57 protein-coding genes and 2 pseudogenes (2 of these 59 running past the window's edge) are annotated in these 55,632 nt (G+C 59.1%); 28 read left to right on the top strand and 31 right to left on the bottom strand.

Annotation, left to right across the window (positions count from 1 at the left end; translation table 11 throughout):
• Positions 1–461 carry the 3' portion of a glycosyltransferase gene (locus G9X64_RS34665; protein ID WP_168309368.1) on the top strand. 16 nt of this gene lie to the left of the window's left edge, so only the last 461 of its 477 coding nucleotides appear in the window; the start codon falls outside the window, past its left edge; the stop codon is at positions 459–461.
• Between the two features lie 43 nt (positions 462–504).
• Here the strand turns inward: G9X64_RS34665 and G9X64_RS34660 are convergent, their stop codons facing one another.
• The 4 genes from G9X64_RS34660 to G9X64_RS34645 all read right to left on the bottom strand — a co-directional run bounded on the left by G9X64_RS34660 (position 505) and on the right by G9X64_RS34645 (position 6,484).
• Positions 505–1,200, bottom strand: a complete 696-nt coding sequence (locus G9X64_RS34660; protein WP_168309480.1) for an SGNH/GDSL hydrolase family protein — start codon at positions 1,198–1,200, stop codon at positions 505–507.
• A gap of 149 nt (positions 1,201–1,349) precedes the next feature.
• On the bottom strand, positions 1,350–2,657 hold the full coding sequence (locus tag G9X64_RS34655) for an HlyD family type I secretion periplasmic adaptor subunit (protein ID WP_168309367.1): 1,308 nt from the start codon (positions 2,655–2,657) through the stop codon (positions 1,350–1,352).
• A 15-nt stretch (positions 2,658–2,672) separates the two neighbouring features.
• Complete coding sequence (locus G9X64_RS34650) at positions 2,673–4,439, bottom strand: type I secretion system permease/ATPase (protein WP_065280971.1); 1,767 nt, start codon at positions 4,437–4,439, stop codon at positions 2,673–2,675.
• Positions 4,440–4,870: 431 nt separating this feature from the next.
• Positions 4,871–6,484: a right-handed parallel beta-helix repeat-containing protein gene (locus G9X64_RS34645; protein ID WP_168309366.1), complete on the bottom strand. Its 1,614-nt coding sequence runs from the start codon at positions 6,482–6,484 to the stop codon at positions 4,871–4,873.
• A 691-nt stretch (positions 6,485–7,175) separates the two neighbouring features.
• Between G9X64_RS34645 and rapA2 the strand changes: the two genes are divergently transcribed.
• Entirely contained in the window at positions 7,176–7,871 is a 696-nt protein-coding gene (gene rapA2 / locus G9X64_RS34640) for a calcium-binding lectin RapA2 (RefSeq protein ID WP_025395616.1), read from the top strand.
• A 140-nt stretch (positions 7,872–8,011) separates the two neighbouring features.
• On the opposite strand, the gene G9X64_RS34635 is transcribed toward rapA2, so the two are convergent.
• The 5 genes from G9X64_RS34635 to G9X64_RS34615 form a co-directional block, all read right to left on the bottom strand.
• Positions 8,012–8,716, bottom strand: coding sequence for a hypothetical protein (locus G9X64_RS34635; RefSeq protein ID WP_168309365.1), 705 nt, complete (start codon positions 8,714–8,716; stop codon positions 8,012–8,014).
• Positions 8,716–10,992: a polysaccharide biosynthesis tyrosine autokinase gene (locus tag G9X64_RS34630; protein WP_168309364.1), complete on the bottom strand. Its 2,277-nt coding sequence runs from the start codon at positions 10,990–10,992 to the stop codon at positions 8,716–8,718. Before G9X64_RS34630 ends, G9X64_RS34635 begins: the two co-directional genes overlap by 1 nt.
• 51 nt (positions 10,993–11,043) lie before the next feature.
• On the bottom strand, positions 11,044–11,754 hold the full coding sequence (locus G9X64_RS34625) for a sugar transporter (RefSeq protein WP_168309363.1): 711 nt from the start codon (positions 11,752–11,754) through the stop codon (positions 11,044–11,046).
• A 74-nt stretch (positions 11,755–11,828) separates the two neighbouring features.
• A complete protein-coding gene (locus G9X64_RS34620) occupies positions 11,829–13,040 on the bottom strand; it encodes a polysaccharide biosynthesis/export family protein (protein WP_168309362.1) in 1,212 nt (403 codons plus the stop codon).
• A gap of 288 nt (positions 13,041–13,328) precedes the next feature.
• Positions 13,329–14,753 carry an O-antigen ligase family protein gene (locus tag G9X64_RS34615; RefSeq protein WP_168309361.1) on the bottom strand — a complete coding sequence of 475 codons (1,425 nt, stop codon included), beginning with the start codon at positions 14,751–14,753 and terminating at the stop codon, positions 13,329–13,331.
• 307 nt (positions 14,754–15,060) lie between these two features.
• On the opposite strand from G9X64_RS34615, the gene G9X64_RS34610 reads away from it, so the two are divergent.
• On the top strand, positions 15,061–15,660 hold the full coding sequence (locus tag G9X64_RS34610) for a transglutaminase-like cysteine peptidase (RefSeq protein ID WP_168309360.1): 600 nt from the start codon (positions 15,061–15,063) through the stop codon (positions 15,658–15,660).
• Positions 15,661–15,930: 270 nt separating this feature from the next.
• The gene (locus tag G9X64_RS34605) at positions 15,931–17,259 is read left to right on the top strand and encodes a UDP-glucose dehydrogenase family protein (protein ID WP_168309359.1); all 1,329 of its coding nucleotides are present in this window, start codon (positions 15,931–15,933) and stop codon (positions 17,257–17,259) included.
• A 114-nt stretch (positions 17,260–17,373) separates the two neighbouring features.
• Here the strand turns inward: G9X64_RS34605 and G9X64_RS34600 are convergent, their stop codons facing one another.
• Together G9X64_RS34600 and G9X64_RS37370 are read right to left on the bottom strand one after the other, a co-directional pair.
• Positions 17,374–18,165, bottom strand: a complete 792-nt coding sequence (locus G9X64_RS34600; RefSeq protein WP_168309358.1) for a metallophosphoesterase — start codon at positions 18,163–18,165, stop codon at positions 17,374–17,376.
• A gap of 160 nt (positions 18,166–18,325) precedes the next feature.
• Positions 18,326–18,433 (bottom strand): annotated as a pseudogene (locus tag G9X64_RS37370) (TolC family protein); the annotation flags it as partial.
• 285 nt (positions 18,434–18,718) lie between these two features.
• Between G9X64_RS37370 and G9X64_RS34595 the strand changes: the two are divergent.
• Positions 18,719–18,970, top strand: a complete 252-nt coding sequence (locus G9X64_RS34595) for a KTSC domain-containing protein (RefSeq protein ID WP_168309357.1) — start codon at positions 18,719–18,721, stop codon at positions 18,968–18,970.
• 104 nt (positions 18,971–19,074) lie between these two features.
• Here G9X64_RS34595 and G9X64_RS34590 read toward each other — a convergent pair whose 3' ends face one another.
• The 3 genes from G9X64_RS34590 to ung all read right to left on the bottom strand — a co-directional run bounded on the left by G9X64_RS34590 (position 19,075) and on the right by ung (position 21,461).
• Entirely contained in the window at positions 19,075–19,680 is a 606-nt protein-coding gene (locus tag G9X64_RS34590; RefSeq protein ID WP_168309356.1) for an alpha/beta hydrolase, read from the bottom strand.
• An 11-nt stretch (positions 19,681–19,691) separates the two neighbouring features.
• Positions 19,692–20,624 (bottom strand): VOC family protein, encoded by a 933-nt coding sequence (locus G9X64_RS34585; RefSeq protein ID WP_168309355.1) that lies wholly within the window; start codon positions 20,622–20,624, stop codon positions 19,692–19,694.
• A 135-nt stretch (positions 20,625–20,759) separates the two neighbouring features.
• Positions 20,760–21,461: a uracil-DNA glycosylase gene (gene ung / locus G9X64_RS34580; protein ID WP_168309354.1), complete on the bottom strand. Its 702-nt coding sequence runs from the start codon at positions 21,459–21,461 to the stop codon at positions 20,760–20,762.
• A gap of 240 nt (positions 21,462–21,701) precedes the next feature.
• Between ung and G9X64_RS34575 the strand changes: the two are divergent.
• The 3 genes and pseudogenes from G9X64_RS34575 to G9X64_RS34565 all read left to right on the top strand — a co-directional run.
• Positions 21,702–23,123, top strand: a pseudogene (locus G9X64_RS34575) (phosphomannomutase); the annotation flags it as partial.
• A gap of 42 nt (positions 23,124–23,165) precedes the next feature.
• Positions 23,166–24,593 (top strand): mannose-1-phosphate guanylyltransferase/mannose-6-phosphate isomerase, encoded by a 1,428-nt coding sequence (locus G9X64_RS34570; RefSeq protein ID WP_171378372.1) that lies wholly within the window; start codon positions 23,166–23,168, stop codon positions 24,591–24,593.
• 117 nt (positions 24,594–24,710) lie between these two features.
• Positions 24,711–25,016 carry a hypothetical protein gene (locus tag G9X64_RS34565; RefSeq protein WP_171378371.1) on the top strand — a complete coding sequence of 102 codons (306 nt, stop codon included), beginning with the start codon at positions 24,711–24,713 and terminating at the stop codon, positions 25,014–25,016.
• Between the two features lie 37 nt (positions 25,017–25,053).
• On the opposite strand, the gene G9X64_RS34560 is transcribed toward G9X64_RS34565, so the two are convergent.
• Complete coding sequence (locus G9X64_RS34560; protein WP_168309352.1) at positions 25,054–26,010, bottom strand: endonuclease/exonuclease/phosphatase family protein; 957 nt, start codon at positions 26,008–26,010, stop codon at positions 25,054–25,056.
• Between the two features lie 280 nt (positions 26,011–26,290).
• Here G9X64_RS34560 and G9X64_RS34555 point away from each other — a divergent pair, with 280 nt between their 5' ends.
• Positions 26,291–27,307 (top strand): NAD-dependent epimerase/dehydratase family protein, encoded by a 1,017-nt coding sequence (locus G9X64_RS34555; RefSeq protein WP_168309351.1) that lies wholly within the window; start codon positions 26,291–26,293, stop codon positions 27,305–27,307.
• Between the two features lie 20 nt (positions 27,308–27,327).
• On the opposite strand, the gene G9X64_RS34550 is transcribed toward G9X64_RS34555, so the two are convergent.
• The gene (locus tag G9X64_RS34550; RefSeq protein WP_168309350.1) at positions 27,328–27,642 is read right to left on the bottom strand and encodes a hypothetical protein; all 315 of its coding nucleotides are present in this window, start codon (positions 27,640–27,642) and stop codon (positions 27,328–27,330) included.
• A 264-nt stretch (positions 27,643–27,906) separates the two neighbouring features.
• Positions 27,907–28,059, bottom strand: a complete 153-nt coding sequence (locus G9X64_RS34545) for a hypothetical protein (RefSeq protein WP_009988813.1) — start codon at positions 28,057–28,059, stop codon at positions 27,907–27,909.
• A gap of 380 nt (positions 28,060–28,439) precedes the next feature.
• Here G9X64_RS34545 and G9X64_RS34540 point away from each other — a divergent pair, with 380 nt between their 5' ends.
• From G9X64_RS34540 to G9X64_RS34515, 6 genes are all read left to right on the top strand, one after another.
• Positions 28,440–29,141: a CerR family C-terminal domain-containing protein gene (locus tag G9X64_RS34540; RefSeq protein WP_168309349.1), complete on the top strand. Its 702-nt coding sequence runs from the start codon at positions 28,440–28,442 to the stop codon at positions 29,139–29,141.
• Positions 29,138–30,151, top strand: coding sequence for a secretion protein HlyD (hlyD, locus tag G9X64_RS34535; RefSeq protein ID WP_168309348.1), 1,014 nt, complete (start codon positions 29,138–29,140; stop codon positions 30,149–30,151). The genes G9X64_RS34540 and hlyD overlap by 4 nt, the downstream gene beginning before the upstream one ends.
• Positions 30,148–31,905, top strand: a complete 1,758-nt coding sequence (locus tag G9X64_RS34530) for an ATP-binding cassette domain-containing protein (RefSeq protein ID WP_168309347.1) — start codon at positions 30,148–30,150, stop codon at positions 31,903–31,905. The genes hlyD and G9X64_RS34530 overlap by 4 nt, the downstream gene beginning before the upstream one ends.
• A complete protein-coding gene (locus G9X64_RS34525) occupies positions 31,902–33,029 on the top strand; it encodes an ABC transporter permease (RefSeq protein ID WP_168309346.1) in 1,128 nt (375 codons plus the stop codon). Before G9X64_RS34530 ends, G9X64_RS34525 begins: the two co-directional genes overlap by 4 nt.
• A gap of 1 nt (position 33,030) precedes the next feature.
• Entirely contained in the window at positions 33,031–34,140 is a 1,110-nt protein-coding gene (locus G9X64_RS34520; protein WP_168309345.1) for an ABC transporter permease, read from the top strand.
• 120 nt (positions 34,141–34,260) lie between these two features.
• Complete coding sequence (locus G9X64_RS34515) at positions 34,261–34,656, top strand: DUF1236 domain-containing protein (protein WP_025395639.1); 396 nt, start codon at positions 34,261–34,263, stop codon at positions 34,654–34,656.
• On the opposite strand, the gene G9X64_RS34510 is transcribed toward G9X64_RS34515, so the two are convergent.
• From G9X64_RS34510 to G9X64_RS34485, 6 genes are all read right to left on the bottom strand, one after another.
• Positions 34,657–34,866, bottom strand: a complete 210-nt coding sequence (locus tag G9X64_RS34510) for a hypothetical protein (RefSeq protein ID WP_168309344.1) — start codon at positions 34,864–34,866, stop codon at positions 34,657–34,659. It lies immediately after the preceding gene.
• A gap of 97 nt (positions 34,867–34,963) precedes the next feature.
• Positions 34,964–36,499, bottom strand: a complete 1,536-nt coding sequence (locus G9X64_RS34505; protein ID WP_171378339.1) for a winged helix-turn-helix domain-containing protein — start codon at positions 36,497–36,499, stop codon at positions 34,964–34,966.
• A 101-nt stretch (positions 36,500–36,600) separates the two neighbouring features.
• Positions 36,601–37,644, bottom strand: a complete 1,044-nt coding sequence (locus G9X64_RS34500) for a Gfo/Idh/MocA family protein (RefSeq protein WP_168309342.1) — start codon at positions 37,642–37,644, stop codon at positions 36,601–36,603.
• A gap of 9 nt (positions 37,645–37,653) precedes the next feature.
• Positions 37,654–38,439 carry a ThuA domain-containing protein gene (locus G9X64_RS34495; RefSeq protein WP_171378338.1) on the bottom strand — a complete coding sequence of 262 codons (786 nt, stop codon included), beginning with the start codon at positions 38,437–38,439 and terminating at the stop codon, positions 37,654–37,656.
• 194 nt (positions 38,440–38,633) lie between these two features.
• Positions 38,634–38,975, bottom strand: coding sequence for an SMR family transporter (locus tag G9X64_RS34490; protein ID WP_168309340.1), 342 nt, complete (start codon positions 38,973–38,975; stop codon positions 38,634–38,636).
• Between the two features lie 18 nt (positions 38,976–38,993).
• On the bottom strand, positions 38,994–39,557 hold the full coding sequence (locus G9X64_RS34485) for a TetR/AcrR family transcriptional regulator (RefSeq protein WP_062943536.1): 564 nt from the start codon (positions 39,555–39,557) through the stop codon (positions 38,994–38,996).
• Between the two features lie 178 nt (positions 39,558–39,735).
• Here G9X64_RS34485 and G9X64_RS34480 point away from each other — a divergent pair, with 178 nt between their 5' ends.
• Together G9X64_RS34480 and G9X64_RS34475 are read left to right on the top strand one after the other, a co-directional pair.
• On the top strand, positions 39,736–40,143 hold the full coding sequence (locus G9X64_RS34480; protein ID WP_168309478.1) for a group II truncated hemoglobin: 408 nt from the start codon (positions 39,736–39,738) through the stop codon (positions 40,141–40,143).
• Between the two features lie 15 nt (positions 40,144–40,158).
• Positions 40,159–40,530 (top strand): DUF423 domain-containing protein, encoded by a 372-nt coding sequence (locus tag G9X64_RS34475; RefSeq protein ID WP_168309339.1) that lies wholly within the window; start codon positions 40,159–40,161, stop codon positions 40,528–40,530.
• 311 nt (positions 40,531–40,841) lie between these two features.
• Here the strand turns inward: G9X64_RS34475 and hmuQ are convergent, their stop codons facing one another.
• The 5 genes from hmuQ to G9X64_RS34450 all read right to left on the bottom strand — a co-directional run bounded on the left by hmuQ (position 40,842) and on the right by G9X64_RS34450 (position 43,758).
• A complete protein-coding gene (gene hmuQ / locus G9X64_RS34470) occupies positions 40,842–41,156 on the bottom strand; it encodes a heme-degrading protein HmuQ (protein WP_027663899.1) in 315 nt (104 codons plus the stop codon).
• Positions 41,157–41,165: 9 nt separating this feature from the next.
• Positions 41,166–41,438: a hypothetical protein gene (locus tag G9X64_RS34465; RefSeq protein ID WP_003542206.1), complete on the bottom strand. Its 273-nt coding sequence runs from the start codon at positions 41,436–41,438 to the stop codon at positions 41,166–41,168.
• Positions 41,435–41,842 (bottom strand): DUF2325 domain-containing protein, encoded by a 408-nt coding sequence (locus tag G9X64_RS34460; RefSeq protein WP_168309338.1) that lies wholly within the window; start codon positions 41,840–41,842, stop codon positions 41,435–41,437. Before G9X64_RS34460 ends, G9X64_RS34465 begins: the two co-directional genes overlap by 4 nt.
• A gap of 108 nt (positions 41,843–41,950) precedes the next feature.
• Complete coding sequence (locus G9X64_RS34455; protein ID WP_168309337.1) at positions 41,951–43,279, bottom strand: TonB C-terminal domain-containing protein; 1,329 nt, start codon at positions 43,277–43,279, stop codon at positions 41,951–41,953.
• Positions 43,280–43,335: 56 nt separating this feature from the next.
• A complete protein-coding gene (locus tag G9X64_RS34450; protein WP_168309477.1) occupies positions 43,336–43,758 on the bottom strand; it encodes a hypothetical protein in 423 nt (140 codons plus the stop codon).
• 176 nt (positions 43,759–43,934) lie between these two features.
• Between G9X64_RS34450 and hemP the strand changes: the two genes are divergently transcribed.
• From hemP to G9X64_RS34415, 7 genes are all read left to right on the top strand, one after another.
• Positions 43,935–44,117 carry a hemin uptake protein HemP gene (gene hemP / locus G9X64_RS34445; RefSeq protein ID WP_012758649.1) on the top strand — a complete coding sequence of 61 codons (183 nt, stop codon included), beginning with the start codon at positions 43,935–43,937 and terminating at the stop codon, positions 44,115–44,117.
• An 8-nt stretch (positions 44,118–44,125) separates the two neighbouring features.
• A complete protein-coding gene (locus tag G9X64_RS34440) occupies positions 44,126–45,175 on the top strand; it encodes a hemin-degrading factor (protein ID WP_168309336.1) in 1,050 nt (349 codons plus the stop codon).
• An 11-nt stretch (positions 45,176–45,186) separates the two neighbouring features.
• The gene (locus tag G9X64_RS34435; protein WP_168309335.1) at positions 45,187–46,116 is read left to right on the top strand and encodes a heme/hemin ABC transporter substrate-binding protein; all 930 of its coding nucleotides are present in this window, start codon (positions 45,187–45,189) and stop codon (positions 46,114–46,116) included.
• Between the two features lie 2 nt (positions 46,117–46,118).
• Positions 46,119–47,231, top strand: a complete 1,113-nt coding sequence (locus tag G9X64_RS34430) for a FecCD family ABC transporter permease (RefSeq protein ID WP_168309334.1) — start codon at positions 46,119–46,121, stop codon at positions 47,229–47,231.
• Between the two features lie 24 nt (positions 47,232–47,255).
• On the top strand, positions 47,256–48,050 hold the full coding sequence (locus G9X64_RS34425) for a heme ABC transporter ATP-binding protein (RefSeq protein ID WP_168309476.1): 795 nt from the start codon (positions 47,256–47,258) through the stop codon (positions 48,048–48,050).
• A 149-nt stretch (positions 48,051–48,199) separates the two neighbouring features.
• On the top strand, positions 48,200–48,544 hold the full coding sequence (locus G9X64_RS34420) for an ElaB/YgaM/YqjD family protein (RefSeq protein WP_168309333.1): 345 nt from the start codon (positions 48,200–48,202) through the stop codon (positions 48,542–48,544).
• Positions 48,545–48,553: 9 nt separating this feature from the next.
• Positions 48,554–48,955, top strand: a complete 402-nt coding sequence (locus tag G9X64_RS34415; RefSeq protein WP_168309332.1) for a hypothetical protein — start codon at positions 48,554–48,556, stop codon at positions 48,953–48,955.
• A 345-nt stretch (positions 48,956–49,300) separates the two neighbouring features.
• Here the strand turns inward: G9X64_RS34415 and G9X64_RS34410 are convergent, their stop codons facing one another.
• Together G9X64_RS34410 and G9X64_RS34405 are read right to left on the bottom strand one after the other, a co-directional pair.
• Positions 49,301–49,858, bottom strand: a complete 558-nt coding sequence (locus G9X64_RS34410) for an RNA polymerase sigma factor (protein WP_003542247.1) — start codon at positions 49,856–49,858, stop codon at positions 49,301–49,303.
• 9 nt (positions 49,859–49,867) lie between these two features.
• Entirely contained in the window at positions 49,868–50,074 is a 207-nt protein-coding gene (locus G9X64_RS34405) for a NepR family anti-sigma factor (RefSeq protein WP_003542250.1), read from the bottom strand.
• 364 nt (positions 50,075–50,438) lie between these two features.
• Between G9X64_RS34405 and G9X64_RS34400 the strand changes: the two genes are divergently transcribed.
• The 4 genes from G9X64_RS34400 (at position 50,439) to preA (ending at position 55,520) form a co-directional block, all read left to right on the top strand.
• A complete protein-coding gene (locus G9X64_RS34400) occupies positions 50,439–51,233 on the top strand; it encodes a response regulator (RefSeq protein ID WP_168309331.1) in 795 nt (264 codons plus the stop codon).
• A 192-nt stretch (positions 51,234–51,425) separates the two neighbouring features.
• The gene (locus G9X64_RS34395) at positions 51,426–52,421 is read left to right on the top strand and encodes a sensor histidine kinase (RefSeq protein WP_171378370.1); all 996 of its coding nucleotides are present in this window, start codon (positions 51,426–51,428) and stop codon (positions 52,419–52,421) included.
• Positions 52,422–52,830: 409 nt separating this feature from the next.
• Complete coding sequence (locus tag G9X64_RS34390; protein WP_171378337.1) at positions 52,831–54,192, top strand: NAD(P)-dependent oxidoreductase; 1,362 nt, start codon at positions 52,831–52,833, stop codon at positions 54,190–54,192.
• A 14-nt stretch (positions 54,193–54,206) separates the two neighbouring features.
• Complete coding sequence (gene preA, locus G9X64_RS34385) at positions 54,207–55,520, top strand: NAD-dependent dihydropyrimidine dehydrogenase subunit PreA (protein WP_168309329.1); 1,314 nt, start codon at positions 54,207–54,209, stop codon at positions 55,518–55,520.
• A gap of 106 nt (positions 55,521–55,626) precedes the next feature.
• Here preA and prfH read toward each other — a convergent pair whose 3' ends face one another.
• Positions 55,627–55,632 carry the 3' end of a peptide chain release factor H gene (gene prfH / locus G9X64_RS34380; RefSeq protein WP_168309328.1) on the bottom strand. 609 nt of this gene lie beyond the right edge of the window, so only the last 6 of its 615 coding nucleotides appear in the window; its start codon lies beyond the right edge, outside the window — the gene reads right to left on this strand; the stop codon is at positions 55,627–55,629.

Here is a 55,632-nt window from a genome sequence, read left to right as displayed (position 1 = left end):
TCGGAACGCAGCTGCCGTTTGATCGCCTCGTCAAGGCTGTCGACACCTTCGCAAACGAACTGTCGAAACCGGTTCTGGCGCAGATCGGCAAGGGCACCTACACGCCACAGAATATGAAATGGATCAAGAATATCGAGCCCAAAGACTTTGATAACGTCTTTCGCGATGCAAGTGTCATCGTCTCTCATGCGGGAATTGGCACTGTGCTTACGGCCAAGCGTTTTGGGAAGCCGATCATTCTCGTTCCCCGGCAGGCGGCTCTCGGCGAGCACCGAAACGATCATCAGCTCGCCACGGTAAGCCAGCTCGTGGGCCGGCCGGGCATCTATGTCGCGCACACAGATGACGATCTCCGGAACTATCTGCTCGAAGAGCTGGATAGCCCATCTCACGAAGATTCGTCGGAAGCCGGTCGGGCTTCACTGGTCACCTACCTGAAAAACTATATTGCGACAGTCTGAGCCCTGAGAGCGGTCATAGACTCTGACGCTTACGAGCGAATTTTCATTCTCCGCAATTGTTGCCGGCGATACGTTTAACGAGCTCAGGCGCGATGATTTTGGAGGCTATGTCGGGCAGAGGATGCACGCCATCAGGAATTGCCTTGGCCAGATCATCCGGCGTCAGACGCTCCCAGTTGGGCCGGTGGTCGACAAACTCCAGACCACGTTTTTGCGCCTCCGCCTGATGTGCCGAGATGTAGCTGTCGACAAAGGGGCGGATGAGCCCACGTAGTCCCGAAAACGGATTCATGCCCATGACGATGATCCGCGCTTGCGGCAGGCGCTGCCGGAGCTGGTCGAGGATGTCGCCGATATTCTTTCGGCTTTGCGCAAGCGAAACGAACCGATGCAATGTCGCATCATTGGCGTAGAGCTCAATCAGGATGATATCCGGCTGCTCGGCAACGACGCGATCAATCTGGGTCAGAGCCCATAGTGACGTTTCACCGCTTTTTGCAACGCTCTCGACCTTCACCGACTTCTGCACGCAAGCTGCAAGCTCTGTCTCAAGGGCAGGCTGCCATCCTCCGCGGGCCGTCAAGGATGTTCCGAAGGCCACTATTTTCAGCGGCTGAGGACTATCGGCATAGCCGTTTTTGACCGCTGAAAGCATCACCAGACACGCCAAAAACAGAACCAGTCCATAAGCCGGTCGCCTCTCAGTCGGCAACGCTTGCCAAAGCTGCAAACATATCATGAGAAGACCTTGCAGCAGACTTGAGACAATTTCGTGAAATGGACGCTCATGCCTGTTCGAGCAAGCCGAAGTCATCCAATCTCATCCTGGCGGGTGACAACGGCTGCTTCGAAACGTCGGTGCTCCTAATGACGCGAAACAGCCGCCAATCACTCCTGGCGAAATACGTGCTGCATCTGATCGGTCAGCGGCTTCGTCAGATAGGATATCACGGTCCGATCGCCGATCTTGATGAAGACCTCCGCCGGCATGCCGGGATAGAGTTTTATTGTCTTCAATTTGGCGATGCTCTCAGCTTTCGGCTTGACGCGCAATGGATAGTAGCTGATGCCCGTGCGCTCGTCCTTGACGATATCGGGCGCGATCGAGGTAATCTCCCCGCTCACATCAGGCGTCGTGCGTTGATCGAAAGCGCTGAAACGCACGTCGACGGACTGGCCAACGTGAACCTGGTCAATATCGCGGGTGGCGACTTTCGCCTCGACCGTAAGCTCGTTATTTTCGGGAACGACGAGCATCAACGTCTGACCAGGATCAATGACACCGTTGACGGTGTGAACCGAAAGTTCGTGAACTCGCCCAGTCAACGGTGCGGTAATGTCAAGACGGTGCAGCTGATCGAGTGCGGTTCCGCGGCGCTCTTCATATTCGGCGATCTGCGCCTCGACGTCGGTCAGGTCCTTTGCAATCTCCGAACGACGATCCTCATCCAGCTGGATCGACTGGCGATCGATCTCGATTGCCTTGCCCTCGGCTTCTGCCTTAGCTGCGATCTCCTGGCCGCTGTTGCCCTGGAGATCGGCGCGGGCGCGCTTGAGCGTGTTCAAACGCTGAAGCGTGACGAGCCCCTTCTTGTAGAGCGTATCAATGCCCTCAAGCTCCTGTTCGATCAAGGCCAAGGCATCGTTGGTGGCATTGATCTGAACGACCAATCCCTTTACCTGCTCGCCCAGTTGATCCTTGCGCGATGCCAACTGGCTCTTCATTCCGATAAGTGCCGTCCTGCGGCTGTCGAACAACTTTTGCTCGCCATCAAGAAGCTTCTCGGCGGAGGTGCTGGATGTCAGATCCCTGATGTTTTCCTCGACCTCGAACGAATCGGCCCCGATTCGTTCCGCCTTCAGACGGGCGCGGCGCGCATAAAGCTGAGCCAGGGTGCTTTCGACAATCGAGAGATTCGCTCTCGTCGTTGTCCCATCGAGCCGTATCAGCACCTGCCCTGCCGTCACATGGTCGTTTTCGGAAACCAGCAACTCCGACACGATACCACCTGTCAGGTGCTGGACCTTCTTGACATCGCCGTCGACGACGATCACGCCCTCACCGATGACAGCGCTCGAAAGCTCTGTCGTCGCCGCCCAACCGCCAATGCCGCAAACGAGGGCTATCGACAACACACCGACAACGGCAACATGCCGATTAAGGGAGCGCTTGGATTCACTGATAACTTTGCTCACAATCTTCCCTCTGGCCTATTCGGCCGCATTCATGCCGTCGACCACGACTTTAAGCTGAGCCACGCGCTCGGCAATCGGCGTGCGCGCCGCTTCCGGCCGGCTGACTCTCGCCAGAACTTCTTCTTTGGGACCGAACGCGATCATGCGGCCGTCCTGCATCATCAGCACGAAGTCGCAGACGGCCAGAACGCCGGATCGATGTGCGATGACGACCACAATGCCGCCCCGCGCCCGCACGCTCATGATCGCGGCACTCAGCGCCCGCTCGCCTTCTTCATCGAGATTGGAGTTTGGCTCGTCGAGCACGACGAGGAATGGCTCGCCGTAAAGCGCTCTTGCCAGCGCGATACGCTGTCTCTGGCCAGCCGAAAGCGCAGCACCGCCTTCGCCGATTTCGGTTTCGTAACCATTCGGCAGACGCAGGATGAGATCGTGAACACGCGCCGCTCTCGCCGCGGCAACCACCTTCTCAGGCGACATTTCCTTCGCAAAACGGCAGATATTCTGCGCAACGGTTCCCGAGAAAAGCTCTACATCCTGCGGGAGATAACCGATATGCCGGCCAAGTGCGTCGCCGTCCCACTGGTCGAGTGCTGCGCCATCCAGACGAATAGATCCTCTGACGGTCGGCCAGATACCCATCATCGCCCGTGCCAACGACGACTTACCCGAGGCACTGTAACCAATGACCCCAAGCGCGCTCCCTGCCCGTAAGCCGAAGCTGACATCGGAAATGACCAGGCGCTGACCTGCCGGCGGCCCGCTCGCCAGTCCTTCGACAGTGACTTGCTTGGTAGGAGCCGCGAGCGCAAGAGGGGCCGGAATCTCAGGAATGGTTTTCAGCAGGCTCGAAAGCCGCGCCCAACTCTGCTGAGCAGAAACGAAACCACGCCAATTCCCTATCGCCGCTTCGACAGGCGCCAGGGCGCGCGAGGTTAATATCGAGCCGGCGATGATAATGCCCGAAGAGGCCTGCCCCTGAATGACCAGGATCGCGCCGGTCGCGAGCGTTCCCGATTGCAAAGCAATACGGAAAATCTTCGACAAGGTCGCATATCCATTGCCGATATCCGATGCCTGCCGGGTGATCGTCCGGTATTCACTGTTCTTGCGATCCCAGATTTCGGCCATCGTGCCTGCCATGCCCATGGCGTGGATGACCTCGGAGTTGCGGATCGAGGTCTGCGCGAAGGCATTTCGCATATTGGCGGAGTCAGATTGCTTTTTTGAGAGCGTACGCGTTCCCTGATTGGTCATGAACGTCAGGATGGCGAGAACCAGCGCTCCACCAATCGCGATATATCCGATCGCCGGATGAAAGAGGAAGCAGATCACGATATAGAACGGCAACCATGGCAGATCGAACATCGCTGTCGGACCCTGGCCGGACAGGAAGGTTCTGATCTGGTCGAAGTCGCGCAACGGCTGAAGCCCGTCGCCGCCGATTTTGACCTTCAACGGAGCCTTGATCAGCGCGCGGAACACGCGCCCGTTCACCATCTCGTCAAGCGCTCCGGCAACACGCACCAGCATCCTGCTTCGCAGAACCTCGAACGCTCCTTGAAACGTGTAAAGCATCAACGCAAGTATTGCCAGGACAGCCAGAGAAGGTATGCTTTTGCTGGGAATGACCCGATCATACACCTCAAGCATAAAAAATGAACTTGTAAGGTATAGGATGTTGATAAGCGCGCTTGCTATTCCAATGAAAACAAGCCCCCCCTTGCATTTCTTTAATGCTTTGGATGGCTCGCTGACATCGGCTGCTGAACTCTGAAACACGAAGTAATCCCTCTCTTACCGCATCGCACGAAAGCAAATATGCCGGCGCACACTCCAGCTCCGGGTCCATCACGCCCGATCAATGACACGACTGCCTTGGACCCCCGACACCGCCGGACCCGCTTGCAAGCCCACGACCTATTACATGAATCCAACCAAAAAGTGACCAAAAATTCCAATTTATAACGAGCGGCTTCAGGGATTCTGACTTGACGCTACGCTAAATATACCAACCTAAGCAAGTGAAAATCGCAAATTTCCCAACAACGGCGCAGAGGGATGAACGTATCGCGCGCATATTAGCGACGTTTACTGGGGCGTTAACTACAAATTCAATCTATAGTTCATTTTTCCTATGAACGGCGACACCCCTTCATCATCAAGCTTTCAAGTGCTGAACAGCGGGCCGTCGCTCTCTAGTTTGGCGTGATTCAAACCAGCAGGTGCGACGCTTGGCTGCTATGGAACGCGTCCACATTGATATACACGCCGAGCGAGTCGGTATCGATGTGAGAAGCGCCGTCAGAAATTTTATATTGGAAGGATTCGCTGACCTTCCCGCTGAGACCGGCGATTTTCACCGCATCGACCGTATAGGTGTAATCACCATCGCTCTGCACATGGATGACCCCGTATTTCCCGGTCAGCGTCAGGCCATGCTTATCCACGGCACTGTCACCGAAGCGACGAAGCAGCACGGTTCCATTGATTGCGCTATCGTTTTCAAGGAGATTGCCATGATAGGCGCTGCCCGTATCCGTGGAGATTTTCAGGCTGTCATGGGCTGCAACAATCCTGGGAACGGCGACGGTGGGTGCGGTCGGAACGTGCACTTCGTCCGCGGGCGCCGGAGTGCTTGTCTGCGTCGGTGTTGACGGTTCGACAGGCGGCTCCACAACCGGCGTGGTAGGCGTCTCACTGTTCGACGGGGTGTCGTCGCCACTCGTGGCGTCGAGTTCGGCCTGCGCTTGCTCCAGGGTCTTATTGTCGTTGATCAAGAAGGTGCTCTGGAGGGCAATTGCGACGGGCATCGTCAACGTCGACACCGCGCTGTCGATGATATTTTCATGGAAAGATCCCGATGCAGGCCTGTCGACCTTCAGCGCCGAGGACGACAGGTCGTCAAAAACATTACCATAAATATCGATATCGGTGCGTGCATAACTGGGATAACCTGCAGCGCTGATCGACACGCCCCAGACGCCGTCGTGAATATAGTTTCCACTGATATCGTAATTTGTCGCATTGCCTTGATCGCCAAGGCCGATACCGTAGGACCAACTATAGCCGCCGTATCCCGAGATGTCGTTGTCGTGAATGGCGATATTCGTGCCCGCATTGGCACCTATCCCGAAACCGCCGCCGATCACGGTGTTGTCCTCGACTGCTGCATTTACAGCCCGAACAAGCACCAGGACGCCTTTTGCGCTGTTGGTCTCCGTCTGCTCTAGGTGGTTACCCTTGATAAGGATATTGCTGCTGTCGTTCAACTGAACGGCGTCTGCCGCAGCGCCCTGGCTGTTGATGACCAGATTATTAACGATGGTAACGCCAACCACTTTATCCATCCAGATGCCGTCTCCATTTACCCCGGAAATCTTGCTGTTCTCGATGGTAATGTTCTGGCTGCTCTGGAAATTGACGGAACCGGGCTTGCCGGCAAGTCCGGTATTTTCGACCTCGACGTTGCGGACGGTCCAGTTGGAGACATTTCCCGCATATATCGCCGCACCGCCGGTATCAGCAATCTTGATGTTCTCCACGATGATGTTTGAAGCCTTCGAGCCGTGGATGCCGTCATTGCTGCTGTGAATAATCGGCGCATCGCCAACGCCGTAACTGCCAATTGTAATCGGAGAGCTGACAGTGCCGGAGTATTTCAGGTCGAATTGCTCGTTAAACACGCTTCCGGCGGCAAGCAGCACGCTGTCTCCCGGCTTTAGCCTCAAGGATTCGACAGCGGAAAGTGTCGCGAAAGCCGATTGCTCGCTCACTCCACTGTTCTGATTGGATCCTGTTGCGGAATTTACATAATAGACGGTCACGCCTGTGATCTCCCAAAGATACTGGAAAATCTTTTACCCGCAGACCTCTCTCTGCCTGCTAAAATGGAACACTAAAATGCGTTCTATCTCACGATAATTCTTACGCTCACCACAAAACATCTTCGTTTATCAAATATTTTGCACTGCAACAAAAATTTCGTCGCACAGTTACGACGATGTTACCCAATATCTCTAGTGCAAATAAGATTATTCTCCACGCATCGCATATTATTTTACGCCAATTGCGCTTCGAGAGAAACATTACTTGATAAACAAATGTTACAAAATCATGACATCAGTTACTTCGTCGAAAAGCAGACGCCGGTGCGGGAACCGAAGCAAGACTGAGATTTCAAGCTGTAGCCCGTAGTGATTGTATCAACATCTCATCTGAGGATAAGCACCTCCGCGTATTCTTATAAATTGCTGCTGAATAAACATTTCTTCTCCTCCGAAGAAACATAAGTCCGAATCTACCATTTGGTATTTTCACTTATTATTAACGCAATAATTACCATGCGTTTCATCGCCTTATGCGTGTCACAGGTGTGTCATTATTGTACAATACACCCGAAAATGTTCACTTGCTGTTAATTGCACCCTTGACTCTCTGTATTAAGATATCCTTAATCGACCAGCTCGCTAAAGGTCAGAATTGACCTAGCAAAGAACAATCCGAGGAGAGACAGTAATGGCTATTCATGCAACAGATGATAGTGCAACATTCCTGGAAACCGACGCTATTTCCGGAAATCTGCTGGCGAACGATACATCCGATGGGAACTTGTTCCTTCGTTTCTTCGATCAGCAGGGCGTTGGCTCCAAGCAAGGCAACAGCCAGGTCACCGAGATCCAGGGCGATTACGGCACCTTCTTCGTTAAGCCGGACGGCAGCTATACCTACGTTCTGAGCGACGCTGCCAAAGTCGGCTTCACCAACGGTGAATTGCTCCAGGAGAAGGTCTCGTACAAGATCTCTGATGGTGCCGGTCACACCGATGTCGGCCTATTCACCCTGAATATTCAGGGCGTAAGCCAGGTAAAGCCGATCGCTGTCGACGACAACTACAGCTTCACCGAAGGCGACGCCATCAGCGGCAACGCCCTGGACAACGACATTGCCGGCGACAATGGCCACCTCTTCCTCCGCCTATTCGGCACCACGACCGTAAACGGCGACCCGAGCGCAACAACCGACGTCGCCGGTACGTATGGTACGTTCCATGTAAAAGCGGATGGATCATTCACCTATGATCTGACAGCAGATATCGCTCCGGGGGACCAGGTCACAGAGACCATCCAGTTCTACAAGATCTCCGACGGAGAAGGCCACACCGACGCCGGCGTTCTGACACTCAACATCACTGGCGCGGACGCAGAAGTCTGATCATCAATCGCCAATCAAAATGCAACGCCCGCCGCGCAGACCGCGGGCGTTGTTTTATGCAAGTTGAATTCGGCCAAGTGAAAGAGCCGTAGCCTGTCAGCCAAAAGCTTGGAACTTTCTCTAAGAACCAGCCTCGATGATTACTTGCTGCAGCGCTGTCGGAACCGCGCCGTCGCGGCCTCTCCGACGTTTGTCCAGCTGCGATCGAAGATCGGGCGGAGCTGTGGGCTGATCTCTCTTATCGTGGCATTGACCCTGCAACGATCGCCCCGTTTCAGCATGGTCATGAGATCGCTGTCGAGCGCGCTTTTCGCCGCGACAAGTGTTGCATCAGTGAAATCGTTCCAGAAATAAAATCGCGTCAGGATCATCACCTGGTCGTACGGCGCAAGCGCAACCGAACGCTTCATCATTCCCGCGATCGAGGCCGGCTCTTCCGCAATTGTCGACTGCACGGCCGCAAGACGAAGCCAAAAATTGCTGTTCGTCGGCATACACGAAAGCGCATGCCGCAGATACTGGCGCGCACTCGATGCTGCCGCGGCCCAGCCGTCGTAATTGACATTGACATTCTGCCGATCGAGTTGCGCCAGAACGAGGGTTACACCAGCAGCCACGATGTCGGATCGACAATAGTGTCCGCCAACGACGTCGACACTGCGCGACGCATATTTGGTCACGACATCATCCGCAACGGTTTCGCCACGCTCGATCCTTTCGGCGACGATCGAGATGCTGGCCGTTCTTATCGAAGCGTAGAGCTCTCGACCAGCCAGCATCACCAAGACAACGGTGACGATAACAAAGGTGACCCTGGTAATCGAAGCGGACTGACTGCGGAACATCAGCTTTCGGTATAGTATCGCGAGTAACGCTTATAGTAATATTCGCTCGAACCGAATGTCCGGTAGAGTTTCATCTGCGACGGGTCGACCTTGGTCAAGATAGTACCGACGCATTTCGCATAGAGTTCCGGCTCGGACAGCAGGGTCGACTGCACGACCTTACGCGATGTCTTTCCCCACTCGATAACGAAAACCACCGCATCGAGCTTCGAATTGATAGCGCGCGCATCCACAACCGGCGCCAAGGGCGGCAGGTCGACGATAATATAGTCGAAGCTTTGACGCGCCGTTTCAAGAAGCTGATCCATGCCGCGTGACGCGAGTAGCTCCGACGAATGCGGAACACGATATCGTGCCACCGTCGGCAAAAATGCGAGCTTTGTTTTTGGATCCAGAAGGATCAGATCCTTGAGCGGACGGCTGTCGACGATCGCCTCGAGCAAGCCGGCCTCGGCATGGCGGCCGATCGCCCGGGTGGCACCGGGATTGCGCATATCGCCATCGATAAGCAGGCAACGCGCACCCTGCATTGCCAGGAGCTTGGCAAAATTGATGGATGTCGTCGACTTCCCCTCGCCGGGCAAGCTCGAAACGACGCCAATGACCTTGCAGCGCTGATCGGCAGCACTGAGGTCGATGGCAATCTTGGCGCTTCGAAGCGTCTCGGCAAATGCCGAGAGCGGATGCTCCTCGACATAGGTCGTCGTCTTCCCGCCCCTGGCGATGCTTCGTGGATTGCTTGGATCAACAAGCGTCGGATCGTCGACGTTGTTTTCAATCAGCGGCATGACACCGAGAGACTCGACATCGAGCACATCCCGGACATCATCGCCGGTGCGGAAGAACCGATCCCTGAATTCGCGGAATGCAGCAATACCACATCCAAATGCACATCCCACGAACATCGCGAAAGCAACGACGAGAGCTCTCTTCGGAGCACTCGGCTTCGTCGGCGTCTCCGCCGTCGTGATGATGCGGGCAGCGGTAATCGGAAAGCTCTGCTGTTGAATTGCTTCCTGGTAGCGTGTCAGGAAGCTCTGATAGAGATTCTTATAGGTATCGCGCGTGCGCTCGAGTTCACGAAGCTGCACCTGCGTTTCGCCAGCCGTTGCGGCAACGCCCGTCGCCTGTGTCACACTGTCGCGCAAAGAGTTTTCCCGCGATTTCGCGACCTGCAGCTCGCTTTGGTAGCTCTCGGCGATGCGGTTCAACTCATCGAACATGAGCCTTTTATATTCTTCCATTTCCGCACGAAGCCGAACCGCCTGGACGTGATCGGGGCCGAGCCGCGCCTCGATTTCTGTCTCGAGCTTGGAAGCCTCCAGATACTTCTTGCGCAGGTCGTTGGAAATGGAGCTATCGAGCACGTCCGTGACGATCGCATCGGTCTGCTTGGCGTCGATGATCGACTTGACGCGCGCATATCTTGCCTCGGCCTTCGCCGTCTCGGCCTGCGCATTGATCAATTGGGTATTGATCTCGGAAAGCTGCTGCTCGCTGATCAGTGTACCTGACCCGGCCTCGACAAGCCCATGCTCGCCGCGGAATTTCTGAACAGCAAGGTCGGTGTCCAACGCCTGCTGCCGGAGCTCTTCGATACGCTCCTGCAGCCACTGGCCGGCCCGACGTGTCGCCTCGTATTTCGAATTGAGCTTGTCGACGAGATAGACGTCGGCGATGGCAGCCGCGATATCACGCGCCAGATCGGGCGACTGCGCGGTATAGCTGACATCAAGGACATAGGAGCGACCGACGCGTTCGACGTCGATGTTGCCCGCGACGGTCTCCGCAGCGCTTCGCCGCTTCCTTTCAGGATCGGGTGCGACGGCTGCATCATCGGCAAACCATGACCGAAAATTCACGAAGGATTTCAACGTTGAAACAGAGAAAAGCGAGCTTTTCGGTGCCGTGAACACCGGATTGTCGACGAGCTTCAGTTTATCGACAACAGCATAGGCGATGGTGTCGGACTTCAAAAGCTCGACCTGACTGAGGACAGTACCTTCGTCGTCGTCCATCTGGCCGAAAGCCGCCAGCTGGTTGATCACCTGACTATCGCTGCGGTCGATCAGCACGCTCGTGTCGGCGGTGTAGACAGGCACCGAAGTCAGGACATACACAATGCCGAGAATGGCGAAGGCAAAACCGCACGCCGCAACCATCCGCCACTGTCGCCGGGCGATTGCGATGAGCTTGTCGAAATCGATGAAATCAGCATCATTTCCGGTATCGCGGGAGGGGTCGATACGCGGCGTAAGTTTATCTGGCGATAGCAATTTCGATCTCCAACAAAGGCGTCAAGTGCTAAGATCTAAGGGCAATTCCAGCTATTGTATGACCGGGACACTCTGACTCGTCGACTCCGTCGGATCGGTAGACGACTGCCCTCCCGCTCCGGTGCTGAATATTGTCGTTGAAGTCGACGATGAATCATCCGAACCAGCATTCGAAACCTTCAGCGTACCCGCTGTTGTCGTAGCGCCGTCGAACGGCGTACCATCGTCCGCTCCAGGCCCGGTTTGCCCAACTTGTCCGTCATTACCGATGCCGGATGCGGCGGCGGCGGCACTTGCACCCGGGCCGAGCGCCGCGGTCCCGCCTTCGGCAAGGACCTTTGCAAAGGCTGCAAGCAGCGGCGCCAGGTTCGGATTGGCGCTCGCCGCCTCGGCAACAGCCTTTTCGATCGCCAGCTTGAATTGCGGATCCGTCACCTGGCAGCTGTTTGCGGCCCGTCCGAGACCGGAGCCGATAGCCGCCATCTGTGCGGCACTGGCCTTCTTGGCCTGCTCGATCACAGGCAACAACGTATCATTGCTGCTTCCAACCAGCGCGCGAACACGCGATGACAAAACCAACGGGTCGGACATGTCGAGCAGAACGGCCGGGCTAGCCGTAAATCCGCTGACATCGACGGAAGTCAGATTTGCCGGACCCAAACAAGCTGCCGCAAAAGCGCTTGAATTCATTCCGGCAGACATCGCGACGACAATTCCGCTATATGCAAGCTTACGATAAACACCTGACCTTGCCACAACCATAGTCCTTCACCAAGTCCGCTATATAGGCTGGCGGCATTGATCATCCGCAATCGATGCCTGCCCGCCTATCGCAATCAATTTCCAAGATCTTGTACCGCGTTACGGGTATCATTCGCATCGTCGGCCACTCCGGAAACAGTGGATGATACCGAGTTCACGATGTCAAGGAACTTGACCAGTTCGACAGAGTCCGAATTGGAAATATAGATAATATCCTTGTCTTCCATTTTGAATTGCTGAACAGCAAACAAGGTCGCCGGGTCGCGCATATTCGCGCGAATGATCACCGGAACCATTTCACCCGCAAATCTTGTCGTATCCACGTGCATCGCTTGAACCGTTTTCTTCGGCACAAGACGATAGAGCAGGACCTGAGCCGGATCGGCGCGGTCGTCGCGCAGTCCGCCCGCCTTGGCGATTGCCTCTCCAAGGGTCAGATCAGACTCCTCGAAATCGAAGCGGCCACTGACGCCTGCGGCGCCGAGCGCAAGATATGTGCGACGCTCATGATCGATCGAGATCGTATCGTCCGGCGCAACATAGATATTTTCGGCAGGGTTCTTCAACAGCGTAGTGTAGGCGACGGTTGCCGTCTTGCCGCGGCGCTGCAGCGTCACATTCGTTTCGATATTGTTGGTCGTCAAACCGCCCGCGGCGGAAATGATATCAAGAACACGCTCACCGGCCGGGCTGATCTGGACGCGCTGAGGATTGTTGACATCACCGAGCACAGCAACCTGACTGGAGCGGCTTGTCGTTGTCGTGATCACCACCTGCGGCTCGATCGCGCGGCTCGCCAGGCGATCCTCGACGTCCTGCTCCACGGTCTCCTTCAGGCGACCGGCAGCCGGAACCCGACCCGCGTAGGGAATTGTGATCGTCCCGTTTCTATCGATGGTCTGCTCTGGCAGCGAGATGTAATTGCCCGGTCGGCTACCTGCATCGGACGGAATGAAGAGGCCGCCCGACTGAGCTTCGAAGATGGCAACTTGGACGACGTCGCCGTAACCGAGGGGAATTTCAGGCGCCCCGCCCCGACCACCACCAAACCCTTTAAACGAGGTCGGCTGGGGAGCGGTAAAATACGACAGCACGTTCTTGCTGAGATCGACAAGGGCGTAATCGATACCGACGCGACGTTCCTTTGTTGTCACTTTCACCGCTGCATCTCGATCAACGTCTTTGTGATCGGGACCGGATCTTGGCAACGACGTGCAGCTTGCCAATATAGTCGTTAGCGCTACAACAATGGCGACGCGTGTACTACCGATACGAGAACAACCCATAGAATACCCTGCGTTTACGCCCCTGAAGCTACTGCCCCGCGATCTGACAAAATACAAGACAATCCCCGATCAATAACACTGAAAGCCGATTAACATTCCCCTAACTGTGGCAGGCTGGCAACGCCCAGCCTTTTAGGAAGCGAAAAACGACTTCGGTCCGACTTTTTTGCGTCGCAACAATCCGAAGGCTGGACCCGCTATAAAATTTCTAGGGTTTCAGAGTCAACCGTTCGCACCTGCACAATCGATCTTTTCCGAAAATCTTATTAAAATCCATCCTTTTAAACTTTACGTGGTTAACGGCCGCTCATATGCCATGTCCGCCTCTCCGTTGCTACGCCCGAGGCATATCGCGACAACCGCACTCAGAAAGGCGGAGTAAAACACCGCAAAACCCGGTATCTGCAACGAAAAATCGACCGCCGCATGAAGGGCGACCAAAACAGTCGCCGCCAGGCCAAGAAGAACATAATGCCTGAGACGCCGTCTTTGGGCGAACCCGCGCCGGAACACTCTGGCAAGCACCGAGAAGGCAAGGACCGTCGCAATCGGGAACAATATTCCGAGGCCCAAAAATCCTTCGAGATAGAAATTATGCGCGCGGTCGAAGACCCCGAAAATACCGCAAGCCGGATCGCGGTAGGCGGAAAACACCGTCCGGAAGGTTCCGAGCCCCGTTCCCGTTAACCAATGATCCGAAATGGCACGCCATATGCCAGGCAGAATGCAAAACCGATCATCATCCTCGAGTCGCCGCTCTTGCGCGCGCAAAATCGCCTGGCCCGCAAACACCGTCAGCAGCAGCACGACGAAAGCAATCGCCGAGAGGAGCTTCAGCATCGAACGCCATCTTGGCGCCGGTCTCAGATGGCGCCTCGAGCCGTTCCAATTGATGACAAGCCATGGAAAATAGATAAGAGCGGCAACAAAGGTCGCAAATATCCCTGCGCGCGAGCGGCTCAGCATCAGCGCGGTGAAGCATGCGCATAAGAGCAGGATATAGATCCACGATCTCAAGAGAAGCGCGTTTCGGCCCGGCTCGCCGGGCGGATAGTTCGAATAGGCTCGGGTAATGTCCCTGACCAGAGTCAGCATCAGCAGCGTTCCAAGCCCGAGGAAGGTCGCGGCGGTATTGCGGTTGACGAAGACCGCGGTCAGGCTGTCGAGGTAGGCGCGTTTCTCCACGACGATCAGGATGTTGGGAAACAGCAAAAACTGCAGCAGGCCGAAAACAGCGACAATGCCCGCCGTAAGCCCGAGGCCTGTCAGCACTTTCCGCGCGCGCTGATCGGTATCGCACAAGAGAAGCCCGGTCAGAAAAGTGACGAAAGGCAGGGCGATCCAGAGGATCGACGCCAGCGTGTCGGCCGGTTCGACTGAGATCGCTGCGTACTGGACACCTGCTAGATCACGCGCAGCATTCCAGGCAGGATTAGCCAACCAGTTGGAAGGCAGTTCGATGGTCTGGATGAACGTCCAGCCAGTCAGCACGACGAGCAGAAACAAAGCGATGCTGAAAACCGATCTGGTCTGCCCCGGTTCCCCGAACAACAGCGCGGAAATAATCGCCAGCATAAACATTCCGATCGCAGCGAAGGCGAAGGGAAATGGCGTGACGCTTCCGAACGGAATAGAAGTCAATATCGCCAGGCCAATGAAGACAACGAGGATCACCTCCCGCAAGATCTGTCTGTTGATGAGTTTGGATAACATTTGAATTCGCTCACCAGCAGCAGCGGGAATGAGGCGTCCACAACCAGTACGCACAATATTCCCGTACTAACATAAGTTGCATATCAAGCGCCTGCGTGTTAAAGTGCAACAGAATTCCACATCATTTAAAATTGTCGCGAAACGTTTAAATCAATCGAGACAAGCCCTGTTTATGCTCCTTCCAAGCAGCAGAAACGGGACAGATATTCTGCGCCCAATACTTGGCAGATCACCAAATCGCCATGCCATTGACCGAGAAAAAAGGCAAGCCTGATCTCAATCGGTTGTCCTGACGGGGATTTAAGAGATGAAGAAAACATTCGTTACACTTCTGGCACTGGCCCTTACAGCAGGCAATGCGAGCTCGGCATTCGCCGCCGGCCCCGCAGGTTTTGCCCGCGGTCTGACCGGTAATTCGGCGGTCAGTTATATCTCTGAAAAAGGCAAGATCATTCCGCCTTTCGCCCAGGTTCTGTTCTGCGCCCAGAACCCGGCCGAATGCCGCGATAACAATGGTCTTGCGGTCGTTGCGCTCACCGACGAGCAGATGCGGCAGCTGAAAAACGTGAACAGCACGGTCAATCGTACGATGATCGGCCGGAACGACTCTCGCAACGAACTGAATGGCGACGTCTGGAAGGTGAATGTGCGCAGCGGCGACTGCGAAGATTTCGCATTGACCAAACGCAGCCGGCTGATAGCGATGGGCTGGTCGTCGCGCGCTTTGCGGATCGCGACGGCATATACGCCCGCCGGTGAAGGACATGCGGTCCTCGTCGTCAGAACCGACATGGGCGATCTTGTCCTCGACAACAGGAAAAGCAGCATCAAGAACTGGCGCGATACCGATCTGCGCTGGGACAAGATTCAATCGGGAACAGACCCCTACGTCTGGTACCGGCTGTAACAGCCGAGGCAGCGACATAGACTGATTGATCCTGTTGCCGGATAGAGGTCGAGCCTGCTCTGACGAGCGGCTCGACTTGTCATATCGCCCACACAAACCTATGTTTTTTGCTATCAACGGGGCTGCGCGCGGCCAACGGCGGTGCCCGGAGTTCGATTTCCGATGTGGATACCATGGCGATCTTCGGTATTGTCTTTTCGTCCAGATTGACTAAGACGAACTCATGCTGCGACGCAGCATGACGTTCTACTCTAATGATTTGAGGGAAATATGCGCATCACGATGATTGGATCAGGCTATGTCGGCCTCGTTTCAGGCGTTTGCTTTGCGGATTTCGGCCACGACGTCATCTGCGTCGACAAGGATCTGAGTAAGATCGAAGCCCTTCGCGAAGGCCGCATTCCGATCTACGAGCCAGGTCTGGAGCAATTGGTCGCGGAAAATACCAGCACTGGCCGGCTGTCGTTTTCGACGGATGTCGGCGAAAGTGTCCGCAGCGCCGATGTCGTGTTCATCGCAGTCGGCACACCGTCCCGGCGCGGCGACGGCCACGCAGACCTTTCCTATGTCTACGCCGCCGCACGCGAGATTGCCACCTATGTGGAAGGCTTCACCGTTATCGTCACCAAGTCGACGGTGCCGGTCGGCACGGGAGACGAGGTCGAGCGCATCATGCGCGAAACCAATCCTGCGGCGGATGTCGCCGTCGTTTCCAATCCGGAATTCCTGCGTGAAGGTGCGGCGATCGAAGACTTCAAGCGTCCCGACCGTATCGTCGTCGGCCTGAACGACGACCGGGCGCGCGAAACCATGACCGAAGTCTACCGCCCGCTTTATCTCAACCAGGCGCCCTTGGTCTTCACCACCCGCCGCACCTCCGAACTGATCAAATACGCGGCCAATGCCTTCCTCGCGATGAAGATTACCTTCATCAACGAGATCGCTGATCTCTGCGAACGGGTCGACGCTAACGTCCAGGACGTTTCGCGCGGAATCGGTCTCGACGGGCGTATCGGCTCCAAGTTCCTGCATGCCGGCCCCGGTTACGGCGGTTCGTGCTTCCCCAAGGATACGCTTGCCCTTGCCAAGACGGCGCAGGATTACGACGCGCCGATGCGTCTCATCGAGACGACGATCTCGATAAACGACAACCGCAAGCGGGCGATGGGACGAAAAGTCATTTCGGCCGTCGGCGGAGACATTCGCGGCAAGAAGATCGCGATCCTCGGCCTGACCTTCAAGCCGAACACCGACGATATGCGCGACAGCCCGGCGATCGCAGTCATCCAGACCTTGCAGGACAACGGCGCGCAAGTGGTCGGCTACGATCCCGAGGGCATGGAAAACGCCCGCAAAGTAATCGACAACATCGAATATGCGAGCGGTCCCTATGAAGCGGCTGCTGGTGCGGATGCGCTTGTCATCGTCACCGAATGGAACCAGTTCCGCGCGCTCGATTTCAATCGCCTGAAGCAGTCGATGCGCGCTCCGATCCTCGTCGATCTGCGCAATATCTACCGCAGTGACGAAGTCCGCAAACACGGCTTTACCTATACCGGCATCGGCACCAACCTTTATCACGAAGCGACTGGCGCCTGAGATAGGCTCCTGAACATCTGATCGTCCTGACGCCGCGGAGCATAATCCGCGGCGTTTGGTTTGGAGCATGACCCCGAAAATGTAAGCGTTTCGGACGACATCATACTCACCGATTTAAAGAATTCCGACCCGTGTCCCCTTTATTGTCAGCACAGTCAGCCGGCCCGTCGCCGAAACCGCAGTGTCGATACCGATGCGTTGCGGACCGAATGTCGGGATTCGCGCCGGGGTGTGGCCGTGGATCACGAGGACAGGAAGCTGCGGCCCTTCATCCAGGAAGGGCTGACGGATCCACATAAGGTCGCTGTCTTTCTGCCTCTTGAGGTCGATGCCCGGCCTGATGCCCGCATGAACGAAGAGGATCCTTCCCATCCGCAGCATGACCGGCAGCGATTCCAGAAATTGGATATGCCGCTCGGGTATCATGTTGCGAATGACGCGGGCGATTGTTTCGCTTCCGGCCGCCGACTGCAGCAGATACTCGATATCGATACCGTATGAGTGCAGCGTCTCCGTTCCGGCAAAGCCGAGCCATTCAAGAATGCGCGCCGGTTTGCGATAGAGCTTCACCAGCTCGGCGTCATGATTGCCGCACAGGACGAAACGTTGAAACCCCGGCGGCGGAGTCTTGCTCAGGAACTCCAGCACCGCGCTCGAATCAGGCCCGCGATCGACATAATCGCCGAGCATGACGATGAGCTTCGGCCCCGGAATGCGCGCAGCATCCTCCTCGATGCGGCGATGTGCCTCGACGAGTTCTTTATAACATCCGTGAACATCGCTCATCGCGTAGACCGCAGCGAATACGCCTTCGGCAAACGTCAGCCGAGCCCGTCTTTTACGGTTGCCGGACAGTATCGGTATCTGTTGTCGCCATGGCGCTAGATAGTTAAACATAGAACCCATTTATGAGACCCAACCAAACGGCGGGTTGTCCGAAACAATCCATCTCTTATCCATCGCTGCAACGGCATGAGGCTCAGTGTTCATAAGAATTTGGCCTGATCGCGGCCCCACCGAAGTTGTACCCGAATCTGCCACATTCAGAGTGACATAGTCCTTCGCCGAATGACGGCGAGATCACACCACTGAGAGCGATGCTCGGATAAAGCTGCGACTCGGCAACGCCGATATTGGCCGTTGCAGCGGCGGGGTCACGCTCCGCCTTGCGGATGTAATCATTCATACATGGGAGGGTGCTGCGGTTAATAATACGCTATAGTTTGCTATATGACGGTTAATCCGGCGTTAAACCGGCGATTATCGCGTTTCTCGCGACGTTATCGGCTAATATTCCCCAAATGGAGGAGCCATAGGTATCGGATTTCCACAGGCCACACCTTCGAGAAAGCTGTAAAAATCAACCATAACGATAGCCAGTAGGAAAAAATGAACGTTAAAGAAGATGATGCTTGACGCCCCCGCGGCGCAGCATAATGATGGCGCGTTGCGAGTGTGAATGACATTTCTTGATCGGAATCTCAGATCCAAAACTGCGGGGTGCAAAGTGGAAACTGCGGTTGATTCGAAACTTATCGAGGCGATCACCTACGACGAAGACAGCCGGCATCTACGGGTCTATCTGACCAACGGTCAGAGACGAGAATATGAAGGCGTTCCCAAGGGCGTCGTCGTCGGGTTGACGATGGCGGAATCACCGGGAAATTTCTACATGAAGGCAATCAGGGGCAAATATCCTCCTCGCCCCTAATGTCCTATCGATCACGACGATAGGATCCTTGTTCCAGCAAAGATGCGGGACCGGCATTCGCCGGTCCCGCAAACCTGTCTCCCGCCGACCGATGGTGCACGCCATCAATAACCGCCGAGAAAATCGCGGACCGCATTGATCTCGAGCGGCGCAATCTCGTGACCGCCGGGATGCCAGACCACCCTGATCTCCGCCCCTCGGTTTTTCAGATGTTCGGACAGCGCCTCTGTCATGGAGACGGGCGCGATAGGATCCCGTTGCCCGGCCGTCATCAGCACCTTTCTTCCCGCCAGCGTCGACTGGGCTGCGGGTTGAAACGGAATGAGCGGGTGCATCAGAACCGCGGCATCGAAGATACCCTTCTCGATCAGTACATTGGCAAGAATATTTGCGCCGTTCGAAAAACCCAGGCCGAGAATATCGGAAGCCTGGTACTCGTCAGCGAATGCCTTGACGTAGGCGGCCATCTTCTCCGTCGCGCGTGAGAGATCGGGCATGTCGTAGACCCCCTCTCCGGTGCGGCGAAAGAACCGCGCCGCGCCGTGTTCGGAAACATCGCCGCGCGGCGAGAGAATCGTCGCTTCGGGCAGCAGGCGCCGGCCGAAGTCGAAAAACTGGTTCTCGTCGCCACCGGTGCCGTGCAGCACCAGCAGGATGGGTTTATGAGGTGCACCGGCATGCAGCCGGTGCAAATATCCGGTTTCGGTCATATTGCTTCTCCTCACATTTCGAGCGGCTGCAGATGCTGCTCGAGCAGCGCGCGAAGGTGGGCGTGCTGTTGCGGCAGTTTCAGGGCTTCACCAAGATGGGCCGTATCCTCGTCGCGGTCGAAGCCGGGCTCATTGGTCGCGACCTCGAACAGCACGCCGCCCGGCGTGCGGAAATAGATCGCCCAGAAATAATCGCGGTCGATCACCGGCGTGACCTGATAGCCGGTGTCCATCAGCGCCTTGCGCACTTCGAGTTGCTTCTCGCGGTTTTCGACGGCGAAGGCGACATGGTGGACGGAGCCGGCGCCCGGAAGGGCACGGGCAATGTTCGGCATGGTCTCGAGATCGATGAGATGCGCGCCATTGCCGGAGGGCTTGATCAGCCGCTTGACGCCGTCCCTTTCCTCGGCGACCTCGTAACCCATGAATTTCAGGAGTTCGGCCGTAGCGCCTTCGTCCCTCAGCCGCATGGCGACGGAGTGGAAGCCGCGAATGGCATGATCCTCGTTGATACCGCCATGTGTCCAGGACTGGCGGGCGTCATCCTTGACCTCGACGAGCGCGAAGCCATCGCCATCGGGGCCGGAGAAGTTCAGCCGTTTTTCGCCGAAACTTTCCTCAGCCTTGAGACCGTCGACACCAAGCGCGGCAAAGCGATCGCTCCAGAAGCCAAGCGAGCCTTGCGGGACGGAAAACACCGTCGTGCCCACTTCGCCGGTGCCGGGACGGCCCTGCGCCATCTTCGGGAACGGAAAATAGGTCATGACCGTGCCGGGCGCACCGGTCTCGTCACCATAATAGAGGTGATAGACATCCGGCGCGTCGAAATTCACCGTCTTCTTGACGCGTCGCAGGCCGAGCGCATTGGTGAAAAACTGGTTGTTGGTGCGGGCATCCTGCGCCATCGACGTGACGTGGTGGAGACCCTTGATCTGATCTAGCATGTCAAACCCCTTTCATGCCCGCCGTTGCGGGCTTTCGATGAGGTTAAGATGCGCGCTGAAACTCCCGTAGAACAGACCCGTAGACCAAAACGCATTGTCTTCTTTTAGTGAACGAACGCCAAAGTCCGTTCACACCTACGCCCCATGGGGGTCGGCCGGCAATTGCCAGTCGATCGGCGCACGTCCGCGCGACTGCAGAAAGGCATTCGCCTTCGAAAAATGCCCGCAGCCAAAAAACCCGTTATGGGCCGAAAGCGGTGAGGGATGCGGCGCCCGGAGCACGAGATGCCGCGTAGTATCGACAAAGGCGGCCTTGCGTTGGGCATAGGAACCCCACAGCATGAAGACCACGGATTCGCATTCATCGTTGACCTTGCGGATGACGGCGTCGGTGAAGCGTTCCCACCCCTTGCCCTGATGAGCAGCCGCCTGCCCCTCCTCGACGGTCAGCACGCTGTTCAGCAGGAGTACGCCCTGCTTTGCCCAATGTTCGAGAAAACCGTGACGTGCCGGCGCTATGCCAAGATCCGTCTCCATCTCCTTGTAGATATTGACCAGCGAGGGCGGTATGCGCACGCCCGGCCGGACACTGAAACACAGCCCGTGGGCTTGCCCGACTCCATGATACGGGTCTTGGCCGAGGATGACGGCCTTGACGTTGGAGATCGGCGTCAGATCGAGGGCGCGGAAATATTCGCTGCCCTTGGGGAAAATCTGCTTGCCGATCTGCTTCTGCGCGACGAGGAAGGATTTGAGCTGTTGCATGTAGGGGCTTGAAAACTCCCCCTCCAGCGCGGCCTTCCAGCTCTCCTCGAGACTGACGGATGTATCGCTCATCTAGGAAAATCCTTCGCATATAACGAAACAACGGACACACGGTTCTAACAAAATCGACCTACGCTGCAATGCCTGCCGGCGCGGCAATGGGTCTACACTTTCAGAATTCGGTGAGAGAAGATTGCGAGAGGCTGTCCGAAGCATCATCGTCCCGTATTTAACTATATGATAGCTTCGGTATTTACGCCGGCAGGCGGCCTGAGTAGAACCTTGATTGTGAAATCGGAGCCATGTCTTCCTATGAAATTCGGCACGAGCGGCCTTCGCGGACTTTCAGTGGATCTAAAGGGACATGCCTCCGCCCTTTATGCCACGGCGTTCGGCAAATATCTGCTCGGAACTGGTAGGGCCAAAGCTGGCGATGCCATTCTGATCGGCCGCGATTTTCGCGATTCCAGCCCTGAAATCTCGGGAAATTGTGCCGATGCACTCGCTGCGCTCGGCTTCCGGATATTCGACTGCGGCAATGTGCCGACACCCGCACTCGCCCTCTATGGCCTTGAAAGAAACGCCGGCTGCCTGATGATCACGGGCTCGCATATTCCGGCGGACCGCAACGGTATCAAGTTCTATCGGCCAGATGGCGAGATCGACAAATCGGACGAGGCGGCGATTACCACATTGGCCGCCGAGATCGAACGAAACGGCGAAACTGTCGTACAAGCAACGGCCGAGACGGAAGACCACGAGGCCGCTTGCCGGCAGCTCTTTTTTGAACGCAATACAGCTCTGCTTCCGCAAGGTGCGCTTTCCGGCCTGAAGATCGGCGTCTACCAGCACAGCACCGTCGCTCGGGACTTGCTGGTTGACGTTCTTGCCCATTACGGCGCCGAGATCGTCGCTCTCGGACGTTCGGAGAGCTTCATTCCCGTCGACACCGAAGCCGTTTCCGACAAGACGATCACGCTGATGAAACGCTGGGTGTCCGAGCACAAGTTCGATGCGATCGTCTCGACTGATGGCGACGGCGACCGGCCGCTGGTCGCAGACGAAACCGGCACGCCGCTGCGCGGTGACCTTCTCGGCCTTGTGGCAGCCAATTTCCTCGGCGCCGGCACGGTGGTGACACCGCTTACCTCCAATTCGGGCATCGAGGCCGCGGGCTCTTTCACCGTCAGGCGCACCCGCGTCGGCTCGCCCTTCGTCATCGCTGGCATGGAAGAGGCCGTAGCAGCCGGCGAAGATCATGTCATGGGCTTTGAAGCCAATGGCGGGCTGCTGACTGCAACCTCTTTCGATATCAACGGCAGAGCCGTGCGCGCCCTGCCGACGCGCGATTGTTTTATCCCGATGCTCGCGATCCTGTCGCTCGCTGCCATTCGCAGGCAGCCACTTTCTGCCGCTGCCGCCTCCTATCACCTGCCCTTTGCCGCCGCCGATCGCCTGGAGAATTTTCCGCTGGAGACGAGTACCGCGTTGATGGAGCATCTGCGCGCTTCGAAAGAAAATCTCTCGGCTTTCCTGCAGCCGATTGGCGAGGTAGCGACAAAATCCGACATCGACGGACTTCGCGTGACGCTAAGGGATGGCGGGATCATTCATTTCCGTCCGTCCGGCAATGCGCCGGAAATGCGCTGCTACACGGAAGCCGGCAGCGAAGCTGCAGCCCGGAACCTGCTGAATACAGGGCTCAATCGAATAAGAGACTGGGCAGGCGCCCGGCAACATGCGACGAACAAGCCGTTTATTTCAAGGAACCCGCCTATGACGCAGAAAATCGTTCCCGTGATCATGGCCGGCGGCAAAGGCACGCGGCTCTGGCCGCTTTCCCGTGCCACCGCACCGAAACAATTCATCCAGTTCGTCGGCGACAAGACGCTGTTTCAGGAAACTCTCGAGCGCGTTTCCGATCCCGAACTGTATGAAGCCCCGATCGTCGTCACCAATGAGGAATTCCGCTTCCTGGTCGCCGAACAGGCTCGCGAGCGCACCATCCCGCTCGCAGCGGTCCTGCTCGAACCGGTCGCCCGCAATACAGCCGCAGCGGTGGCCGCGGCCGCAACGCTTGCCGCCGACCTCTTCGGCAAGCACACCATCATCCAGATGCTCGCCTCGGATCACGAGATCCTTGCCGACAAGAGCTATTTCGATTGCATCCGCATCGCCCGCGATGCCGCTGCCGACGGCAAGCTCGTAACCTTCGGCATCACCCCGACGGAGCCGGCGACGGGTTACGGCTATATCGAGATCGGCGATGCCCTCGAAAACGGTGCGCACAAGGTCAAGCGCTTTGTCGAAAAGCCGGCACTTGAGAAGGCCGAGCAGATGCTCGCCGACGGCGGCTTCTACTGGAACTCCGGCATCTTCATGTTCCCGGTGGCGGAACTCACTGCCGAACTGCAGGAATATGCGCCCGATGTACTGAAGGCGGCCAGCAAGGCCGTTTCGAAAGCAAGCCGCGACCTCGATTTCACCCGCCTCGACGCCGACCATTTCGCCAAGAGCCCGGACATCTCCATCGATTACGCGATCATGGAAAAGACGTCCAAGGCCGCCATCGTCCCCTCGCCGTTCAAATGGTCGGACATGGGTAGCTGGGATGCCGTCTGGAAATCAGGCGCCCGCGACGACAACGGCAATGTTGCCGCCGCAAACACCACCGTCGTCAATACCCGCAACTCGCTCGTCATGACCCATGGCGTGCATCTTGCCGTCCAGGGCATGGATGATGTCGCCGTCATCGCCAGCGAAGACGCCGTCTATGTCGGACCGCTCAAAGACAGCCAGAATGTCGGACAATTGGTCAAGATGCTGGCCTCTACGTCCGCCACGGCGAAATTCGCCGAAACCCATCCGACATCCTATCGCCCGTGGGGTGGCTATACCTCCATCTTCAACGGCGATCGCTTCCAGGTGAAGCGCATCTTCGTCACGCCGGGCAAGAAGCTTTCGCTGCAAAAACACCACCATCGCTCCGAACACTGGGTCGTCGTCAAGGGAACGGCTGAGGTGACGGTCGGCGAGAACGTGCGTATGCTGCGCGAGAACGAAAGCGTCTACATTCCGCTGGGCGAAGTCCACCGCCTCGCCAACCCCGGAAAGATTCTTCTCGAGCTCATCGAGGTTCAGACGGGCTCCTATCTCGGCGAGGACGACATCATCCGTATCGTCGATGAGTTTGGAAGAACCTAATCTCAGCCGGAGCGATGGTCGGGCCTTTTCCGGCGCGACCATCCCCGCTGTTGAATTTCCTCTTGGGGTTCTCGTAGAATGGATGTACCGACGGACATGACCGGAGATATCCCCCTGATGCGTACCTTGCCCGCCCTCGCCGGATTTTTTGTAATTATGGTGCCGGGAATGGCGTTTGCCGAAACGGCAAGCATGCGAACCGCAAGCGAGTCGGAAATTCGCCAGCACCTGCCCGGTACGTCCGAACTGAAAGAAGGCAAGAACGGCTACGAATATCGCGACGGCAATAAGAATGGCTACAAAATAACCAATGGCCAGGTGTGCGTCCTGTTCCCCAGCAAGAAGACCGATTGCGTCAACGTGAAGACTGACGGCAAGAGGTTTCAGATGATCGACAAAAAAGGCGGCCGAACCAGATTCTGATCTGCAGCCCCGGCAAGATTTCCTTTCCCAGACAAAGTCAATTTGCCGGTGAAGTTTCGCCGTCCTTGTCGAGAACGAAGTCGGCGACCAGGCCCGAATGGTTCGAGCCGAGATTGTCGTCGAGACGTTTCAGCGATGTCAGATGAAGGGGCGCGCGTGCAAATACGTGGTCGATGGCGATCCCCAGCGCGCCAGCGCCGATTGGCCATGTTGCCGGTTCCGGCGTGATCGTTTTCAGCTTCTGCTCACGCAAGAAAGCTTGGATGCTCGGGGCAATCGCCGAGGAGTTGAAATCGCCTGACAGTACCAGAGGGCCATCGATCGAGCTAAGCGCTTTGCCGAGATCTTCCAATTCAGCCATCTGGAAATCGTCGAAGTATGGTTTGGTCAGGTGCGCCGAAACCAGATTGATGGTCTCGCCGCCGAAGTCGACGCTTGCTATAACAAGCCTGTCTTTTCGCAGGCTGCCCATGCTTGCGACCTGCCGGCTGACGAACGGGCGTTTGGACAGCACCAGCGTATCGCATGTATCCTTCCCGGTGTCGCAGCCGATATGGTAGGGATAGGCATTGAACAATCGCTGCAGGTGAAATGTCAGCGGCTTGGCTTCGAGCAGATTGACGACGTCGGCATTCGACGCGATCACCATGTCGGTGATTTCAGTCGAGTTTTTCCAATTGTCGATCGCGATGTTGAACGTCATCAGACGAAAAAGCGGCGGCCTGACGGTGCCTCTGTCGCCCTCCGAGAACTCGCGCAGCATGATGACGCCGTGAGCGGTAAGAAGAAGCGAGACAATCAGAAGGATAAAGCCGTAGATCTGCCTTTTGATAGCCAGAATGACTAGGCTCGCGGCGACGAACACGACGCCGAGGTGAACTTGAAAGCTGTAGACGAAGGACAGAAGCCAGAAATTCGTGACATAGCGTAACGACACGATCGCGATGGCAACGGTCAGAAACGCGCAGAGGATCCAGTAAATTATGTCTCTCATCGATCCGGATCCCGCTTGCAGACGACTGGCCGGCCATAACATGCAAGCCGTCATGTTGCAATGCAGCATAACGGCCGGGAGTTGCGGCGACCGACAGACGATATCGATGGTCCCGCCCTCATCCGGCAAGGCAACGGCGGACCGGCCGCCGACGGTAGAGACGGTGCTGTGGCCCTCTCGTTCAAAGACTATCGACTCGGCCTCTTCTTATCTTGTAAGTGGGGTCACTTGATACGGAATCGGCTCTTTGCCGTCGGCAGGGAGCCGAGAAAAGGTGGGAATGCGCTACTTCATTACAGGAACTGCCGGCTTTATCGGTTTCCATCTGGCCAGGCGCCTGCTGCAAGAGGGGCATGACGTCACGGGCTTCGACGGCCTCACTCCCTATTACAACGTCAAGCTCAAGGAGATGCGCCATGCGGCACTCTCCCAGTTTCCGGCCTTCAGACCGGTCATATCAATGCTCGAGGACCGGCCGGCGCTGGAAGCGGCAGTTCTGGCGGCCAAGCCCGATATCCTGATCCACCTCGCAGCACAGGCCGGCGTGCGCTACAGCCTGGAAAATCCGGAAGCCTATCTTCGTTCGAACGTCGAGGGCTCCTGGAACATCATGGAAATCGCGCGGCGCGTCGAGATCCGCCACCTGATGCTCGCCTCGACATCGTCGATCTATGGCGCCAATGCCACCGTCCCCTTTCATGAGACCGATCGCGCCGACGAGCCGCTGACTATCTATGCGGCGACGAAAAAATCGATGGAGCTGATGGCGCACAGCTATGCCCATCTTCACAAGATTCCGACCACGGCTTTTCGCTTTTTCACCGTTTATGGCCCGTGGGGCCGGCCCGACATGGCGCTGTTCAAATTCACCAAGAACATGCTCGAAGGCCTGCCGATCGAGATCTATGGCGAAGGCAATATGAGCCGTGACTTCACCTATATCGACGATCTCATCGAAGCGATCGTCAGGCTGTCGGCGGTCATCCCGTGTGAGGAAAATCGCCTTGAAAACACGGCCATCGAGACGCTCTCGCGCCAGGCGCCCTTCCGCGTCGTCAATATTGGCGGCGGCCAGCCGGTCAGCCTGATGGATTTCGTCGAAACGGTGGAGAAGGCGCTCGGCCGTCCTGCTATCCGCAAGATGCTAGCGATGCAGAAGGGTGATGTGCCGCGCACCTTCGCAGCCCCCGATCTGCTTGTCGCTCTGACGGGCTACAAGCCGGATACGACCTTGGAAGTCGGGGTCAAGGCCTTCGTCGACTGGTACATCGACGTGCGCAGTCAACTCGACGCCTAGAACAGGAATCTGGCGAGATATCAGCGGAGAAGCGTAACGGCCTGCACGGCCTCGACGGCCGTCGAAAATACGTAACCGACGACAACGGTCAGGCGCTGCGAATAGGTCTTGAGCCGGTAGCCCTCACCTTCGATTGCAGCCGGGCTGCGCAGGACGAACGGAACGCCTGGACGCACGAAGCCGGCGCGTGTCGTCAACGGAACCTCGGGCGAATGGCCGATGGCGGAAGTGTACATCAGGTCGCGGGCAAGGCTGGCTGGGCCAATGGCGAATGCCGGCCCGGCAGCCGCAGTGATGGTCAGGCTCAAGGCAATGGCGGCAAGAGTTCTGTGCATGTCGAAGTCCCCGTTTGTGGATCGGCGGGCTTTCGGTTCGCCCCGGCTCCAAACGATCGATGCGTCTGTCCACGCTTCGGTCGCTTTCATGAGACCACTCTACACATCAGTATTTTCAGGGCTTTTAAGCAGATCGGTCAAATTTTACGGAATTTGACTTTCTGTCCGGAAGGCTCGAGAGCGATAGAAAAATACATTCGCCAGCCCGATGTCGAGAATGCAACATCGGCCAATTGTACCGCTGACCTGCCACTACATCGCAGTCTATAGAATGCGATCCAGCTTCTTGTTGATGTGCAGGTTCGGCATCAATCCCGCGCTTTGCGCGGCATGATAGGATTCTCGCGCCGCATCGAACGAGATCGACCACATGATGGCGCTGAGCAGCAGCGCGATAATATAAATCTGAATACGCATCAACCCGGCGATACGGAAAGAGCAAGGCAGTTTTGTGTCAAAACATAGCCGCAGGGATCACGAAAAAGTGGCGGGCTTTTTGTTTCGCAGCCGGTCGGCACAGACATATTAGTGTCGTGAAAATTAGCGATATTGTATCGCTGCCTGTGGGTCTCTTTGCCTTGTTTCCGAACGTCTTCCAGACGAGCTGAGATCGCCCTGATCCGATTGACGCTGAACCACTGGAACGGCACATCTCTTCCACAATCAGGCCACGCATCCAGCCATGAGCGATGTCACGTTTCTTGTCCTTGCATCAGCGAAGGCATCAGCCCATGACATTCGCTATCGAAATATATCAATCGATTGACTTATTTTTTCATCGGCGTTATAAAAGCGTCATGACCCAAGAACACGACAACCAGTCACCGACCTCCGCCCGCGCCGAGATCGCGCGTCAGAAGATGCTATCCGCTGCCCTCGACGTCTTCGGCCGTTATGGCTTCGACGGCGCTTCGACGCGCCAGCTCACGGAAGCGGCCGGCGTCAACCTGCAGGCAATCCCCTATTATTTCGGCAGCAAGGAAGGTCTCTACATCGCCACCGCCGAATATCTGATGATGCGGATCAATACGCATGTCGGTGACATGAGGGCGCGCGTCGGCGCGCATCTGTTGGCGCTCGACGCTGCCGGCAAACCGCTTGGTGAAGCGGAGGCTCGCCATTTCCTGACCGAAATTTTGCAGACCATGGTGACGCTGTTCGTGGGCAAGGAATCCGAATCCTGGGCGCGCTTCCTCATCCGCGAGCAGATGGAGCCGACAGAAGCATTCACACGGATCTATCAGGGCCTCATGCGGCCGATGATCGAGATGGGCCGGCGGCTGATCGGCGCCATCCTTCATGAGGATCCCGCCTCAGAACATGTGCGCCTGCGCACCTTCACACTTCTCGGCAGCGTCCTCGTCTTTCGCGTCGCCCATGCAGCCGTGCTCGCCCAGATGGAGTGGGACGGCGTCGGCCCGGAACAGGTGGAAACCATGCGCGGCCTGGCTGCAGAACTGGTCGATGCCATCGGCGCATCGAAAGGAAGTGCAGCATGAAACGCATCCTTCCCATCACCATCCTTCTTTTCGTTGCGGCAGGTGCCGCCGCCTGGTGGTACGGCCTGCCCCAAAAGCTCGGCTGGCGGCCCGAGGCCCGCCGCGAGTTCGTCCTTTACGGCAATGTCGATATCCGCCAGGTTTCGCTCGGCTTCCGTGTCAGCGGTCGTCTCGCCGAACTCCATGCCGACGAAGGCGACGTCGTCAAAACTGGAACGGTTCTGGCAAAGCTCGATGCAGCACCCTATGAATTCGCGGTCCGCTCGGGCGAGGCCAATGTCGCAGCCCTCCAGGCGACGCTCGACAAGCTGAAGGCCGGTCCGCGGCCGACAGAGATTGCCCAGGCACGCGCCGCCTATGACGAAAGTGTCGCCGATCTCCGCAATGCCAATCTCGCCTATGACCGCGCCCGCCAATTGCGCCCGCAAGGCACGATTTCCGAGGCAAGCCTTGATCAGGCGACCGCTGCAAGGGCCATGGCCGCCGCACGCTCCGACTCCGCTAACGAGGCGTTGAAACTGCTGCTGGAAGGCTCCCGTGTCGAGGATATCGCCGCCGCCGACGCCCAGCTGAAGGCGGCTCAGGCAACGCTCGCCTCGGCCCGCACTTCGCTGGAGGATACCCAATTGCGCGCGCCAAACGACGGCGTCATGCTCTCCCGTGTGCGGGAGAATGGCGCGATCGTTTCCCCCGCCGACACCGTCTTCGTGTTGTCGCTGACAGAACCCGTCTGGGTGCGCACCTATGTCGCCGAGCCCGATCTCGGCCGTATCCATCCCGGCATGAAGGTTGCGGTCACCTCCGATACGGCGCCCGACAAACCCTATGAAGGCACGATCGGCTTCATCTCGCCGGTTGCCGAATTCACTCCGAAATCGGTGGAAACGCCGGAACTGAGGACCGACCTCGTCTATCGCCTGCGGATCGTCATCGATAAGCCCGGCCCGGATCTGCGTCAGGGCATGCCGGTCACGATACGTTTTCCCACGCCGGCGGCGGGCGGACAATGACCGCCGCCGAATCCGGCCCCCAGACAGGTTGGGACGACACGCCGCTCGTCCGGATCGACGGCGTCACCAAGCGCTTCGGCGACGCCCCGGCAGCGCTTGATGCCGTCTCAGGTACGATCGGTAGCGGCGCAATCACCGGCCTTGTCGGCCCCGACGGCGCCGGCAAGACGACGCTGATCCGTTTGATGACGGGCCTGATGCTGCCCGACACGGGAACGATGGAGGTTCTCGGCTTCGACACGCGCAAGAACCCCGCCGGCATCCAGGCGGCGATCGGCTACATGCCGCAGCGCTTCGGTCTCTATGAAGACCTTTCGGTGCAGGAAAATCTCGATCTCTATGCCGATCTGCGCGGCCTGCCGAAGAGCGAACGCGCAAGCGCCTTCGACGAGCTGCTCACCTTTACCGACCTCAAGCGTTTCACCGGCAGGCTCGCCGGAAAGCTCTCCGGCGGCATGAAGCAAAAGCTCGGCCTTGCCTGCGCGCTTCTGAAGAAGCCGCGCCTGCTGCTGCTCGACGAGCCGGGCGTCGGCGTCGATCCGATCTCGCGCCGCGACCTTTGGAAGATGGTCGAGAACCTGACGAAGGAAGGCATAGGCGTCCTTTGGTCGACCGCCTATCTCGACGAGGCTGAAGCCTGCGACCATGTGCTGCTCTTGAACCAGGGAAAGCTGCTCTTTTCGGGAAAACCTGATGACATGACCGGCCGCGTCAGCGACCGGGTTTTTCGCGTCTCGGGCATGACAGGGCGCCGCCGGCAGGTGCTTGCCGGGCTTCTGCAGGCCGATGGCGTTATCGACGGCGTGATCCAGGGCGAAGCGATCCGCCTCGTCGCCGCCAAGGACAAGAAACCGGATATCGGCTCGGCCGGCGATGGCGCAACGCTCGCCCCTGCCCCGCCGCGCTTCGAAGATGCTTTTATCGACATGCTGGGTGGTGGTCCTGGCGGCCGCTCGAGGCTGGCCGAGGCGCAAAAACCGGTGAAGGGCGATGACGACCGGCCGGTGATCGAGGCCAAGGGGCTGACCAAGCGCTTCGGCGATTTCACCGCTGCCGACAATATCAGCTTCGATATTCGCCGCGGCGAGATCTTCGGCCTGCTCGGCCCGAACGGCGCCGGCAAATCCACCACCTTCAAGATGCTCTGCGGCCTGCTGAAGCCGACCGGTGGCGAAGGCCGCGTTGCCGGTTTCGACCTTCGCCGCGATGCCGCCGAGGCCCGCAACCAGCTTGGCTATATGGCGCAGAAATTCTCGCTCTATGGCGATCTGACCGTCATGCAGAACCTCGAATTCTTCTCCGGCGTCTATGGCCTTCGCGGAACACAACGGCGCGAGCGCATCGATCTCATGGCCGGCATCTTCGATTTCGGCCGCCATGTCAGCCAGCCGGCCAAGGACCTGCCGCTTGGCCTGAAACAGCGGTTGGCGCTCGCCTGCGCCGTCATGCACGAGCCGCGCGCCCTCTTCCTCGACGAACCGACATCCGGCGTCGATCCGATCACCCGGCGCGAATTCTGGACGCATATAAACGCCCTGGTCGAAAAGGGCGTCACAGTGCTCGTCACCACCCATTTCATGGACGAGGCCGAATATTGCGACCGCATCTCGCTGATCTATCGCGGCCGCTCGATCGCACTTGGCTCGCCTGACGAATTGAAGGCTAAGGTCGCAACCAGCGAGCTGCCGGACCCGACGATGGAGGACGCCTTCATCGCCCTGGTACAGCAATCCGAGAAAGAGAATGCAGCATGAGCACCACCTCCGGCCGGATGCGACGTCTCTTGGCCCTCGTGCGCAAGGAGAGCTTTCAGGCGATCCGCGATCCGAGCAGTATCCTCATCGCCTTCGTGCTGCCGCTCATTCTGCTCTTTCTTTTCGGCTACGGCGTCTCGCTCGATACCACCCGCACCCGCATCGGCCTAGTGACCGAGGAGATGACGCCGCTGACGCAGGACCTGTCGGCCAGTTTCCATGCCTCGCGCTATTTCGATGTGGCCATCGGCCGCGACCGGCGTCTGTTCGAGGAAGACCTCGTGCTCGGCAAGCTGCGCGGCATCGTCGTCATCCCCGCCGATTTCACCACGCGCTACACCGCCGGCAACCATCCCTCTATCCAGGTGATCGTCGATGGCTCCGAACCGAACACGGCGAATTTTGTGCAGAATTATGCCCAGGGCACTGTTGCCAACTGGGAGCGGCAGAGGCAGGCGGACGTCGCCTCCCATAGTCCCGCCATTTCGGTCGAGCAGCGCTTCTGGTTCAACCCTGAACTGACCAGCCGCAATTTCCTCGTGCCCGGCTCGATCGCCATCGTCATGACGCTGGTCGGCACGCTTCTGACCTCGCTCGTCGTCGCCCGCGAATGGGAGCGGGGCACAATGGAGGCGATGATGGCGACACCGGTGACGGCGGTCGAACTGCTCGCCGGCAAGATCCTGCCCTATTTCCTGCTTGGCCTCACCTCGATGACGCTCTGCGTTCTGCTTGCGGTCTTCCTCTTCGGCGTGCCGTTCCGCGGCTCCGTCGCCGCCCTCTATGCACTGTCGGCCGCCTTCCTGATCCCGGCGCTCGGCCAGGGCCTGTTGATCTCGACAGCAACGAAGAACCAGTTCCTTGCCTCGCAGCTGGCGCTGATCTCGGCCTTTCTCCCTGCTTTCCTGTTGTCTGGCTTCCTCTTCGAGATCAATTCCATGCCGGCCGTCATCCAGTGGATCACCTTCATCGTGCCGGCGCGCTACCTGATCCCCAGTCTGCAGACGGTGTTCCTGGCCGGCGACATCTGGCCGATGTTTCTGCAGGCGATCGGCGTGATGCTGACGATCGGCGCCATCATGTTCGTGCTTGCCGCCCGCAGCACCAGAAAGAGGATCGGTTGAGATGTGGACAAGGCTCTACGCCCTGATCGTCAAGGAACTGCTCGCCGTCCTGCGTGATCCCAAGGGCCGCGCCATCCTGATCGGCCCACCGATCGTCCAGCTTCTCGTCTTCTCCTATGCGGCGACGCTCGAAGTCCGCAATGTCGACGTGATGATCCTCAACCGCGACAGCGGTCACTGGGGCCAGGAACTGATCGAGCGCATCGATGGCTCGCCGACCTTCCGGAAAATCGAGATTGCGGGAAGCCAGGCGGAGGTCCGGGTGGCAATCGACAACCAGACAGCCATTGCCGCCGTTGAGATCGGCCCGGACTTTTCGCGCAATATCGAGGCCGGTACGCCGGCCGATCTGCAGGTGGTGCTCGACGGCCGCCGCTCCAACGCCTCGCAGATCGTCGCGGGCTATCTCTCGCAGATCGGGGCGGCGCTTGCCGCCGAGACGCCGGCCGGCAAACGCGCCGGTGCCGACATCGTCTCGACAGTGCCGCGCAACTGGTTCAACCCGAACCTCACCTATCAATGGTTCATGGTGCCGAACCTGATCGCCAGCATCGCGCTGCTGATCGGCCTCATCGTCACGGCGCTGTCGATCGCTCGCGAGCGCGAACTCGGCACCTTCGACCAGTTGATGGTCTCGCCGCTGCGCATCCACGAGATCCTGATCGGCAAACTGATCCCGCCGATGATGATCGGCCTCTTCCACATCACCGTCTATATCCTGGCCGCCGTCTTCCTCTTCGACGTGCCGCTGCGCGGCTCGCTCTTCCTGCTGTACGGCAGCGCAATCTTCTATCTCGGTTCGGTCGCCGGCCTCGGCCTGTTCATCTCGGCGCTGTCGATGACACAGCAGCAGGCGATCCTCGGCGCCTTCCTGTTCATGGTCCCAGCCATGCTGCTCTCCGGCTTCGCGACGCCGATCGAGAACATGCCAGGCTGGCTGCAGCCGGTGACATCAGTTAATCCGCTGCGCTATTTCCTGGTGATCGTCAAAGGCGTTTTCCTCAAGGATATCCCGTTGAGCGAGGTGGTGAACCAGACGATCCCGCTGGCGCTGATTGCTGCGGTCACCCTCAGCGCCGCCGCCTGGCTCTTCCGTCGGCGGCTGGAATAGTCAATGCTTCGGCTGCCTCACAGAATGTGAACCGGCCTTCCAAAGCGTGACTCTCTTCTGCCGGAACCTCGGATTGGCGCGGTCGTTACCCAAGCGCAACCCCAGCAAAGGAGAAGCAAAATGTACAAGATCCTACTTGTCTCCAGCGCCCTTGCGCTGTCGTCGCTCGCCACCAATGCCCTGGCTGACGGAGCTGTCACCGGTGCAGCCGGCGGCGCCATCACCGGCGCAATCGTCGGCGGCCCTGTGGGTGCAGCCGTTGGCGGCGTGGCCGGCGGTGTCGCCGGCGCAGTGATCGATCCGCCGCCGCGCGAGGTTGTCACCTATGTCCAGCAGCAGCCGGCCCCGACCGCTTCAGTGGTCGTCCAGGAACCAATTGTCGTCGGCAAGCCGCTTCCGGCAGACGTCGTCGTGACGCCGGTGCCTGACAACCCGAAATATGCCTATACGGTCATCAACAATCAACACGTGATTGTCGAACCCCGCACCCACCGTGTGGTGCAGGTCATAGAATAATCAGGCAACCGAAGCCGCCTGCGGCTCGGCAACTTCCGGCCCCGCTTCGGCGGGGCTTTCTTTCGTGCGCTCGCGCCACCCGCCGATCAGCGAGAACAGTACGACAAGGTGCCTTGGCAACGCAAACCCCTGTGGCAGCGCCTCTATCGGAATTCGGTCGCCGTAAAGCTTGCCTTGCTTGAGCGATAGAATATGCATGCTGGAAAGCATGAGCCGATCCTCCATCCCGGTTGATGGGATCAGCGTGGCCCACGCGTCATGCTGGGTCTTTAAGGTCCGACTAAAAGCTGCAAAAACTTGCAAAGGCCTATAGGCGCGGCCGCATGCCGGCCCGCGCCAGCCCTTCCAGAACCGGCGCAAAACGCTGGGGATCCTTGGCCGGTTGGCCTGCCAGAATGCCTTCCAGCGTTACATCAGGTGCAATCGCTGCGAGCGCGCGCAGGAACTGCTGCGCCTGCTCCATATTGCCGAGATGCGCATGTGCGGCGATCAGCATCCAGTAGGTCGGGTCGAAATGGGCATTGAGCGCCAGCGAACGTGATGCGTATGAAAGTGCTGCCTCGCAATTGCCACGGAAGATTTCGGCCATGGCGATGCCCGTGAGCGAAAAACGCGCATCCGGATCGCGAGGTCCCAATCTCACCGCGCGATGCAGGCGTTCGAGCGCATGTTCGATATCGCCGCAGTGCAAGGCGGCAATGCCGGAACAGGCCGCCACCAGAAGATCGTTGGGATTGGCGGCCGCGGCGGCCTCCAACACGGCCATGCCGCCTTCATAATCCTTGCCCACCTGCAACAGCGCCATGCCGCAATGAGCCATCACGCGGGGATCGCCCGCCGAATGCTGAAGCCCGCGACGGGCAAGGCTGATGCATTCCGCCTTGTCGTCCTCTCCAAGCCGCGGCCAGCCCATAGTAATGCGGTGTTCGAGCGCCCAGGCGGCATGGGAAAGCAGCATCGCATTTTCCGGCTCAATGGCGAGCGCCTCCTGCAGCAAGGCATAGGCGGCGGCGTTGCTTTCGATCGACTCGTCGATGATCGCGGCAAGCGCACGCAGATAGAGATCATAAACCGCCGGACTGTTCGGCCGGTCGCGTCGTGACCTCTGGATTTCGGCGATCTCGATCGCCGGCTCGACGATCGAGGCGACGCGTTCGGTGATATGGTCCTGGAAAGCGAAGATGCGGCTGATGCCGTCTTCAAAATGATCGGCCCAGAGATTGGTCGCCGTCACGCCATCGACCAATTGTACATTGATGCGCACCTGCGCGCCTTCCCGCCGGATGCTGCCTTCGAGCAGGTAGCGTACTCCCAATTCCTTGGCCACCTCTCGCACGTCGATGCTGCGTCCCTTGTAAACGAATGCGGAATAGCGCGAGACGACCGAAAAGGAGTGGAAGCGCGCAAGAGCCGTGATGATCTCCGTCACCACGCCATCGGCAAAATAATCCTGGTCGGCATCACCGCCGAGATTGACGAAGGGAAGAACCGCGACGGAAGGCGGCTGCGGCGCCGCAGGCGCCATCCCGGCATCGTCCTGGCGCGGCAGGCGATACCCGACCCTGGGAACGGTGACGATCCAGTCCGTGCCATCGGGCCTTGCGCCGAGAAGCTTCCTGAGCGTGGCAATCTGAACCGTGAGATTGCCTTCTTCCACGGCAAGCCCCGGCCAGGCCCGCTCCATCAGATCCGCCTTGGTGACGACGCGGCCCTCAGCCTCCAGCAGCATGCCGAGCAGCGCTACGGGCCGTGGTCCGGTCGCAACGGACTTCCCGTCCCGCCACAGGCTTCCTGTCACGGGATCGTAAACGAACGGACCAAAGGAGAGCCTCGCGCTGCCCATGCAGAAGCATAGCGTGAAATTCTCACAAACGAAAAGCGGATCGACACGCCGATGCATTGCAAAAACCGCCGTCGAAACGGCGGCTTGTCAGTGAAGCAGGATCAGACCTTCAACTCGCGCCGCTCGCGCTCGGTCACCATCGCAAGGTCGAGCACCTTCTGCAGGTTGGCGGCGTGGCGGAAATTCGGGTCCGGCTGGATGCCGCTTGCCACGGCCTCGGCAAAACGCTGGTAGTTGGTCGCCACCGGTTCAACTTCGATCTGCGTCCAGGTGGCAGTTTCGACACCCTCGCCGAGGCAGCCATGCAGCTCGGAACCGCTGGGACGATGGATGACCTCGAGGCTGCCCCTCTCGCCATAGATGCGCAGCTTCAGCTCGTTCAGATGCCCTGTCGCCCAGCGGCTGGCATGGATGACGCCGAGCGCGCCATTGGCGAAATCGACGGACATGGTGAAGCTGTCATTGGCATCGAGCAGATATTCGCCGATCTGGCCGCCCGGCGCCTTGTTGAAGGTCTTCAGCCGCGCAAAGACGTGGTCGATGTCGGTCGCCGCGCCATAGGCGGCGAAATCGAGAATATGGATGCCGACATCGCCGAGCACGCCGTTCGAGCCGTGGCCGGTGGAAAGCCGCCATAGCCAGGTCGATTCCGTGCGCCAATCGCCCCAGGCACGCGACACCAGCCAGCTCTGGAGATAGGAAGCTTCCACGTGCCTGATCGTGCCGAGTTCGCCGGCGAGCACCATCTCGCGGGCGCGCTGCAGCGGCGCGACGTTGCGATAGGTGAGGTTGACCATGTTGATGACGCCGGCCTTTTCTGCCGCCTCCGTCATCTCCAGCGCCTTTGCGTAGTTCTCCGCCAGCGGCTTTTCGCAGAACACATGCTTGCCCGCGGCAATCAGCGCCATCGTCGTCGGGTGATGGATTCGGTCGGGCGTGACGTTCGTCGCCGCATCGAATTCACCCCAGGCGATCGCCTCCTCCAGGGAAAGAAACCTCTTTTCGATGTTGAACTTATCGGCGAAGGCCGAAAGCCGCTCGGGATCGGTGTCGACGGCGCCGACCACCGTCACGCCGTCGATGAGGGGGAAGCGGGCGAGCTGGTTTTTCGCCATCACCCCCGTACCAAGAACGAGTAGTCGCATGGATGCTCCTCAGCGGTAACCGGCTTCGCCGGCCTGGTGCAGTCTCGGGCCGCGTTCGACGATCGGCTCCAGTGCTTTTTCTACCGGGACATTTGGAGCGTCGGTGATACCAGTCAACGACCCCTCAGGGTTATATGCCCACTTCACGCCGTTGATCAGCACCTTCTGGACATTGACGTCGTGATAGGTCGGATAGGTCTCGTGGCCCGGGCGGAAATAGAAGATGTTGCCGGCGCCACGGCGCCAGGTCAGGCCCGAGCGGAACACTTCGCCGCCCTGGAACCAGGAGATGAACACCGTTTCGAGCGGTTCCGGCACCGAAAACTGCTCGCCGTACATTTCCTCGTTCTCAAGCTCGAAATGCTCGCCGATGCCGGCGGCGATCGGATGGCGTTGGTTGATCGTCCACAGACGCTCGCGCTCGCCCGCCTCGCGCCATTTCAGCGCGCAGGGCGTGCCCATCAGCCGTTTGAAGATCTTGGAGAAATGGCCGGAATGCAGCACCAGCAGGCCCATGCCTTCCCAGACGCGCTTGGCAACACGCTCGACGACGACGCCGGAGACCGCGCCGTGATCCTTGTGGCCCCACCAGGTCAAGACGTCGGTTTCGGCAAGGCGGGCTTCGCTGAGGCCGTGTTCCGGCTCCTGCAGCGTCGCTGTCGTCGCCGAGATACTTGGATCGGTGTTCAGCGCATTGGCGATCGTCGTGTGCATGCCTTCGGGATAGATCCCCCGGACGATCTCATTGCTATTCTCGTGGATATTCTCTCCCCAGACGACGGTGCGAATGGCCATGCTGTGCTCCTGTAGAACCTGGAAGTCTCGATAGGCGGGAAAGCAGAAGAATTCAAAGCGCTTTGGAAAACGGCGCTGGCTGCGCCTCGTCTCCTCCACGTCCAAGGAACACATAGACCTTTGTCAGTATTTTGACAAAGGGGAAAATTTGCTGGCCGAAGACAGAAAACCCGCCTGGCAATATCACAGCAATATCAATGTGAAACCGATTTCGAGAACAGATTGACGACCAAAACTCCGGATATGATCAGCCCGAGCCCGACGATTGCCGGCAGGTCGAGGCGCTGCCTGAAGAACACCAGGCCGACCGAGGAAATCAGTACGATTCCCAAAGCGCTCCAAATTGCATAAGCGATACCGACGGGGATGCTTTTCAGCGTCAACGACAGGCAATAGAAGGCGGCCGCATAACAGGCGACGACGAGTGCCGTCGGCCCGATGCGGGTGAACTGCTGCGACAGTTGCAGGGCGGTCGTGCCGATGACCTCGAGCACGATGGCCGCAAACAGCAGCCCGTAGACGGCGGCCTGGCTCATGGCGAATTCCTTTTCGAATTACTTGCCGGTCAGTTCGACAAGGCGATCGATGAGATCCCGCCTCAGAACGCCGTTGATGTCATGGCTTTCCAACGTATCTGCGAACCAAAGTCCGTCGGCGGCGAAACGCACGACTTGTGCGTCGAGGGAGGAATCGGTGCCGATATATTCCTCGGCCCGTGCCTGCACCCATTGGCGCCAGCGAAGACGCAGCCGGGGTTCTGCAAGAAGCGCGATCGTTACCTGCGTCCAGCTCCTGGAATCGTCGGGCCGTTCCTTGAGACCGGACACTGCCCTGAGATAGGCGCGGGTGAAGCGGCCCTGCGGCAGCGGATCGCCGCGCATCAGTTCCTCTATATCGGCGTCGAACTTTTCGAGCAGGCTCTCGAACAGGGCATCGAGCAACGCATTCTTCGTTGGAAAGTGATGCAGCAGCCCGCCCTTGCTGACGCTGGACGCGGCGGAAACCGCATCGAGCGTGACGGCCGCCATGCCGTCGCTGGCAGCAAGGCGCGCGGCGACCTCCAGCAACTGCTGGCGCACGAGCACGGGCTGTTTCTTGCGATGATGAGCGTTCGACATGCAGATAAAAGATACCGTCCGGACGGTTTTGTCAAGGAGAATCGGCCGAAACCCCTGCTGTCCTGCATAATGCGCGAAATGCCGCGGCACCTTGATGACAGTTGCGATCATTTTCCGACCGGTGCATGAAGGGGCCGGGGGAATGTCGAGTAATGGTGATGGGATCGGGGATGGTTTCGTGACGGAGAAGGTCACCACCTTATATCAGGCAATCGGCGGCGATCCTGCCGTGCGGGCGCTGACGCACCGTTTCTACGAACTGATGGACAGCTTGCCGGAGGCGGGAAACGTGCGCGCCGTGCACCCGCCGAGCCTTGTGGGCAGCGAAGAGAAATTCTACGAATATATGAGCGGTTATCTCGGCGGCCCGCCGCTCTATACCGACAAGCGCGGCCATCCGCGCCTACGCAGCCGCCATTTCGTCGCCGAGATCGGCCCTGTCGAGCGCGACGAATGGCTGCTCTGCTTCCGCCGCGCCATGGACGAGACGATATCAAGCCAAGTATTGCGCGATCTCATTTGGGCGCCGGTGGAACGGCTCGCCTATCACATGCAGAACAAGGCCCCCGACGACAAGGCCCCCTGACGATAAGGATTGACCATGAGCTTGAACGCGCGTCTGGAGCCGGTGCTCTATCTCTTCGCCGGCCTGTTTGGCGTAGCCGGCGTGGCGCTTGCCGCCCTCGCTGCCCATGGCGGCGGCGAGGCCAATCTTGCGGCATCCGCATCTGCCATGTGCCTTGCCCACGCCCCTGCCCTGCTGGCATTGGCTCTCGGCAACGTCAGGCTCAGAACCGCCTGGCTGGCCGGTTTGCTGATGATTGTCGGAACGCTGCTTTTTGCGGGCGATCTCGTCACCCTGCGCTTTTCCGGCTCCGGCCTCTTCCCCTACGCCGCGCCGACCGGCGGCTGGGCGATGATGCTTGGCTGGCTGGCCATTGCGGCAGGCGCCGTCTTCCGGGTCAGGACTTGAACACACGTAGCAAGCTCACGACCAATTCATCACCGGCTGAAGAGAGGCACGGCGCTGCCACGAATCCGCTTCTCCCCCAGCGGGGGTCCGAAGGACGGGTCGAGACCCGCGGCTCGACCCTGGTCGATGCCGGCAGGCAGATGAGGGGGTGAGCGGCAAAGCCGCTATGCGCTGAGCGGAAGCGAAGTGCAATGTGAAGGGCGTGCCGTGTGCCCCCCTCATCCGACCCTTCGGGCCACCTTCTCCCCGCTGGGGAGAAGAAGGAGCCAAGTCTCATACGAACAGAAGAGTGAGGGCTGATTCAATCGCAATCAAATGCCGTCGACCACGTTGAAACCCTCGAAGACCGGCGGCCCCTTGTAGATCGCCTTGTGATCGCCGGCATTGCGGTGGGCCGCGCGAAAGCTCTCGGACTTCGTCCAGTTCTGAAAATCGGCTTCGCTTTTCCAGACCGTATGCGAGGAATAGAGCGTATAGCCCTCCTCTTCGTTGGCCTTGCCGCGCAGCAGGCGGAATTCGACGAAACCGGGCACCTCGGGCAGGCTGGAATCGCGATTGCGCCAGACCGTCTCGAAATCACCTTCGCTGCCGGTTGCAACCTTGAAGCGGTTCATTGCGATATACATGGCATCTCCCTACGCTTTCCTCTTGCCCGCCCTTGCAGAACGCAAGGGAAAGGCGAGAACATTATCGCCGTTTGCCGCTGCTGGGCCAAGCGGTCTTGTTGTCGCTTCCCCGGGCATGCGCGCTTCCCAGGTCGGGAACAGCGTCACATTCTGGTAGATCTGCTGGCGTTCGGCATGCTGCTGGAAAAGTTCGTAGAGTTCGGGCACGAGGCCCTCGCCTGTCTGCGCGGCGAGCTTATGCAGGCCGATCATGGTGAAGCCGTCGGGGCGCTGGTCGTTCATCGGGAATTGTCTCGTTCGTTCATCGTCTGCAGCGCACGCTCCAGGCTGGACTTGCTGCCGTTGCGAAGCGGGATGAAGGTCTTGCTGAACTTCTTGCAGCCGGTCTTCACACGCAGGCAGGCATCGTGGCTGATACAGTCGATAGGGCAGAAGACGCAGTCGACCGAGGGAAGCAGAGTATCGATGCGGGAAACCGCTTCGCGCAGACCGCCATCATGGTGGATGAGCTCAGCGCCGAAATTGCTGGCGATCTGACGAAGATGCGCCACCTGGCAGTCACGACCGCCAACATAAAGGAAACTGCGGCCATCCAGTTTGGACGGTCCGAGGGATGCCTGACCAGCGTCTTCGCCCACGCTATCGCGGACCTCCCGGTTCGAACCCTTCTTGCCCTTGCGAGCCATATGCCACCCGTTCGCTCGTTGATCGTCACACGATTCCTGCGTGTGCGGGTGGACCTTATTAAACTTGATTTTTAGAGTAAAGTATAAAGTTGATTGTTTTTATCATATTTATCGAGCGGTGACTTGAACAGGAAAACTGTACGAGCGCGAGGATCCGGCCCAGTCATCCGGCATAGCAGGAAGATTACAGGAAGCGATCCGGGACAAAACAGCGCCATCCACCTCGGCCAAGCCCGAACCTCGGACAAGGCCTGATGCGGTGACATCTCCGTTGCGATTGATCGTAATGCGGACATTCAAGGATGCAGAATTGCGACGATATCGCGATTCAATCCGGTCAACACAACGGAACAGTCGCGAGACGATCTTGCCCTTGTAATTGGCTTCGGATGCACCGCCCGATCCACTCCGTCCGCCCGACGTGCGTGAATTATTGTCTGAATTGGCGTCTGCCTGCCCGTCCGCGGCGCCCCTGCGTGACTCCTGTTTGGCCTCTCCCTCTGAACCCTGTGCCTTCTTCGGGGGCTTCCTTCTTTCGATCGGCTTCTTTTCTACCGGCTTTTCCAACTTCGGTTTCGGCTGCGGCGTGACGATCTCTGTAGGCGGCTCCGGCTCGGGAGAAATCGCGGCCGTCTCAACAGGCTTGATTTCTTCCGGTTCGGATTGCATCGCGGTTGCGACGGGTGGCTCGGTGGATACCGGCATCTCCGGGGGTTGCTCCGGCACCACTGTCGACATTGGCTGCGCAACTGAAGTTTCCGCAGGAGTTTCCGATACCAGCACCTCTGGTTCCGCAGTCGTCACCGTCTCCGCTGACTGACGCGTGACTTCCTCCGTGGGCTGAACGGCTTCGACCGGCTCTGCATCGGTCGGCTGGACAGTTTCCGGTTGGACGGCCTCCGGCTGCATTTCCGTTGTTTCTACTGGCTTGACCGTGTCGGGTTCGACAGCTTCCGGAACAATTTCTTGCTGGATGGTCACCTCGGTCTCGCCAGCGGCGCTCTGATCGGCGTCAGAACTGCCGAGCATGACGACGCTGATCGCTTCGCCCGCCTCCATCAGCGTTTCATCCGAAGGCTTGGGTATGACCAAGAACAGCGTGACGGCTAGTGCAGTATGAAAAAAAAGCGATCCGACACAAGTCAGCGCCACCCGTCGCCGCACCGGCTTCTTCTCGTCTTCCTGCTTTTCCACCGCCGCATCCATCGGCGGCGCGGCGGCGACAGCAGCCGACGCGGTCTCCGGATGATCGGGAAAGGAGGGTATCTGCGCGAAACGCGCATAGTGGACCACCGCCTCGCCGGCCGGCTGACGCTGCACATTGCGCAGGTCGGAAAGCTCGTGGCCGGGATGCATGTTGTTGTCGTTCAGACTGCCGTCAGCGTTCGGCTCCCCGATGAGCACCTGTCTCGATCTGGTCTTCGCTGAAATTGCCATTTGTATGCCTCGGACAGCCTGAAACATGTCCGCCGGGAATCATTCCCGGCGTATTCTTAGCCCTCGAAGGGAACCGAAATCTGTGAACGGGTGACGAGACCCTTCATGCATTCGCCCGCCGCCGGGCCGTCGCAGACCGGCGTGTCGTTGATGATGATGCGCGTGACCGTCTCGCACTTCACATTCGGCATATCGAACTGGCGCACGCGCTTCTTGCCCTGCGGCAGATCGCGGAAGTCGAGCACGGTGATGCGGTCGACGGCATTCTTGTCGTTGAAGAAGGCGAGCTCGAAGGAGATCTTGTTGATCGGGGTCTGGAGATTGTTCTCGGCGACGAAAGTCATCATGCAGCCCTTTTGCGATGGCGCCAGAGCGTTGAGTTCGACATCCAGCTTGGCGGTTGCCACATCCTGCGCCTGGCATATGCCTGAAACCGCCATCACCATGCCGGCTGCAACAGCCGCAAGCCTAACCGTCATCATCTTCTCCGCCATTGTCGCGAACCGCTGCCAGGCGGCCTCATATCAGCAATCTCAAAAACTTGACTACAATAGTCTCCTATTGCGTCTTTAAAAAACTATGAGTAAGAAAGTCAAGATAATTGTCATCACGACCGGGGACCCTGATCACCGGCCTCACGGAATTGCCAACCGAAATGATGGTTGAAAAGCCAGATAACTTTAAACACGTGCCGCTGCAGAGCGAGCCTGCGGCGCAGCACCGGATCGTCGAAAGCGCGGATCTTTTCCGCGGCACGAACGAGATCATGATTAGACACGACGGCTTGGTCTATCGCCTGAAGATCACCCGTCAGGGCAAGCTCATTCTCAATAAGTAGGGTAGGACATGACCGAACAGACAAGACCGGCGCCAGCCGAAATCCGTGCGTTTCGCGCCGAGAATCCGAAGATGCGCGAGCGTGACATCGCCGCCCAGCTGAAGATTTCCGAAGCAGCCCTCATCGCCGCCGAAACCGGCATCAGCGTGACGCGCATCGATGGCAGCGCGCTGAAGCTTCTCGAGCGCGTGGCCGGCCTCGGCGAAGTGATGGCGCTGTCGCGCAACGAAAGTGCCGTTCACGAGAAGATCGGTGTCTTCGAAAACATCAAGAGCGGTGCGCAGGCCGCGATCGTTCTCGGCGAGAATATCGACCTGCGCATCTTCCCGAGCCGCTGGGAGCATGGTTTCGCCGTATCCAAGAAGGATGGCGATCAGGAGCGCCTCAGCCTGCAATATTTCGACAAGGCGGGCAACGCCGTGCATAAGGTGCACCTGCGCCCGAGCTCGAATGTCGAGGCCTATCACGCGATCGTCGCCGAGTTGAAGCTGGAAGACCAGTCGCAGGAATTCATCGAGGCCGAGACCCTAAGTGCCGTCGATGAAACCGCCGACGTCAGCCGCGACGAGCTGCGCGACAACTGGAGCAAGCTCACCGATACGCACGACTTCTTCGGCATGCTGAAGCGCCTGAAGATCGGCCGCCAGGCGGCCGTGCGCACCGTCGGCGACGACTATGCCTGGAAGCTCGACAACAGCGCGACGGCAGACATGATGCATGCCTCGGTGAAATCCGGCCTGCCGATCATGTGCTTCGTCGCCAATAACGGCATCGTCCAGATCCATTCCGGCCCGATCTTCAACGTGCAGCCGATGGGTCCGTGGATCAATATCATGGACCCGACCTTTCACCTGCATCTGCGCCAGGATCACATCGCCGAGACCTGGGCCGTACGCAAGCCGACCACGGACGGCCACGTCACCTCGCTGGAGGCTTACAATGCCGACGGCGAGATGATCATCCAGTTCTTCGGCAAGCGGAAGGAAGGTTCCGACGAACGCGCCGAGTGGCGCGAGATCGTGGAAAACCTGCCGCGGGCAGCAAGTGTGGCCGCATAAGGATCGCAACGATGACGATGCGTAACAATCTGCGCCGGATCCGCCCCTGGGAACTGGCCCTGACGGCGGCGGTCATGGCGCTGCCGCTGATCCCGACGGCGCCGGCAGTCGAAGGCTTCGCCTTCATCCGCGCCGCCCACGCCGAGGAAAAGAAGCTCGACACGTCGCGCCTGGTTTCGGTCGGCGGCGATATCACCGAGATCGTCTATGCGCTCGGCGAGGAAAGCCGGCTGATAGCCCGCGACACGACGAGCATCTATCCGGAGGCGGCGCTGAAGCTGCCGAACGTGGGTTACATGCGCGCGCTCTCACCGGAAGGCATCCTCGCCATGAACCCGACGGCGATCATCGCCGTCGAAGGTTCAGGCCCGCAGGAAGCGCTGGCTGTGCTGAAGAACGCCAGCGTGCCCTTCGAGACCGTGCCGAGCGCCTTTACCCGCGACGGCATCATCGCCAAGATCGACCGCGTCGGCACGTTGCTGGGCGTGCCGGACAAGGCGAAGGCGCTTGAGGAAAAGGTCGCGGCCGATCTCGACGCGGTGATCGCCGATGCCGAAAAGCGCCCGGAGGCCGAGCGCAAGCGTGTTCTCTTCATCCTCAGTGCCCAGAACGGACGGATCATGGCATCGGGCACCGGCACGGCCGCCGATGGCATCGTCAAGCTCGCCGGCGCCATCAACGCCGTCGGTGCATTCCCGGGCTACAAGCCGTTGACGGACGAGGCGATCATCGAAGCCAAACCCGACATCATCCTGATGATGAATCGCGGCGACAGCGCCGGTACCAAGAACGAGGACCTGCTGGCTCAGCCGGCGATCGCGCTGACGCCGGCAGGCGAGAAAAAAGCGATCATCCGAATGGATGGCGTCTACCTGCTCGGCTTCGGACCGCGCACCGCAGCCGCCGCGCGTGAGCTCAACACGGCGATCTACGCGGGCTGATCATGGCCCTGCCGCAAGCCATGATGGAACAAAGGCGACGATTCCCGATGGCGGACATCCGCGAAATCAGGCAGGCGGGCGACAGGACGCGGCTCGCCTTGCTGGCGATCGCGCTGCTCGTCGTCGGCTCGGTCTTTTCGATGCTGTTTTCGGTAACGACCGGCGCCTCGGATGCCTCGATCCTCGACGTCATCAGCAACATGGCCGGTTCCGAGGCGGCGCTCAGCACACGTGACCGGATCATCATCTTTGATATCCGCCTGCCCAGGGCGATCCTCGGTTTCCTGATCGGCGCCTCGCTGGCCGTTTCCGGCACGGTGATGCAGGGCCTCTTCCGCAATCCGCTGGCCGATCCCGGCCTCGTCGGCGTCTCCTCCGGCGCAAGCCTCGGCGCGGTCGTGATGATCGTGCTCGGCGGAGGCCTCGCAGCTCCGCTCGAGGCGCTTCTCGGTATCTACGCTCTGCCGGCGGCGGCCTTCGGCGGCGGCCTCGTCACGACGCTGCTGCTCTACAGGATCGCCACCCGTCACGGACAGACCTCGGTGGCGACGATGTTGCTTGCCGGCATCGCGCTCGGCGCACTCGCCCTCGCCATCACGGGATTGCTGATCTACATGGCCAACGACCAGCAGTTGCGCGACCTGACCTTCTGGAGCATGGGCTCGCTTGCCGGCGCCACATGGACGAAGATCGCCGCCGCCAGCCCGATCATCCTCTTGTCCTTCACCACCCTGCCCTTCATGGCTCGCGGCCTCAATGCCATCACGCTCGGCGAGGCGGCCGCCTTTCACATGGGCGTTCCGGTCCAGCGGCTGAAGAATGTCGCGATCGTCGGTGTCGCTGCGGCGACCGGCGCTTCCGTCGCCGTCAGCGGCGGCATCGGTTTCATCGGGATCGTCGTGCCGCATATCCTGCGCATGGCGATCGGCCCCGACCATCGCTTCCTGCTGCCGGCCGCAGCTCTTCTCGGCGGCTCTCTGCTGATCTTCGCGGATGTCCTGGCGCGCACCTTGGTCGCCCCGGCCGAGCTGCCGATCGGCATCATCACCGCTGCGGTCGGCGGCCCGTTCTTCCTATGGATCCTGCTGCGGCAGCGTTCGCGCCTTGCCCTGTGAGTGACCCCCGTGAGTGACATTGCGATGATCGAAGTTTCAAGCGTCTCCGTGCGCCTTTCCGGCAAGGCCATCATCAGCGACGTCACTCTTACGGCAAAGGCCGGCGAGCTGACGGCGATTGCCGGGCCGAACGGTTCCGGCAAGACGACGACGATGAAAGCCATCTCCGGCGAACTTGCCTATGGCGGCTCGGTGCGCATCAGCGGCGATGAGGTGAAGGGGCTGAAACCCTGGCAGCTTGCCGCCATTCGTGGCGTGCTGCCGCAGGCAAGCGCGATCTCCTTTCCCTTTACCGTGCGCGAGATCGTCCGCATGGGCCTGACGTCAGGTCTCAACCTGCATCCGGACAAGGCCGAGCAGATAGCGGCGGCGGCGCTTGCTTCCGTCGACTTGACCGGCTTCGAAGGCCGTTTCTATCAGGAGCTCTCCGGCGGCGAGCAGCAGCGCGTGCAGCTTGCCCGCGTGCTCTGCCAGATCGCCGAGCCCGTCGTCGACGGCAAGCCCTGCTGGCTGCTGCTCGACGAGCCGGTATCGAGCCTCGACATCAGCCACCAGCTGACCATCATGACGCTCGCCCGCAATTTCTGCGAACGCGGCGGCGGCGTCATCGCCGTCATGCACGATCTCAACCTGACCGCACTCTTTGCCGACCGCATCGTGCTGATGAAATCCGGCCGCCTCGCCGCCGCCGGCAGCATCGGTGAAGTGCTGACGAACGAAACAATGCTCTCGGTGTTCGGCTGCGCGCTACGGATCAACCAGGTACCGGCCGACGACACGCCCTTCGTGCTCGCCCACAGCGCCGTTTCCCGCCCCTGAGCACCGCGCGGGCGGGAACTTTTGATCGTGCGGCACGTTGTCGGCAGTGATCTGGGTCAATGCCGGGCGATATCATTCATGCAACGGACGGTGGTGACCCTCGTACGAAATAGGCGGGCTTGTGCGCGCCCCAGCCAACGGAGACAGCCATGAGCTATTCTATTTTCCAGTCCGGCCGCAGCCGCCGCAACGGGCCCTTCCACAATTTGGAATCCGGCATCGAGGAGCAGGTCGAGGCGCTTCGCGACGAACTCGCGGAACTGACACGCCTCGTCGGCAAGAGTTCGCGCCACCAGGGCGAAAAAATCCGCAGCCAGGCCGGTGCCGGCTATGAGGAACTGCTCGGCCGTAGCGAGGATCTGCTACGCGAATTGCAGCACGGCTATGAGCGCGGCGCGACCGAAATGCGTGAGACCGTGCGCAAGCATCCGCTGGCAACGATCGGCGCCGCTGCCGTTTTCGGCCTTGCCATCGCCTTCCTCGCCCGGCGCTGAGGAAGCGCGATGCTCTTGTCGATCCTTAGCCTGCTGACGGGCGCAAGCGTGCATCGGACCGTTGCGCGCGCCAAGCGCAATAGCATCTTCATTGCGCTTGCCTTCCTCTTCCTCCTCACCGCCTACGCATTGGCTGTCACCGCCGGCGCCATATGGCTTGCCGGCATGTACGGTCCGGTCGGCGCTGCCCTCTTCCTGGCTGCCGGCTCGCTGCTGATCGCCATCATCGCCTTGGTGGCGATGTCGATCATCAATACCCGGGAAGCACGCCGCGCCCGTGAACGCCGTGCGGCGCTGGAATCGATGGCAACGGTCGGGCTCGGTCTTATCCGCGCCCAGCCGCTCCTGACTGCCGGTGTTCTGGCAGCAATCGTCGCGGCCAATCTGGTAGGGTCAAAGCGCGAGGATTGAAGAGGCATTGGCTCTCCTGATCGTTCTGAGAACGACGAGCAGAAGAGCGGGTTTGCATACCACAGGATTGGGGTAGGACGCCGACCCCTCCCTCATTTGAATGCTTGTCACAGGAATCCAGCCACGGCGTGTCCGCGCCGTGAATGAACCAATACCAAGTGGAAAGAGTCTTTCGCGCCCAAGGACTTGGGCGCACTGAATTCCTGGGACAAGCACGAATGAGGATGAGAGGTAGTGCCTCGAATGGCCGTCCCATCCCGTGGAGCCCGTCCTTCTCCCTACCCTTCAACGAAAAAAACCGGCGCCCCGAGGGGCGGCCGGCTTTCCTCCCGAATATAACTCTTGTCAGAACGCGAAAGCCTTCGATGTCAGCGGCGCCGAGGTGGCGTCGGGGCCGAAATCGGCCTCGCCTGATATCTGCAGCAACTCCTGCAGCCGCTGACGGGCCCGGTTGACGCGGCTCTTGATGGTGCCCACGGCGCAGCCGCAGATTTCGGCCGCCTCCTCGTAGGAGAAACCCGAGGCGCCGACGAGGATGATCGCCTCGCGTTGATCCGGCGGCAGCTGGTCGAGCGCCTTCTTGAAGTCCTGCAGATCGAGCGCGCCATATTGCGAAGGGTGCATTGCCATCGATTCAGTGAACAGCCCGTCGCTGTCCTGCACTTCGCGGCCGCTCTTGCGCATCTGGCTGTAGAGTTCGTTGCGCAGGATCGTAAAGAGCCAGGCCTTCATATTGGTGCCCATCTCGAAATGATCCTGTTTGGCCCAGGCTTTCATGATGGTGTCCTGGACGAGATCGTCGGCACGGTCGTGCCGCCCGATGAGCGAGATCGCGAAAGCGCGAAGGCTTGGGAGTGCCGCCAGCAGTTCCCGCTTGAAGCTGGGTTGCGATTTGTCTTCCATGCAGCGATCCTATTCGGCCATCTTGGCAGAAGCCATCATTTCAGCATGGTCGAGCTTTTCGAGAAGGTCGAGAAAACGATCGGGAATCGCCTCATCCTGTGCGGCCGAATACAGCGACCGCAGCCTGACGCCGATCTGGTTGTTCGGGTCCAGGATGTCGCTTGCCCGCAGCTCCAGCTTTCGCTGATCGGCTGCTTCTTTCTTGCGTGTAGTCATCAATTCGTCTTCTCGCCGGTTGTCTGTCCAGAGCATGATGCCGAAAAGTGGGAGCGGTTTTCGGACGACATCATGCTCTAACCTTCTAATTTAGAACAGGATTCAGATTTTAGGCCGACCCGGCCTAAAATCATCCTGTTCTAGGGGGCGTGGATGGGATCAAACACGACCATTGACATCAAACGTTCCATTCTCGATGTCGCTGGCATTTGCCGTTGCATGGGTCAAAACGCTACGCCCTTTCTTCGTCGGCTGGAATAATGCGGCGCAGCGAAAAAAGTTCCTGCGGTTCCGGAACTTTTTTATCAAGGCGGCGTTAACCGCTCATTGAAGCCAATGCCGGCCTGTATGCAGGAGCCCATTAATGACACTTTCTACTCGGATTGCGCCGCACCTTCCTTATCTGCGCCGCTATTCCCGCGCCCTTACCGGCACTCAGACTTCAGGCGACGCTTATGTCGCCGCCGTTCTCGAAGCTATCATAGCCGATCTGTCGATTTTCCCGGATACAGCGAACGACCGGGTTGCACTCTACAAACTGTTCACGCAGCTGTTTGGTTCCACCGCAGTCCAGATTCCGGAGCCAACCTCGCCCTATGCCTGGGAGCAACGCGCCACGCTGAATCTTTCCAAAGTTTCGCCGCGTGCCCGTCAGGCCTTCCTGCTCGCCTCCGTGGAGAATTTCCGCGTCGCCGAAATCGCCGAGATCCTGGAAACCGAAGAACAGGATGTCATGCACCTGCTCGACGTAGCGTCGCAGGAGATTTCCCGTCAGGTCGCCACCGATATCATGATCATCGAGGACGAACCGCTGATCGCCATGGATATCGAGCAGATGGTCGAGAGCCTCGGTCATCGCGTCACCGGTATTGCCCGCACGCATACCGAGGCCGTGGCACTTTACAACAAGACCAAGCCGAGCATGGTGCTGGCCGACATCCAGCTTGCCGATGGCAGCTCCGGTATCGACGCAGTCAACGACATCCTCAAGACGTCGAGCGTGCCGGTGATTTTCATCACCGCCTTCCCGGAACGGCTGCTGACCGGCGAGCGCCCGGAACCGACCTTCCTTGTCACCAAGCCCTTCAATCCCGACATGGTTAAGGCCCTGATCAGCCAAGCTCTTTTCTTCAACGAATCGACCAGAGTGGCCGCCTGAGACGCAATTTTCCGGCCTTCGGAACCAAATCGCCAAAGCAGGCGTTCCGGTGCTACCGGGACGCTCCGGTGGCTTTAACGGTTTTTGCAGCGCTTTGTTCTAGAGTTGACAGGCGGTGTCTGGAAGGGCGCTCCCTTCAGCGACGTTCAAGATGTCACAAGGAAAGGCGGCCGAGTGAATACGAATGAACCATTGTCCGGCATGCCTTTCACCTTCGAAGGCAAAGCCGAAATGATGGAACGCGCGCTCGGCAGCGCCGGGATTTCAATCCTCTGCCAGGACGCCCGGCTTTCGATCTTCTACGCCGAAAATCTGCCGCCGCATTTTGCGGCGCTCTTTGCGCCTGGCGGCAGCGACGCCGTCCTCTTTGGCGATGCCCACGGCCGATATCTGACGGCGCTGAAGCACAAGGTGCTGGAAACCGGCATCCCCAACAATGCCGAAGTCGAGATCGACGTCGACGGCGAAAGGCGCACCTATGAACTGAAGATCCAGCGTACTGGCGAACGCGGCGCGCATGGACTTCTTTCCGTCATGGCTGAAGTCACCGAGAGCCGGCATCGCGAAAAAGTTCTGAAATCGCTGCTCCGCGAACTCTCGCACCGCTCGAAGAACCTTCTCGCCATCATTCAGGGCATTGCCACCCAAACGGCGCGCAACACACTCTCCCTCGACAGCTTCCTCCTTAAGTTCCGCGGACGGCTGCAATCGCTTTCCAACTCGCAGGACCTGATCACGGATTCGAGCTGGCGCGGCGCCTATCTCTTCGAACTCGCCGAAAAGCAGTTTGCCCCCTATTGGCCGGAGACGGCCGGCTCCATGCCGATCTATGGCATCAACGCTCATCTGACGCCGAATGCCGCCGTGCATCTCGGGCTCGCTCTCCACGAACTCATCGTCAACTCCGCCTCTTTTGGCGCGATTGCCGGCGGTGCCGCCTCCATCACGCTGAATTGCCGCGAAGCCATGATCAACGACAGGAAGGCGATCGAAATCGCCTGGGCGGAAGTGCTGCATGATCAGGCAGAAGTCCACGAATTCAGCGACAACAGCTTCGGCCGCACCGTGCTGGAGCGTGTCGTGCCCTCGTCGGTCAATGGTAAAGCGGAGTTGAACCTCATTCCCGGTCGCATCGAATATCGTTTGACCATTCCGGAAAGCGAATTCGAGATCTTCAAGCGCGTGTGAAAAGCCAGGAGCCGAACACGGAAAAACAGCCGGTGCGAGGGCGGCGCACCGGCTGTCTTCACTCACCGGGAGGGGACCGTGAGTACGTCCGGATAGTGGGTTGGGGGCGCGCATGTTGGGTCGATGCGATCACCATCCGGATATCGCAATAACGGCGACATCAAACTTTGGTTCCCTGCCATCCGAAAAAATTCGACTTTTTTGAATCTTTTTTCGGACGCCCCGCCGATGCTGTTCGCCCCAGCTATTTTGTAGGCACGGGCTGCCAAAAAATTGCCTCTCCCTCATAAAAACAAGGGTTTGGGTGCGCTAGGCGCAACAAAATTGCCAAAATTTTACCGTTTGATAAATTTTTAAACCTGAGTTACGATTCCCTCACAGGCCGTTTACCAATAATGAGGGAACTTCAATGGAACGACTGGAAACCGGGATTCATGCCGGCCGGCTTTCGCCCGCCGAATATGAGGCAAATTTTTCCGATCTTCATCCACGCCTCGACAACCATGAGGCGCTGGTCGCCGCCGACCGCTGTTATTTCTGTTATGACGCGCCATGCATGACGGCCTGTCCCACCTCGATCGACATTCCGCTGTTCATCCGCCAGATCTCGACCGGCAATCCTATCGGCTCGGCAAAGACGATCTTCGATCAGAACATCCTCGGCGGCATGTGCGCCCGCGTCTGTCCCACCGAAGAACTCTGTGAACAGGCCTGTGTCCGCAACACGGCTGAAGAGCGGCCGGTCGAGATCGGCCGTCTGCAGCGCTATGCCACCGATGCCGCCATGCAGGCCGACAAGCAATTCTATGCCAGGGCCGAACCGACCGGCAAGACGATCGCCGTTGTCGGCGCAGGCCCAGCCGGACTTGCCGCCGCCCATCGCCTGGCCGTCAAAGGCCATTCCGTCGTCATCTATGACGCCAGGGAAAAATCCGGCGGCCTCAACGAATACGGTATCGCCACTTACAAGACGGTCGACGACTTCGCCCAGAAGGAAGTCGACTACGTCCTCTCGATCGGCGGCATCGAGGTTCGGCATGGGCAGCGTCTCGGCCACGATTTTTCGATTTCCGATCTGCAGGCGCAATATGACGGCGTCTTCCTCGGTATCGGCCTTGCCGGCGTCAACGCGCTGCGCATCGAGGGCGAAAACCTTGCGGGCGTCGACGATGCCGTCGATTTCATCGCGGCCCTCCGCCAGGCCGAAGACAAAAGCGACATCGCCATCGGCCGCCGCGTCGTCGTCCTTGGCGGCGGCATGACGGCGATCGACGCTGCCGTACAGGCAAAGCTGCTCGGCGCCGAGGAGGTAACGATCTGCTACCGCCGCGGCAAGGAGCACATGAACGCCTCCGAATTCGAACAGGATCTGGCAAGCTCCAAGGGCGTCATCATCCGCCATTGGCTGGCGCCGAAATCGATCCTGTCGCAGGACGGCAAAGTCGCCGCCATCGAGGTGGAATATACGAGAATTCTCGAAGGCCGCCTCGTCGGCACCGGCGAAACCGGTGTCATTGCCGCCGACCAGATCTTCAAGGCGATCGGTCAGAGCTTTGACGCCTCTGGTCTCGGTTCGCTGCGCATGGAATCCGGCCGCATCGCCGTCGATGGCGAAGGCCATACCTCGCTTGACGGCGTCTGGGCCGGCGGCGACTGCGTTTTCGGCGGCGACGATCTCACGGTTTCTGCCGTCGCCCACGGTCGCGACGCGGCTGAATCCATCCATCGTGCCCTCACCGCAGCAGCCGCTCCGGCTGTCGCGGTTGCTTGAAGGGAGAATGAACAATGGCTGATCTCCGTAATAATTTCGTCGGCATCAAATCCCCGAACCCGTTCTGGCTGGCGTCTGCGCCGCCGACCGACAAGGCCTACAACGTCGAGCGCGCCTTCAAGGCCGGCTGGGGGGGCGTGGTCTGGAAGACGCTGGGCGAGGAAGGCCCGCCCGTCGTCAACGTCAACGGCCCGCGCTACGGCGCGATCTGGGGCGCCGACCGCCGCCTGCTCGGTTTGAACAATATCGAGCTCATCACCGACCGCGACCTCTACACCAACCTGCGGGAAATGAAGCAGGTGAAGATGAACTGGCCGGACCGGGCACTGATCGCCTCGATCATGGTACCCTGCGAGGAAGAGGCTTGGAAGGCGATCCTACCCTTGGTCGAAGAGACCGGCGCCGACGGCATCGAACTCAATTTCGGCTGTCCGCACGGCATGTCCGAGCGCGGCATGGGCTCGGCGGTCGGCCAGGTGCCGGAATATATCGAGATGGTCGTGCGCTGGTGCAAGCAATACACCCGCATGCCCGTCATCACCAAGCTGACGCCCAACATCACCGATGTCCGCCGCCCCGCCCGTGCTGCCAAGGCCGGCGGTACCGATGCCGTGTCGCTGATCAACACGATCAACTCAATCGTCTCCGTCGATCTCGACAACTTCGCCCCCAACCCGACGGTCGGCGGCAAGGGCAGCCATGGCGGTTATTGCGGCCCGGCGGTAAAGCCGATCGCGCTCAACATGGTGGCCGAGATCGCCCGCGATCCAGAAACCTACGGCCTGCCGATCTCCGGCATCGGCGGAATCACCACCTGGCGCGACGCTGCCGAATTCCTCGTTCTCGGCGCCGGCAACGTCCAGGTCTGCACCGCAGCGATGACCTACGGCTTCAAGATCGTCCAGGAGATGATCACTGGCCTTTCCGACTGGATGGACGAAAAGGGCCACCGCAGCCTCGACGACATCACCGGCCGCGCCGTGCCCAACGTCACCGACTGGCAATATCTGAACCTCAACTACATCGCCAAGGCGAAGATCGACCAGGACGCCTGCATCAAATGCGGCCGCTGCTACATCGCCTGCGAGGATACTTCGCACCAGGCGATCACCAACTTCGTCGACGGCGTTCGCCATTTCGAGGTGATGGACGAGGAATGCGTCGGCTGCAATCTCTGCGTCAGCGTCTGCCCGGTCGAGAACTGCATCACCATGGAGCAGCTTCCCGCCGGTACCCTCGACAAACGCACCGGTCGCGTCGTTGACCCCAACTACGCCAACTGGACGACGCACCCCAACAACCCGATGGCCCGCCAAGCGGCGGAGTAAGGATTCGCAACGCCGCCTTAATCTTCGGCGGATCATGACCAGTGAAATCGGCGCCCTACACGAAAGGGCGCCGTTTGTTGTTGTAGTCAGGGCACGCTATTCCCGATTACAG

The organism is Rhizobium sophorae, assembly GCF_013087515.1.
Lineage (GTDB): Bacteria > Pseudomonadota > Alphaproteobacteria > Rhizobiales > Rhizobiaceae > Rhizobium > Rhizobium sophorae.
Note: the sequence above shows the minus strand (reverse complement) of the source record. Positions and strands in the feature narration are given on the sequence as shown.

What these genes read in the sequence shown, in the direction of transcription:
- G9X64_RS34565 (WP_171378371.1), top strand. Translation starts at nt 24,711, where the DNA reads ATGCGTACCTTGCCCGCCCTCGCCGGATTTTTTGTAATTATGGTGCCG.
- G9X64_RS34620 (WP_168309362.1), bottom strand. Translation starts at nt 13,040, where the DNA reads ATGGGTTGTTCTCGTATCGGTAGTACACGCGTCGCCATTGTTGTAGCG.
- G9X64_RS34435 (WP_168309335.1), top strand. Translation starts at nt 45,187, where the DNA reads ATGACGATGCGTAACAATCTGCGCCGGATCCGCCCCTGGGAACTGGCC.
- G9X64_RS34525 (WP_168309346.1), top strand. Translation starts at nt 31,902, where the DNA reads ATGAGCACCACCTCCGGCCGGATGCGACGTCTCTTGGCCCTCGTGCGC.
- G9X64_RS34585 (WP_168309355.1), bottom strand. Translation starts at nt 20,624, where the DNA reads ATGCTAGATCAGATCAAGGGTCTCCACCACGTCACGTCGATGGCGCAG.
- G9X64_RS34540 (WP_168309349.1), top strand. Translation starts at nt 28,440, where the DNA reads ATGACCCAAGAACACGACAACCAGTCACCGACCTCCGCCCGCGCCGAG.
- G9X64_RS34465 (WP_003542206.1), bottom strand. Translation starts at nt 41,438, where the DNA reads ATGAACGACCAGCGCCCCGACGGCTTCACCATGATCGGCCTGCATAAG.
- hemP (WP_012758649.1), top strand. Translation starts at nt 43,935, where the DNA reads ATGATGGTTGAAAAGCCAGATAACTTTAAACACGTGCCGCTGCAGAGC.
- G9X64_RS34505 (WP_171378339.1), bottom strand. Translation starts at nt 36,499, where the DNA reads ATGGGCAGCGCGAGGCTCTCCTTTGGTCCGTTCGTTTACGATCCCGTG.
- G9X64_RS34545 (WP_009988813.1), bottom strand. Translation starts at nt 28,059, where the DNA reads ATGCGTATTCAGATTTATATTATCGCGCTGCTGCTCAGCGCCATCATG.
- G9X64_RS34415 (WP_168309332.1), top strand. Translation starts at nt 48,554, where the DNA reads ATGCTCTTGTCGATCCTTAGCCTGCTGACGGGCGCAAGCGTGCATCGG.
- G9X64_RS34400 (WP_168309331.1), top strand. Translation starts at nt 50,439, where the DNA reads ATGACACTTTCTACTCGGATTGCGCCGCACCTTCCTTATCTGCGCCGC.
- G9X64_RS34520 (WP_168309345.1), top strand. Translation starts at nt 33,031, where the DNA reads ATGTGGACAAGGCTCTACGCCCTGATCGTCAAGGAACTGCTCGCCGTC.
- G9X64_RS34460 (WP_168309338.1), bottom strand. Translation starts at nt 41,842, where the DNA reads ATGGCTCGCAAGGGCAAGAAGGGTTCGAACCGGGAGGTCCGCGATAGC.
- G9X64_RS34420 (WP_168309333.1), top strand. Translation starts at nt 48,200, where the DNA reads ATGAGCTATTCTATTTTCCAGTCCGGCCGCAGCCGCCGCAACGGGCCC.
- G9X64_RS34600 (WP_168309358.1), bottom strand. Translation starts at nt 18,165, where the DNA reads ATGGGTTCTATGTTTAACTATCTAGCGCCATGGCGACAACAGATACCG.
- G9X64_RS34555 (WP_168309351.1), top strand. Translation starts at nt 26,291, where the DNA reads ATGCGCTACTTCATTACAGGAACTGCCGGCTTTATCGGTTTCCATCTG.
- G9X64_RS34625 (WP_168309363.1), bottom strand. Translation starts at nt 11,754, where the DNA reads ATGGTTGTGGCAAGGTCAGGTGTTTATCGTAAGCTTGCATATAGCGGA.
- G9X64_RS34510 (WP_168309344.1), bottom strand. Translation starts at nt 34,866, where the DNA reads ATGCTTTCCAGCATGCATATTCTATCGCTCAAGCAAGGCAAGCTTTAC.
- G9X64_RS34635 (WP_168309365.1), bottom strand. Translation starts at nt 8,716, where the DNA reads ATGTTCCGCAGTCAGTCCGCTTCGATTACCAGGGTCACCTTTGTTATC.
- G9X64_RS34590 (WP_168309356.1), bottom strand. Translation starts at nt 19,680, where the DNA reads ATGACCGAAACCGGATATTTGCACCGGCTGCATGCCGGTGCACCTCAT.
- G9X64_RS34490 (WP_168309340.1), bottom strand. Translation starts at nt 38,975, where the DNA reads ATGAGCCAGGCCGCCGTCTACGGGCTGCTGTTTGCGGCCATCGTGCTC.
- G9X64_RS34515 (WP_025395639.1), top strand. Translation starts at nt 34,261, where the DNA reads ATGTACAAGATCCTACTTGTCTCCAGCGCCCTTGCGCTGTCGTCGCTC.
- rapA2 (WP_025395616.1), top strand. Translation starts at nt 7,176, where the DNA reads ATGGCTATTCATGCAACAGATGATAGTGCAACATTCCTGGAAACCGAC.
- G9X64_RS34550 (WP_168309350.1), bottom strand. Translation starts at nt 27,642, where the DNA reads ATGCACAGAACTCTTGCCGCCATTGCCTTGAGCCTGACCATCACTGCG.
- G9X64_RS34610 (WP_168309360.1), top strand. Translation starts at nt 15,061, where the DNA reads ATGAAGAAAACATTCGTTACACTTCTGGCACTGGCCCTTACAGCAGGC.
- G9X64_RS34605 (WP_168309359.1), top strand. Translation starts at nt 15,931, where the DNA reads ATGCGCATCACGATGATTGGATCAGGCTATGTCGGCCTCGTTTCAGGC.
- G9X64_RS34615 (WP_168309361.1), bottom strand. Translation starts at nt 14,753, where the DNA reads ATGTTATCCAAACTCATCAACAGACAGATCTTGCGGGAGGTGATCCTC.
- G9X64_RS34530 (WP_168309347.1), top strand. Translation starts at nt 30,148, where the DNA reads ATGACCGCCGCCGAATCCGGCCCCCAGACAGGTTGGGACGACACGCCG.
- ung (WP_168309354.1), bottom strand. Translation starts at nt 21,461, where the DNA reads ATGAGCGATACATCCGTCAGTCTCGAGGAGAGCTGGAAGGCCGCGCTG.
- G9X64_RS34560 (WP_168309352.1), bottom strand. Translation starts at nt 26,010, where the DNA reads ATGAGAGACATAATTTACTGGATCCTCTGCGCGTTTCTGACCGTTGCC.
- G9X64_RS34440 (WP_168309336.1), top strand. Translation starts at nt 44,126, where the DNA reads ATGACCGAACAGACAAGACCGGCGCCAGCCGAAATCCGTGCGTTTCGC.
- G9X64_RS34425 (WP_168309476.1), top strand. Translation starts at nt 47,256, where the DNA reads ATGATCGAAGTTTCAAGCGTCTCCGTGCGCCTTTCCGGCAAGGCCATC.
- G9X64_RS34455 (WP_168309337.1), bottom strand. Translation starts at nt 43,279, where the DNA reads ATGGCAATTTCAGCGAAGACCAGATCGAGACAGGTGCTCATCGGGGAG.
- G9X64_RS34475 (WP_168309339.1), top strand. Translation starts at nt 40,159, where the DNA reads ATGAGCTTGAACGCGCGTCTGGAGCCGGTGCTCTATCTCTTCGCCGGC.
- G9X64_RS34500 (WP_168309342.1), bottom strand. Translation starts at nt 37,644, where the DNA reads ATGCGACTACTCGTTCTTGGTACGGGGGTGATGGCGAAAAACCAGCTC.
- G9X64_RS34450 (WP_168309477.1), bottom strand. Translation starts at nt 43,758, where the DNA reads ATGACGGTTAGGCTTGCGGCTGTTGCAGCCGGCATGGTGATGGCGGTT.
- preA (WP_168309329.1), top strand. Translation starts at nt 54,207, where the DNA reads ATGGCTGATCTCCGTAATAATTTCGTCGGCATCAAATCCCCGAACCCG.
- G9X64_RS34430 (WP_168309334.1), top strand. Translation starts at nt 46,119, where the DNA reads ATGGCCCTGCCGCAAGCCATGATGGAACAAAGGCGACGATTCCCGATG.
- G9X64_RS34405 (WP_003542250.1), bottom strand. Translation starts at nt 50,074, where the DNA reads ATGACTACACGCAAGAAAGAAGCAGCCGATCAGCGAAAGCTGGAGCTG.
- G9X64_RS34660 (WP_168309480.1), bottom strand. Translation starts at nt 1,200, where the DNA reads ATGATATGTTTGCAGCTTTGGCAAGCGTTGCCGACTGAGAGGCGACCG.
- G9X64_RS34595 (WP_168309357.1), top strand. Translation starts at nt 18,719, where the DNA reads ATGACATTTCTTGATCGGAATCTCAGATCCAAAACTGCGGGGTGCAAA.
- hlyD (WP_168309348.1), top strand. Translation starts at nt 29,138, where the DNA reads ATGAAACGCATCCTTCCCATCACCATCCTTCTTTTCGTTGCGGCAGGT.
- G9X64_RS34485 (WP_062943536.1), bottom strand. Translation starts at nt 39,557, where the DNA reads ATGTCGAACGCTCATCATCGCAAGAAACAGCCCGTGCTCGTGCGCCAG.
- G9X64_RS34410 (WP_003542247.1), bottom strand. Translation starts at nt 49,858, where the DNA reads ATGGAAGACAAATCGCAACCCAGCTTCAAGCGGGAACTGCTGGCGGCA.
- G9X64_RS34390 (WP_171378337.1), top strand. Translation starts at nt 52,831, where the DNA reads ATGGAACGACTGGAAACCGGGATTCATGCCGGCCGGCTTTCGCCCGCC.
- G9X64_RS34570 (WP_171378372.1), top strand. Translation starts at nt 23,166, where the DNA reads ATGACGCAGAAAATCGTTCCCGTGATCATGGCCGGCGGCAAAGGCACG.
- G9X64_RS34495 (WP_171378338.1), bottom strand. Translation starts at nt 38,439, where the DNA reads ATGGCCATTCGCACCGTCGTCTGGGGAGAGAATATCCACGAGAATAGC.
- hmuQ (WP_027663899.1), bottom strand. Translation starts at nt 41,156, where the DNA reads ATGTATATCGCAATGAACCGCTTCAAGGTTGCAACCGGCAGCGAAGGT.